Below are 54,919 nucleotides of genomic sequence, written 5' to 3' on the forward strand. Positions count from 1 at the left end.
AAAAGACCGGCGCTGGCGAAGCTGGCTGACGGAGACGGCGCTGACGGCATCGCGACGCGCTGCGCCCCTGTCCGGCCCTGTCCGCCCCTGTCCGCCCCTCTTCGGCCATCTCCGGCCCGATCCGGCACGACGGGGCCAGTTGCGACCGTACGGGCAAGAGCGGCAGGATGCCCGGCATGCCCACGCGCATTCCCCGTCCCATGGCCCGCGCCGCCCGCCCTCGCGCCCGCCAGTTTCACGGGCGCTAACGCTGCTTGCGGCACGCCGCTCCATCCTGTAAGTTCCCGCCACCTTCGGCCATGATCTGACCATGCGCTCGCCGGGCACCCCTGGCCGGGCCGGGCGCGAGGACCGCCATGCGGGTCTTCCCCTTACGGCAACGCCTGTTGCTGCTTCTCGCCATCCTTTCGTCCCTGACGCTGGTCGCGCTGGGGACGTTCTCCTACGTGCGCGCCAAAAACGTCATCCTGCGCGGGGCCGAATCCGCCCTGGCCCTGCAGGCCGACACCCTGGCCAACGCCATCGTCAGCCAGTACGCGGGCGAGTATTCACGCGCCGTGGCCAGCCTGCGCCAGGACCCGCGCATGCTGGCCTGCCTGACGGGCCAGCCCTACGACCGCGAAGGGCTCATGGCCAGTTGGGCCAGCTTCCTGCGACTGCGGCCGGAGGCCTACTTCGTCTATTTCGCCGACCTTTCCGGACGCGTCCACGCCATCCAGCCCCCCCGCGAACTGCCGCCCGACTTCGACGCGCGCACCCGGCCGTGGTTTCGCCGGGCCATGGAACACCCCGGCGTGGTCGGCTGGTCCGACCCGTACACCGAATTCATCACCGGCAGGACCGTGGTCAGCACCGTGGCCACCGTGGACGACCCGGTCGGCGGCAAGCCACGGGGGGTGCTGGGCCTGGACATCACCACCGACGGGTTGCGGACCATCCTTTCCGGCGTGGCCCTGCCGAAAGGCAGCGGCATGCTGGTGCTCACCGCCGACGGGCGCACCGTGACCGCCACGGGGCTGGGGGCCGCACTGGCGGAGCGCGAGGACGTCACCCCCCTGCGCCGCTTGGCCAAGGGCACCTATGCCGCGCACGGCACCAACGGCACCATCGGCGAAAATGCCGCCAACGGCGACACCTACCTCGACGTGGACGGCGAACCGGTGCTGGTTTCCGTGCGGGCCGTGCCCGGCCCCGGCTGGCGGCTGGTGCTGCTGGTGCCGCAGGAAGAACTGCTGCACGCCGTGGCCCCCATCCGCTATGGCACCATTCTCGCCATCGGCGGTATGCTCACGCTGTTCGCCGTGCTGTTCGTCACGGCCACCGTGGGGGCCTCGGGCCGGGTGGGGCTGCTGGCCGACTACATGCGCAGCGTGGCCCAGGGCGACTTCACGGTGCGCAACCTGTTCCCCGGCCACGACGAATTCGGCGCGCTGAACCGCCACCTGAACGAGCTTGTCCTGGCCCGACGCGATGCGGAGGCCGCCCTGCGCGACGCGGAACGCCAGCACCGCGAACTGGTGGAAAACGCGCCCATCGGCATCTTTCGCACCGCGTGGGACGGCTCCATTTTGGTGATGAACCAGCACGGCGCGGCCCTGCTGGGCTTTCGCGACGTGCCCCACGCCCGCGCCGTGCTCGACGACTCCGTGATCCCCCTGTACGTCGAACCCGTGGACCGCCAGGCCATGCTGGACGACCTTGCCGCCGGAGAGGTGGTGCCCGGCCAGCGGCTGCGCTGGTACCGGCGCGGGGGTGAGGCCATCTGGGTCTCGCTGTACGCCCGGCGCACCGGCACGCCCGAAGCGCCCGAGGTGGAAGGCTTCTTCCTGGACGTGACCGGGCAGGTGGAGGACACCCGCCGCCTGGAGCAACTGGCCACCACCGACGAACTGACCGGGGTGTCCAACCGCCGCCACTTCATGGCCCGGCTGGAGGACGAGGCAACCCGCGCCCTGCGCTACGGCCGCCCGCTGTCGGTGCTGCTGCTGGACGCCGACCACTTCAAGGCCGTCAACGACACCTGGGGGCACGAGGCGGGCGACATGGTGCTGCGCCACATCACCGACGTCATGGGCCTGTCCCTGCGCGAAAACGACCTCATCGGCCGGTTGGGCGGCGAGGAATTCGGCGTGCTGCTGCCGGAAACGGCGCTGGACCGCGCCCTGCGCACGGCCGAACGCATCCGCGCCGCCGTGGAGGACGCCCCGGTGGCCGTGCGCGACGTGTGGGTGGGCTGCACCGTCAGCATCGGCGCGTCGGAATACAAGGGCGCGCACGATTCGCTGGACGACCTGATGCGCCGCGCCGACCAGATGCTGATGCGCGCCAAGGAAAGCGGCCGCAACCGGGTGTGCGCCCCGCAGGCCACGCCCACCTGCGCGGACGATTCCCCGGCGCAGCCGCACCGCGCAGCGGCATCGCCTGAAGACGCCTAGCCCCTCTCCCGGCAATCTTTCCATCCCCGTACAGGTTGCAAAAGGGCCGCCACGCGCATGCGTGACGGCCCCTTGTTTTCGTCGCGGCAAACGGGCGTGCCCGTGGCAGGCGCGCCGCCGCTGCATCCGTTGCTACGCCACCACTTCCTCGGGGTAGATGGCCTCGAACCCGGCCTTGTACGCGGCAAAGCGTCCCTCGGCGATGGCCGCGCGCGCGCCGCGCACCACGTCCAGGAAGTACGTCAGGTTGTGGACCGAGTTCAGGCGGAAGGCCAGCAACTCCTTGGCCACGTACAGGTGGCGCAGGTAGGCGCGCGAAAAGGTGCGGCAGGCGTAGCAGGTGCACGCCGGGTCCAGCGGTCCGTCGTCCTCGGCGAATTCCTTGCGCTTGATGTTGATCTTGCCGAGCGAGGTGTACAGCGTGCCGTTGCGCGCGTTGCGGGTGGGCAGCACGCAGTCGAACATGTCCACCCCGGCGGCGATGCCGTTGATGATGTCCAGCGGGGTGCCCACGCCCATCAGGTAGCGCGGCTTGTCGGCGGGCAGCAGGGGCGCGCTGTGGTACAGGATGTCCATCATCTCCGGCTTGGATTCGCCCACGGACAGCCCGCCCAGCGCGAAGCCGTCAAAGTCGATCTGCGTCAGCTCACCGATGGAGCGTTCGCGCAGGTCCTTGAAGAACCCGCCCTGGGTAATGCCGAACAGCAGGTTGCCCGCCGTGCCCTTGGGGTAGGCGTCGCGGCAGCGCTGCGCCCAGCGGGTGGTGAGGGCCAGCGACTTTTCGGTGTAGGGCTTGTCCGCGCCGTAGGGCACGCACTCGTCCAGCACCATCATGATGTCGGAATTCAGGTTGCGCTGGATGGACACCACCTTCTCGGGCGTGAACAGGTGCTTGGACCCGTCGAGGTGCGAACGGAACTCCACCCCCTGCTCGGTGATCTTGCGCAGGGCCGACAGGCTGAACACCTGAAAGCCGCCGCTGTCGGTCAGGATGGGCTTTTTCCAGGCATTGAACCCGTGCAGGCCGCCGCGCCGGGCCACCAGTTCGTCGCCGGGGCGCAGGTACAGGTGGTAGGTGTTGCCGAGGATGATCTCGGCCCCGATGGCGTCCAGGTCGTCGGGGGCCACGGCCTTCACGCTGCCCACGGTACCCACGGGCATGAAGATGGGCGTGCGCACCGGGCCGTGCGCGGTGTGCAGCACGCCGGTGCGGGCCGCGCCGTCGGTGGCGTGGATGCGGAAGGTGCCGGGGGCTTCGGCGGGAATGGGGGCCGGGGCTTCGGCCGGGGCCATGGCGGTGGAAATTTCGGTCTGGTTCGGCATGGCGCGCACCATAGCGGCGCGATGCACGTTTGAAAAGGGGGCGGCGCGCACAAGTTCCGGGGCAGCGCGCGGCAGGCCCGCTCCACCAGAAGCGGCCCTCACCCCCGCCAGCTTCGCCTGTCCCGCCTTGCGCTCTCTCCGCCCTCCCCCGGCCCGCAGTTGCGTCTCGCCCCGCCCCACGCCAACGCACAACGCCCGCACCGGTCCCCCGGCGCGGGCGCATGCGATGCGTCAGGATGCGGCTTGCGCCAGCGGCTACAGTTCCACCTGCACGGCGGCGGCGGCGCGGCGTGCCTTTGCGCGGGCGTCCTCTATGTTTGCGCCAAGGGCCAGGGCCACGCCCATGCGGCGCTTGCCGTGCACCTCGGGCTTGCCGAACAGGCACAGTCCGGTGTCCGGCTCGGCCAGGGCGGCCTCGATGCCGTGGTAGCTGGGCAACGTGCTGTCGCCCTCGGCCAGCACCACGCACGAGGCGGCGGGGCCGTTCTGGCGCAGCGCGGGCACGGGCAGCCCCAGAATAGCCCGGGCGTGCAGGGCGAATTCGCTGAGGTTCTGGGAAATCAGCGTCACCAGCCCGGTGTCGTGCGGGCGGGGCGAAACTTCGCTGAAGTAGACCTTGTCGCCCTTGATGAACAATTCCACGCCAAAGATGCCCCACCCGCCAAGGGCCTCGGTGACGGCCCCGGCCATGCGCCGGGACTCGTCCAGGGCACCCTGGCTCATGGGCTGCGGCTGCCACGATTCGCGGTAGTCGCCCTCCTTCTGCAGATGTCCGATGGGGTCGCAGAAGGTGGTGCCGCCCGCGTGGCGCACGGTGAGCTGGGTGATTTCGTAGTCGAAGTCCACGAAGCCTTCCACGATGACCTTGCCGCCGCCCGCGCGGCCGCCGGTCTGGGCGTAGTCCCAGGCCTTCATGACGTCGGCCTCGGTGCGCACGGTGCTCTGCCCCTTGCCGGACGAACTCATCACCGGCTTGACCACGCAGGGCAGGCCCACGGCGGCCACGGCCTCGCGGTATTCCGCCTCGGTTTCGGCGAAGCGGTAGGGCGAGGTGGGCAGGCCCAGTTCCTCCGCCGCCAGGCGGCGGATGCCTTCGCGGTCCATGGTCAGGCGGGCGGCGCGGGCCGTGGGCACCACGCGGAAGCCCTCCTGCTCCAGTTCCAGCAGGGTTTCCGTGGCGATGGCCTCGATCTCGGGCACGATGCAGTGGGGGCGCTCCGCCTCGATGATGCGGCGCAGGGCCGCGCCGTCCAGCATGGACACCACGTGGCTGCGATGGGCCACCTGCATGGCGGGGGCGTTGGGGTAGCGGTCCACGGCAATCACCTCGACGCCGAGGCGCATGGCCTCGATGGCCACTTCGCGGCCCAGTTCGCCGGAGCCGAGCAGCAGGATGCGGGTTGCGGAAGGGGTGTTGGGGGTGCCGATGGTGACCATGTGCTGCTCCTGCGCCGCGTGGGCATGCTGTGAAAGGAAGGGGGGTTCGTCCGACCGCACGGATGTGCCATGCCGCCCCCTTCCGTGCAATAGGGGCAATAGGGGCAAAAGGGGCAACAGAAGCAATAGAGGCAGGAAGGCCGTGGTGGCGTGTCAGACATGCAAAGGGACGGCACGCGCCGGGCACGCGAAAGGGGGCGGCACGCGCCGGAAAAAGCCACCCCCCGCACCATTCCCGCAACTGCGGCGTCACGGCACCCCACCTTGCGAGTGCGGGCGTTCATGCGCTATGCGAAACACATATCGGGCGGACCAACGCCACTGCAACCGCCGCCCGCAGCGCACGTCCGGCATCCCTTTAGCCGGGCCGGGCCACGGCCCGCTTTCCGGAGTTCTGGATGACCACCCCCACCGCCGCTCCCCTTCCGTCCGCAACGGTGCTCATCGTCGATGACGCCGCCCCCAACCGCGCCCTGCTGCTGCTTCTGCTGCGCGACACGCCGCTGCGCTGCATGGAGGCCGATTCCGGCCACGCGGCGCTGCGCATCTTTCGCGAACACCCCGTGGACCTCGTGCTGATGGACGTGGTGATGCCGGACATGGACGGCACGGACACGGTGCGCGCCATGCGCGAGGAAGAACGCCTGCTGGGCCGCCCCCCGGTGCCCATCGTGGCCCTGACCGCCCACGACCGCCACGAGGACCTGCGCCGCTGTACCGAAGCGGGCTGCAACGGGCTGCTCACCAAGCCCATCTCCCGTCAGGACCTCATGAGCACCATTGCCGCCCATCTGGCGGGGTGAACAGTTCCTGTCCACCCCGCCCAAAGTAAAGGCGCCCCGTTCCCGGAGCGCCTTTTGTCTTTCCAACCTTGCATGGCACCAAGCGGCACGCTGCGAGGATTTCGTTCTCTGGCAAGGAAGATGAGCTTTTTTACGAAGGGAGCGTACTCTTGCCGTACGTGACCGGAGTAAAAAGCGAAATCTGACGCAGCCAGAGGGCGAAAGACCGCAGCGTGGCAATGCCCCTAATGGCCGGAGCCGCCAAGATACGCATCCTGCACCTCCGGATTCGCCAGCAGGTTCGCCGCCGAATCCTCCATGACCACCCGGCCCACCTCCAGCACGTAGCCGCGCGTGGCCAGCTTCAGCGCGGCGCGGGCGTTCTGCTCCACCAGCACCACGGTCATGCCGGTCTTGTTGATGGCCCGCACGGTCTCGAAGATGGACTTCACCAGGATGGGCGCGAGGCCCAGCGAGGGCTCGTCCAGCAGCAGCACCTTGGGGTTGCCCATGAGCGCGCGGCCAATGGCCAGCATCTGCTGCTCGCCGCCGGACAGGGTGCCCGCAAGCTGGTCCTTGCGCTCGTGCAGGCGGGGGAACAGCTCGAAGATCCATTCCCGCGTCCTGGCGATGCGGGCCTTGTCGTTGCTGGTGAACGCGCCAAGGTTCAGGTTCTCCAGCACGGTCAGGGTGCCGAACACCCGCCGCCCCTCGGGCGACTGGGTGATGCCCTCGCGCACCACGGCGTGGCTGGGCATCTCGTGCAGGGCCTTGCCCTTGAAATAGATGCCGCCCTGGCTGGGCTGCACCAGCCCGCTGATGGACATCAGCGTGGTGGTCTTGCCCGCGCCGTTGGCGCCAAGAATGGTCACGATCTCGCCTTCGTCCACATGCACGTTGATGCCGTGCAGGGCCTCGACGTTGCCGTACTTCACATGCAGGTCGCGCAATTCCAGAAACATCGTCTCTCCCGGTACCCGTTAAAGCCAAGGCCCGCAGGGGGGGCATGTTCCGGCAATACAGTTGTCGATCATCCGCCGGAAGCGGCTGTAACCGCCGTTTCCGGACTGGTGGCCGTGCCGCCCACGCAACATGGAGTCCGGACTAATCATCTGTATCAACACCAAGATACGCCTCGATGACGCGCGGATCGTCCTTGATGGCCGCCGGCGCGCCCTCGGCCAGCAGCGCCCCGTATTCCAGCACCACCAGTTTTTCGCACACCTTCATGACCAGGCTCATGTCATGCTCGATGAGCAGCACGGTGATGCCCCGGTCGCGGATGGCGCGGATGGTGTCGATGAGCGCCGCGGTCTCCTGGTCGTTCATGCCTCCGGCAGGTTCGTCCAGAATGATGAAGCGCGGGTCGGTGGCCAGGGCGCGGGCGATCTCCAGCAGCCGCTGGTTGCCGTACGACAGGTTCTTGGCCAGGTTGGCGTGCTCGTCGGCCAGGCCCACGAAATCCAGTTCGCGCGCCGCCCGGGTAAGCGCGTGCCGTTCCTCGGCCTTCTGGGCCGGGGTGCGCAGCATGGCGGCCAGCATGCCCGACTGCATGCGACAGTGGCAGCCCGCCAGCACGTTCTCGATGACCGACATGTTCTGGAACAGCCGGATGGTCTGGAACGTGCGCGCGATGCCCATCTGCACGATGGAATGCGTGGGCAGCCCCTTGATGGTGCGGCCGTCGAAGAAGATGTCGCCGGAATCGGGCTTGTAGTTGCCGGTGATCAGGTTGAACACCGTGGTCTTGCCCGCCCCGTTGGGACCGATGAGCCCGACGATGGACCCTTCGGCCACGTCGAACGACACGCTGTTCACGGCCACCAGGCCGCCAAAGGTCTTGGTCAGGTTGCGCAGCGCAAGCAGGCTCATGCCTCACCCCCCGCCTGGGCGGCGGCCGCGCCGCCGTCCCTGCCGGTCACGCAGCGGATGCGCTCCGGCAACTTGTAGAAGCGCGGCATGGGCGGCAGCATGCCCTGTGGCCGGAAGATCATCATCACCACCATGGCCAGGCCAAAGGCCAGCATGCGGGCGCTGGCGAATTCGCGGAAAAACTCCGGCAGCCCGATGAGCAGAAACGCCCCCAGCAGCACGCCACGGTTGGAACCGCCCCCCAGAATGACGATGGCGAAAAGCACCACCGATTCCCAGAACGAGAACGATTCCGGCGAGATGATGGTCATCTTCGCGGCGTAGATGGTGCCGGTCATGCCCGCCCAGAACGCACCCAGCACGAAGGCCCACAGCTTGTACGAGGCGGTGTTCACCCCGCTGCCCTCGGCGGCGGTGTCGTCTTCCTTGATGTAGTTGAGGGCGCGGCCGAAGCGCGAATTCTCCAGCCTGCGGAACAGCAGGATGGAGCACGCCACGTAGGCCCACACCAGATAGTAGAAATGGATGGGTTTGGCGATCTTGAACCCGAACACCGTCGGCCGCGAGATGCCGAAGATGCCGTTGGCCCCGCCGGTGAGCCCGAACACGTTGTTGATCAGCGCGATGCGCACGATCTCGACGATGCCGATGGTCACGATGAGCAGATAGTCGCCGCGCAAGTGGATGATGGGCCGCGCCACCAACATGGCGAACAGCGCGGCGGCCAACCCGGCGAAGGGCATGGCCCACAGCACGGGCACGCCCCACATGGTGTTGGCGATGGCCGTCACGTAGGCCCCCACGGCGTAGAACGCCGCGTGGCCCATGTGGAACAGGCCCGCCTGGCCCAGGATGATGTTCAGCGAAAGCGCCAGCACGGAATACAGCCCGATGCTGACGAACACGTCGGTCCAGTAGGGGTCCAGCAGCAGGGGCAGCACCGCCACCACCACCGCGAGGCCCGCATAGCTCGTGGTGCGCGACACCGTCATATCTTGTCGGCCACCCTTTCGCCGAGCAGGCCCGTGGGCCGGATGATCAGGATGAGGATGAGCACCAGGAACGCGATGGCGTCCTTCCACGCGATGGAGATGTAGGCCGCGCCCAGCGCCTCGATGACGCCCAGCAAAAGGCCGCCCACCATGGCCCCCGGAATGTTGCCGATGCCGCCAAGGATGGCGGCGGTAAAGGCCTTCAGCCCGTAGACCCAGCCCATGGTGAAGTCCACCTGGCCGTAGTACAGCCCCACCATCACCCCGGCCACGCCGCCAAGGGCCGGGCCGATCATGAACACCAGCGAGATCACCCGGTTCACGTCGATGCCCATGAGCTTGGCCGCGCCCTGGTCAATGGCCGTGGCCCGGATGGCCGCGCCGATGCGGGTACGCTGGGTGAACCAGTACAGCGCCAGCATCAGCGCCAGCGAGGCGGCGATCATCATGATGCGCACCAGCGGCACGTCTATGCCCATGATGGACAGCACGTAGCTGGGCCGGATGTCGTTGGGGTAGACCTGGAACTTGGCCCCGAAAATGAGCATGACCGCATTCTGGAAGAAAATGGAGGCCCCCAGCGCGGAAACCACGGCGGACAGGCGGCTGGAAGAGCGCAGGGGGCGGTAGGCCACGCGTTCGAGCAAAAACCCGATCAGCGCCACCAGCCCCATGACCATGACCAGCACCAGCACCACGCCGCCCGGCCCGGATACCCAGCCCGCGAGGCCGAAGGCGGTGAACAGCGTGAAGCCGAGATAGGCCCCGATGGTGAACAGGTCGCCATGCGCGAAATTTATGAGTTTGAGCACACCATAGACCATGGTGTAGCCCAAGGCGATGAGCGCGTAGATGCCCCCCACCGCAAGACCGTTGGTCAACTGCTGAAAGAATTCTTCCATAGACGTTCCTGTGCTGCTTCCCCCGCTGGCTCGCGGCCCGGGCGGATGGCCCGGCGGCGCGCGGCGCGAAACGCGGACCCCGGTAAGGGTCCGCCTGCGGATGGGGCGGCTGCGCCCCGGTACGGCCTTGCGGCCCGTGGTTTCATCGTCCGCCCGCCGGCCCATGCCCACCATGCTGCGGAGGGACGGCGGTCGGTGAAACGGGGCGGGCGGCAGCGCCCGCCCCGTCGTGCATGCGGTGCCTACGGCTGCAGAATGAATTCGCCGTTGGCGTTCACTTCGTACACCCGGTACAGGTCGCCCACGCGGTCGCCCTTCTCGTTGAAGGAAATCTGACCGGTGAAGCCGGGGTAGTTCTTCAGCTTGGTCTTCAGGTAGTCGGCGATGGCGGCCGAATCGGCCTTGCCGGTGGACTTCACGGCCTCGACGATGACGTTGAACGCGTCACCGGCCAGCACCGACCACACGGAGCCGGGCACGCCGTTGTACTTGGCCTTGTAGGCGGTCAGCATCGACTTGGCCGCCGGGGCGTCCAGGTCCTGCGGTCCGGGAGGGCTGAGGAAGAAGTAGCCCTTGGCCGCTTCCTTGCCGGAAATCTTCACCAGGTCGGCATGGTTGGCGGCGTCGCCGCCCATCATGGGCACGTTCCACTTCATTTCCATCTTCTGGCGCAGCAGCATGCCCACTTCGGGGTAGTAGCCGGTGCAGAAGATGATGTCGGGGTTCGCGGCCTTCAGCTTGGTGAGGATGGCGGTGTAGTCGCGCTCGCCCGGGGTGAGGGCGTCGTAGAACACGATCTTGGTCCCGGCCTTGTCCAGCAGCGCCTTGGTCTCGTCGGCCAGGCCCTTGGCGTAGGACGAGTTGTCGTGCAGCAGCGCCACGGCCTTGTAGCCTTTGGCCTTGATCAGCTTGGCGGCGACCATGCCCTGCTCGTCGTCGCGCGGGGCGGTGCGCAGGAAGCGCTTCAGGCCCTTTTCGGTCAGGCGCACGGCGGTGGAGCCGGTGGCGATCTGCACCACGCCCGCTTCGTCATAGATGCTCTGGGAGGCTTCGGTGACCGCCGAACCGTAGGTGCCGATGGCGGCGATGACGCCCGAGGTGGTCAGCTTCTGCGCGGCCAGGGCGGCGGTGCGCGGGTCGCCGCCGTCGTCCTCGACGACCAACTCGACCTTGTTGCCGTTGATGCCGCCGGCCTTGTTCAGTTCATCTGCGAGCAGGGTGACGATGTTGCGCATGTCCTGCCCTTCGCTGGCCCACTTGCCGGTCAGGGGGCACATGAGGCCGATCTTCACCGGCGCCGCAAAGGCCGTGGCGGCCATGAGCAGCGAAGCGGCAAGTGCGAGCGTCAGCGCCTTGATCACGTGTTTCATGTCGAAACCTCCCGGGAACCCGCGGATTCCTCGCTAGACTGTTTCCCCGATACCTTTTCCTCGCCTCTTCGCATGGTGCGACACGGCGGACGACTGTCCCGCCGTGGTACCGTCCCTGTGGATGGACATGTTTTGTCGACGATATTGTCAACCCGAGCGGACGGCCCGCGTCGGATGCGGGCCGCTAAACGACATTTTGCGGAAAAAGCCGAAGAAAAGCAATCCCTCTGACACGATAACTGTGCGTCATGCCAATCATCGGGGCGGAAGAACGGGGCGCGGTGGCCCGGCCGGGGCACGCCCGGCGCATGGAAGACGGGGGCGGGAGACATGCCGGATGCAGGCACAGAGGCATGACGCGCGGTGCGAGACAAACGGTCGGCGGAAGGTGGGCGGACAGTCCGGGGCTTGTCAGTGGTCGGCCATAGGTGCGGATGGCCAAGCGAGGGCGCTGGCCGCGTGCGGTCGGCGCATGACGACGCCGCAGGCGATTACCCGAAAACAACGCCGCAGGCGTCCAGCGCATGACGACGCCGCAGGCGTCCAGCGCATGACGACGCCGCAGGCGTCTAGCGCATGACGACGCCGCAGGCGTCTAGCGCATGGCGACGGAACAGGCGTCCGGGGTCTCCCGTCCGGGGGTGTAGACCAGTTCGGGGCGCTTCAGCAGCACGCCCCCGCAGCCGGGGCGCTTCCAGGTGGCCAGCCAGCGGGCCACGCGGGTGTCCGTCTTCATGGCCGGGGTATGTTCGTGCGGTACCGGGCGCACGTGGGGTACCCTGCGTTCCAACTGGCAGAACAGGTCGGCCAGCAGGTTCACCTGCCGCCACACCGGCAGGTCCGGGTGGATCAGGTCGCAGATACGGTAATGGGCGGAACCGTCCTGGCCGCGCAGCAGCGTGCCGTCCATGGACACGGGGATGGCGGCGGATGGGCTCCCCGTCAGGGCCACTCCCACGGCGTCGCGCAGCTGGGCCAGTTCCCCGGCCAGCGCGTCCAGATCCGCCACGGCCGAGCCCGCCTCGTCCACGAATTCGCCCGTGCCGCCGTCCCACAACAGGCGCGGGCCAAGGTAGCGCATGCAGTGGAACAGCCCGCCAAGACTGCCGCCGCAATGCTCGCGAAAGGCCTGCACGTCCGTGCCGACGATCATGGGGCGAAGGGCGCTGCGCGCCATGCGGCCAAGCTGCATGCAAAACTCCTGTGCGGCTGTGGTTGGGTCCGGCGGACGGCCGGTTGACCAGGGTTCAGCGGACGTTTGGCGCACGTCCGGCCGGCAGTGGCCCGGTGACGGACGGCGTGTCGGCAGATCCGCCAGCGGGCCGGGCTGCGGCCGTCCGGGCCGGCCCGGGCCGGGCCTCTCACCTACCCCACCGTCCCGAGGCGCGGCAACCCCTTGCGCCGCGCCCGAACGGAAATCCCCGCGCGCGGGTTGCCGGACGCCGCATGGACCGCGCAAGCCGCCATCCGACCGCCGCAAGGCGGATGCCCTGACAGGCGTGCAAATCTAACCGTTTGCCCTCCCCGGCGGTCCGTTGTACGCTTGCTCGGTCCGCGCGACGTCCGGCCTCGCCGCCGTGCCGCCGCGCAGGGACGCGCACCTGCCCACCCACGGGGCGCGCGCCCCGCCCCATCCACCGGCATCCGGGCGAACGGCAACGCATGAGCGGCCACATCCTGCTGATAGAAGACGACACCGCCTTCCAGTCCATGCTGCGCGAGGCGCTGGAGGAACGCGGCCACCGCGTCACCGTGGTCGGGCGCGCCGAGGACGGCATTGCCCTGCTGCGCGGCGGCGGGTTCGACCTGGTGCTGTCCGACGTCATGCTGCCCGGCATGTCCGGCGTGGAGGCCATTCCCCACCTGCTGGCCGCCGCACCCGGCACCGACATCATCGTCATGACCGCCTTCTCCACGCGCGAACTGGCGCTGGAGGCCGTGAAGCTGGGCGCCTACGACGTGTTCGCCAAGCCCTTCAGCCTGAAGGAAATGGACATCGTCATCCGCCGGGCCATGGAAAAGCGCCGCCTGCAGGCCGAAATCGCCGCCCTGCGCGATTCGCTGCGCCGCGACGGCCCGGCCAGCCGCATCATCGGCGAAAGCCGGGCCATCATGGAGGTGAAGGCGCTCATCGAAAAGGTGGCCCCGCTGGACACCACCGTGCTGATCATGGGCGAATCGGGCACCGGCAAGGAACTGGCGTCGGACACCATCCGGGCGCTCTCGCCCCGCGCGGCCGCCCCGTTCATCAAGGTGAACTGCGCCGCCATTCCCGAACACCTTTTTGAAAACGAACTGTTCGGCCACGAGAAGGGCGCGTTCACCGGCGCGGCATCCGCCCAGCCCGGCAAGTTCGAACTGGCCCAGGGCGGCACCCTGCTGCTGGACGAAATAGGCGACATGCCCCTGGCCATCCAGCCCAAGCTGCTGCGGGTGGTGGAGCAGAAGCAGGTTGAGCGCCTGGGCGGCCGCAGGCCCGTTTCGCTGGACGTGCGGCTCATCGCCGCCACCAACCAGAACCTGGCCGACAGGGTGCGCGAAAAGGCCTTCCGCGAAGACCTGTACTACCGCCTGGGCGTGGCCGTGGTGCATCTGCCCCCCCTGCGCAACCGCAAGGAGGACATCCCCCTGCTGGCCCAGCACGTGGTGCGGCGGCTGCAGGGCACCCTGGGCCTGCCGGTGCACGGGCTGACCCCGGCGGCCGTGGCCGCCCTGTGCGCCTACGACTGGCCGGGCAACGTGCGCCAGTTGGCCAACGTCATCGAGCGCGCCGCCATCGCCGCCGAAGGCCCCATCGACGCCCCCGACGTGGACCGCGCCCTGGGCCGCGCGCCCGGCGTGTATCTGGAGGCGGCCACGGGCGCTGCCCCCCCACCCAGCGCCGACGCGGACGTCCCGCCCCTGCCTCCCGCAGCGGCTTCCACGCACACTGAAGACACAACGCCCGTCTGTGCGCCGCCGCCCCATACTTTCGCGGGGGCGGCCCTTTCCGGCCCCATCGACCTGCGCGAAACCATGCGCATGGTCGAGCGCAACCTGCTGCTGGATGCCCTGCGCCGCGCCGAAGGCCGCCAGACAGAGGCCGCCGTGCTGCTGGGCCTGACCCCCAAGAACCTGTGGGCCAAGTTGCAGAAGCACGGCATCAAGCCGCGCAACGAGCTGCCCCTGATCCACGAATCCTAGATTCCACCCGCCGCGCCTTCCGCAGGCCGTCCAGACCCGGCCACCGCCATTCGCACGCCATCCCCCCGCCACCATTCCCCGCATGCCGACGCCCCCCCCGTTCCGCCCCGTGTTGCGCGCCCTTCGTCACGCCCGCGCACCCTCATGTCCTGCCCACTCCACAATTCCTAGATTCGCATCCATCCCGGCCCCGCCGTTACGATTCCCGCCCCTGCCCGTCCTTCCGCGCGGCTTCGCCGCATCCCCCACTCTATGATTCGTGGATTCCTGCCCCCGTCCCTGGTCCCGCCGCATCCCCGCCCAGCCCGGCTACACCCGTTCTAACAGCCCGTTCAGGGGCATGTTAAAAAATATTCCGCACTGTTTCAGAATGTTAACGCGTATTACGTTTTGCATGACGCAGCTTGGCACGCGGGTTGCTGAATGGGAAGCAACAACGGCCCCCCGGCCAACCAACAGCCCCCACGCAGGAGAGACACCATGTTTGAACGCATCGCCACCCTGATCCATGACGAAGAAGGCGCCACTGCCCTGGAATACGGCCTCATCGCCGCCCTCATCGCCGCCGTCATCGTCGCCGCCGTCACCGCCCTCGGCACCAAGGTCAGCGCAACTTTCTCGTACATCGACTCCAAGATGCCCACCCCCGGCTCGTAGCCCACGGCGCGACCGCAGCAAACATCAACGAACGAATCACAGGAGAACAGCCATGTCGAAGATCATCGCCCGCCTGATCAATGATGAAGAAGGCGCCACCGCCCTGGAATACGGCCTCATCGCCGCCCTCATCGCCGCCGTCATCGTCGCCGCCGTCACCGCCCTCGGCACCAAGGTGAGCTCCACCTTCTCGTACATCGATTCCAAGATGCCCACCCCCGGCTCGTAGCCCCCGTTTATAATCGCGCAAATTCCCGAAAGGAGTAAGATCATGCTGAAGTCCATCACCGCCCTCGTCCGTGAAGAAGAAGGCGCCACCGCCCTGGAATACGGCCTCATCGCAGCCCTCATCGCCGCCGTCATCGTTGCCGCCGTCACCGCCCTCGGCACCAAGGTGAGCTCCACCTTCTCGTACATCGACTCCAAGATGCCCACCCCCGGCTCGTAGCACCCCGCGACGGCGAATCGGCTCCCCGCCACCGCTGCACTCGGAGGGGCCGGGGCGAACCCCCGGCCCCTTCGCCATCGAAAGCGCGGACCTTGCGATGGAGAACCCGCCCGAAACGGCAACGCCGCCAGGGCCGTCCGCCCGGAAACGACGACACCCCGTTTCCCCGGCCACCCCAGGTTACAAGAGGAGAGCATCCATGAACCCCATCCTTGCAGCCCCCCTCGCCGCCGTACTGCTGGTGGCCGTGGCCACCGACCTGCGCGCCATGCGCATTCCCAACTGGCTCACCTTTCCCGCCATGCTGGCGGGCGTGGTGTGCAACGCGGCGCTGGGCGCGCACGCGGGCGGCCTTTCCGGCGCCTGGGACGGCCTGCTCTTCTCCCTGTCCGGCTTCGGCCTGGGCCTTGGCCTGATGCTCATCCCCTTCCTGCTGCGCGTCATGGGCGCGGGCGACGTGAAGCTGCTGGCGGCCGCCGGAGCCTTCCTGGGCGCCGAGACCGTGTTCCGCGCCTTCATCTGGACCAGCCTCGCGGGCGGCGTGTACGCCCTCGGCGTGCTGGCCTTCCACCTGCCGCAGCTGCGCGCCGTGCTGCGCTCGCTGCGCGTCTCGGTGGAACTGCTGGCCGTCACCGGCCGCTTCGACTACGTGCCCGCCACCGCCAATGCCCGTCTGCCCCGGCTGTGCTACGGCGTGGCCATCGCGCTGGGCACCGGCCTCGCCACCGCGCAGGCCGCCTTCCCCACGGCCATGGCTTCGCTGCTGCCCGCCTGGGCCGCCATCCTGTAGGGGGGTGCCGCCATGCGCGCTTCCTCACTCATCCAGATTTCCCTTGCGCTGGTGCTGGCCCTGGTGGCCGGCGTGCTGGTGTTCCGCTTCATGCAGGTGAACCGCGCCGCCGCCCCCCAGGTGGCCGCCCCCGAGCAGGTTGAACTGGTGGTGGCCGCCGCCGATGTGCCGCGCGGCGCCAAGCTGAAGACCGAGCAACTGAAGCTCGCCCCCTTCCTGAAGGCCAGCGCGCCCTCCGGCGGCTTCGGCAAGGACGCCATGCCCGTGGGCCGCGTGCTCTCCGCCCCGGTGGCCGCAGGGGAGCCCATCACCGAAGCCCGCCTGCTGCAGGACGGCGAGGCGCACGGCGGCGTCAGCACGCTGATCGCCCCGGGCATGCGCGCCGTGGCCGTGAAGGGCAACAAGGTCCTGGGCCTTTCCGGGTTCATCCGCCCCGGCAACCACGTGGACGTGCTGGTGACCATCGACGACGAAACCCGCGAGAAGTCCAAGTCGCGCACCAAGCTGGTGCTCGAGAACGTGCGGGTGCTGGCCACCGGCAACGAACTGAAGCAGGAGGGCGACGACACCTCCACCTCGTCGGTGGACGTGTACACGCTCGAAATTACCCCCCAGCAGGCCGAGCCGCTGGCCCTTGCCGCCTCGCGCGGCGAACTGCATTTCGCCCTGCGCAACCCCGCGGACGACACCAAGGTGCTCACCCCCGGCACCGACGTGCCCGGCACCCTGGCCCTGCTCACCAGCACCCCCGAGGGCAAGCCGGTGCGCAAGACCCGCGAGACCACGGTGGAAATGATCTCCGGCACCGAACGTTCAACGCTGAGGTTCGAACAATGAGCCGCCCCGCATCCCCCACCCGCGCGGCGGCCCCCGCCGGTCCCGCCCTTCTGGCCGTCCTGCTGCTGGCGCTTCTGCTGGCCACGGCGCAGGCAGCCCTGGCCGATGCCCCGCCCCAGGCCGTGCCGCTGGCCGTGGGCAAGTCCATGGTGGTGCGCACCGCGCAGCCCGCGGCCCGGGTTTCCGTGGCCGACGAAGGCATAGCGGGCGTGGTCGTGCTGTCCCCGCAGCAGGTCTACATCACCGGCAAGAAGCCGGGCGGCACCACCCTCACCCTGTGGAACGCGGCCGGGGCCATCACCCAGGTCTACGACATCCAGGTCACCCCGGACCTGGCCCAGCTGAAGGAAATGCTGCACCGGGTGCTGCCCGACGAAAAGGACATCATGGTCATGGCCGTGGGTGAATCCATCACCCTGGCCGGCACCGTGCGCAGCAGCGCCGGCATGACCACCGCCCTGGACATGGCCAGGCTGTACGCCCCGGACAAGGTGACCAACCTCATGCAGGTGGGCGGCGTGCACCAGGTGATGCTGGAAGTGAAGGTGGCCGAGATGCGCAAGACGGTGCTGGAGCGCCTGGGCATCGACCTCACCTACGCCTGGAACAACGATTTCGCCTTCACCATGCTCAGCCAGCTGTTCACCCTGGACAGCCAGAAAGGCGTGGTGGACGTGGGTCCCAGCGCGGCCATACCCAGTTCCAACGTCAACGGCATGTTCCGCATCACCTCGGGCCAGGTGAACCTGATGGGCTTCCTGGACGTGCTGAAGCAGAACGGCCTGGTCAAGGTGCTGGCAGAACCGACCCTGATCTGCCGCAGCGGCGAGAACGCCGACTTCCTGGCCGGGGGCGAGATACCCATCCCCGTGCCGCAGGGCCTGGGCACCGTGGCCATCGAGTACAAGAAGTACGGCGTGACCCTGGGCTTCACCCCCACGGTGGTCTCGGACAAGCTGATCAGCATGCGCGTAAGCCCCGAAGTGTCGGAGCTGGACTACGCCAACGTCATCGAAATCAACGGGTTCACCATTCCCGCCATCTCCACCCGGCGCGCCGCCACCACCGTGGAGTTGGCCGACGGCCAGAGCTTTGCCGTGGCGGGCCTGCTGCGCGACGAAGTGCGCGAGAACATCAAGAAGTACCCGGTGCTGGGCGACGTGCCCCTGCTGGGCACGCTGTTCCGTTCCAGCAACTGGCAGAAGAACGAGACGGAACTGGTCATCATCGTCACCCCGCGCCTGGCCAAGCCGCTGGACGGCGCCACGGCCAAGCTGCCCACCGACGGCTTTCGCGAGCCCTCGGAATTCGAATTCTTCCTGCAGGGCAAGATGGAGGGCGAGGCCCCGGCCATCACCGCCCCCGCCGCCTACACCCCGGCTCGCAGCCCGGCCGATGCCCCCTCGGGCATGGAAGGCGAGTTCGGACACGTGCTTCCCGGTTACGGATCCGGCCACGCGCAAGGGAGCAAGCCATGATCGCCGCACGCATCCGCACCTCACGTACCGCCATCCTGCTTCCGGCCCTGCTGCTGGCCGCGTGCATGGCCCTTGCGGGCTGCGCCGGGCCCTCCAGGGAATCTCCCATTTCCGAATGGAAGGTCGAGCAGGGCGAGGCATTTCGCGCCCAGCGCGATGCCCAGACCCTGAACCCCGGCCCGGCGGATGACGACCCCGTGGTGGGCCTGGACGGCCGCGTGGCCGAGCGCGCCATGAAAACCATGCGCGAAGGCGAAAAGAAGCCCGACGACAGCAACGCCGTCCGCCTCAAGATCGGCACGAAATAGCAAGAGGCCGCCATGAGCATCACCCATCCCGTCTGCCTCGTCACCAAGCGCCTCGCCACGCGCGAGGAACTCACCCGCGTCCTCGCCCGGCAGGATGGCTTTCGCCTCGTGACCCCCGGTGAAGCCGACGACCTCGGTCTGGTCATTCTGGAACTGGGCGACGACCTGGAGGACGACTTCGAGTCCATCGCCTCGCTGGTGTCCGACCCGCGCGTGGGCGAAGTGTTCGTGACCTCGCGCCAGAAGGACCCGGACCTGATCATCCGCGCCATGCGCGCGGGGGTCAGCGAGTTTCTGTCCCAGCCGTTCCGCTCGGACGAAGTGCTTGCCGCGCTGGAAGGCTACGCCCGCCGCCGCCGCACCGCCCGCGCGGCAAGCCCGGCGGCAAGCATCGCCCCCGCCGTCGGCGGCCGGATCATCCATGTCATGGGCGCCAAGGGCGGCGTGGGGGCCACCACCGTGGCCGTCAACCTGGCCGTGCTGGCCGCGCGCGCCCTGTCCGGCAAGGCCCCCGAGACCGACGGCAAGAAGGCGGGCAAGGGATTGGCCAAACTGAACGGGCGCAACGCCAATGCCGCGCGCGACGTGCAGGCCATGGGCGGCCTGGCCCTGGCCACCGGCGCTCCGGCTCCGGCCCCCGCCACACAGCCCCTGGCAGCCCTGATGGACATGCGCCTGCCCCAGGGCGACGTGCCGCTGTTTCTGGACATGGAATATTCCCGCACCTGGGCCGACGGCGCGCGCAACCTGGGCCGCCTGGACGCCACCTTCCTGCGCAGCCTGGCCGAACGGCACGCCAGCGGCCTTGAGGTGTACGCCTCGCCCGACGCGGGCGACGACCTGAACGCCATCAGCCCCCGCGCGGTGAAGGCCGTGCTCGACCTCGCCCGCGCGCAGTACGCCGTCACCGTGGTGGACGGCGGCCCCTACGCCGACGAACTGGCCCTGGTATCCATGCAGGAGGCGGAAACCATCCTGCTGGTCACCGACCTGGCCCTGCCCGCGCTGGCCGGGGCCCGCCGCCTGCTGGACGACGTGGCCGCCGTCGCGCCTTCCGTGGCAGCGCGCATCCAACTGGTGGTCAACCGCATGTCGGCCCAGGCCGGGGTGGACCTGACCGAGGCCGAGCGCCTGCTGGAACGCAAGGTCTTCGCCACCGTGGGCGACGACTACGGCGCGGCCGTTGCCGCCATCAACCAGGGCGTGCCCCTGTGCGAGGCCGCGCCCCGCTCGGTGGCCGCCCGCTCGCTGGCCAAGCTGGCCGAACGCCTGGCCCCTGCCGCCCCAGCCTCCGGCAACGGCGGCGCGGCCCCCGGCATGAAGGCGGGCGGCCTGTTCGCCCGGCTGCTGCACCGCAAGGGCGACGACACGCACGAACCCAATCGGCGCGGCATGGAACGCGGCCCGGAACGTGACCGGGACGGTCTGCTGCCGCACGGCGCACTGCTGCAGGGCGCAAGGGGATAGCCATGAGACTGGCCGAACGACTGATGCGCACCACGCGGCGGCAGCCCGCCCCCGCGCTGGCCCCCGAATCCATGGGGCCGGATGCCGCCGCGCCGACGCACGACGACGCCTACGGCCACGTCCAGCGTGAACTGCACGACCTTGGCCGCAACACCCCTGAGCCGCAGGGGGCGCACGCCCCGCGCCTGGGGGCCTCGGGCCTGAATTCCCTCAGCCATCTGACCGATGTTTCCGCCGCCTCCGCCACATCCGGCATGGCCGCCCCGCTGACCGATGACGCCGACCTCGCCGGACAGGCCATTCCGCGTGTGCCGCTGAACGACGCCACCCTGTTTCACGCACCGCGTCCCCAGGCCGCCTCCGTACCGGCTGCCGAGCCCTCGCCCGTGTCCGCCCCGGAATCTCGCGTGGAATTCCGCGCCGAGCCCCCGGCGGAAGCCCAGGCCGCAGAAGCCCAGCCCTCCCAGTCCTCCCAGCCTGGCAAGTCCCGCCCCATGGCCCGGCCCGCCGCCCGGCCCGCCAGCGCGGAGCAGGTGTGCGACGTGACCACCCTGACCCTGCACGGCGACCACTACTACGAAATCCGCGCCCGCCTGCAGGACCGCCTGCTGGAGATGATGGACCTCGCCGCCGCCGAATCGCTGCCGCCCGACAGGCTGGCCGCCGAAATTTCGCGCCTGGTGGAAAAGCTGCTGCGCGAGGAATTCCGGCAGGCCCCGCTCAACGCGCAGGAACAGCGCCAGCTGGTAGAGGACATCCGCGACGAGGTCATGGGCCTTGGCCCGCTGGAACCCCTGCTGCGCGACCCCACGGTCAACGACATCCTCGTGAACAACTACCGCATGGTCTACGTGGAACGGCGCGGCAAGCTGATCCGGGTCAACACCCGCTTCCTGGACGACGACCACCTGCGCAAGATCATCGACCGCATCGTGGCCCGCATCGGCCGCCGCGTGGACGAAGCCTCGCCCATGGTGGACGCCCGCCTGGCCGACGGTTCGCGCGTCAACGCCATCATCCCTCCGCTGGCCCTGGACGGCCCCAGCCTGTCCATCCGCCGCTTTTCCAAGGACCCGCTGGAACTGGAAGACCTGATCCGCTTCGGCGCGCTCACCCCCGAAATGGGCGAGGTGCTGCGCGGCATCGTCAAGGCCCGGCTGAACATCATCGTCTCGGGCGGCACCGGCTCTGGCAAGACCACCATGCTCAACTGCCTGTCGCGCTTCGTGCCGCACGACGAACGCATCGTGACCATCGAGGACGCGGCGGAACTGCAACTCAAGCAGGACCACGTGGTGCGGCTGGAAACCCGGCCCGCCAACATCGAAGGCCACGGGCAGGTCACCGCACGCGACCTGGTCAAGAACTGCCTGCGCATGCGGCCCGACCGCATCATCGTGGGCGAAGTGCGCAGCGGCGAAGTGCTGGACATGCTGCAGGCCATGAACACCGGCCACGACGGCTCGCTGACCACCATCCACGCCAACACCCCCCGCGACTGCCTGATGCGCCTCGAAACCATGGTGGCCATGGCCGGGCTGAACATCGGCACCCTGTCGCTGAAGCGGTACATCGCGTCGGCGGTGGACGTGATCATCCAGGTCTCGCGCCTGTCCGACGGCTCGCGCAAGATGACCAGCCTTTCGGAAATCACCGGCATGGAAGGCGACGCCATCACCATGCAGGACATCTTCACCTTCGAGCAGACCGGCGTGGACGAGAACGGCAAGGTGCAGGGGCGGTTCCGCTCCGGCGGCATCCGGCCGCGCTTCGCCCCGCGCCTGGCCGCCATGGGCATAGAGCTTGGCGGCGCGCTGTTCGACCCGGACCTGGCCCAGTAGGGCAGGAAGGATTTCGCCATGATGCTCGTCATCGCCGTGCTCTCGGTCATCGCCATGTTCGTGTTCGTCATGGGCGTGCTGGACCTGGCCTACGGCCGCCGCCGCGCCACGGCGCAGCGGGTGGGACGGCGCATGGAGCATCTGCTGCGCGCCAAGGACGGGCAGGAACGGGTGGACCTGGAACGCCGCCGCACCCTGTCCGACGTGGACTGGCTGCACCGCCTGCTGGCCGCCCAATCGTGGACCAAGAAGATGGACCTCGCGCTGGAGCAGGCGCAGGTGCGGGCCACCCTGGGCGTGCTGCTGCTGGCGTCCGTGCTGGGCGCGGCCGCGAGCTTTCTGGTCATGTACCTGCTGGTCGGCAACCTGTTCCTGCTGGTGATGCCCCCGCTGGCCCTGGGCTACGCGCCCTTCCTGTGGGTGCAGCGCAAGCGCAACGCCCGCATGGGCCGCTTCCAGCGCCAGTTGCCCGACGCGCTGGACCTCATCGCCCGCGCGCTGAAGGCGGGCCACGCCTTCAACCAGGGCATGCGCATGGTGGCCGACGAATTCGCCGACCCCATCGGCCCGGAATTCCAGAAGACCCTGGACGAAATCAACTTCGGCATCCCGGCCGACGCCGCCCTGTACAACCTCACCCACCGGGTGGATTGCCCGGACCTGAAGTTCTTCGTGGTGTCGGTGAACATCCAGCGCGAGACGGGCGGCAACCTGGCCGAAATCGTCACCAGCATCGCCCGGCTGATCCGCGAGCGCTTCAAACTGGCGGGCCGGGTGCGCGTGCTTTCGGCCGAAGGCCGCCTGACCGCGTGGATCCTGTTCGTGCTGCCCTTCGGCATCGGGTTCATCATCAACCTGCTGAACCCAGACTTCATGAGCGCGCTGTACGCCACGCCCGAAGGCAACATGCTGCTCACCGGATCGCTGTTCCAGATGGCCATCGGCGGCATAGCGCTGAAGCGCATGACCACCATCCGGGTATAGGGGAATCGCCATGCAGTTCGACGAATCCATGATCCCCCTGCTGGCCGCCGTGCTGGCTTCCGGCGCGGTGCTGCTGGTCGCGCAGGCCCTGCGCGACGTGTTCGGCAGTCGCCAGCGGGTGCAGCGCATGCACACCCGCCTTGCCCGGCATGCCGTTGGCGCCCGCGCCGTGGCCGCGGCCGCCCCGGCCCTGCCCGATTCCCCGCTGGCAGCCCTGAAGGGCGCGCTGAACACGGTGGCCGAACGGCTGGGCCAGAAGGTGGTGCAGGGCGGCGACGAGGAACTGAACGAAGCGGGCATGTCGCTGGTGCGAGCGGGCTTTCGCAACCGCCGCGCCCCGCTGGTGTTCTGGGGCGTGAAGGCCGGGCTGACCGTCGGCGGGCTGCTGCTGGGCCTCATCGTCCGCCTGCTGGCGGGCGACAACATCCCCCTCGGCATGGTGGCGCTGCTGTTCATCTGCCCGGCGGTGGTGGGCCTGTACGCGCCCAACGTGTGGCTTTCGCAGCGCATCAAGGCCCGCAGGCTGGACATCACCAACTCGCTGCCCGACGCGCTGGACCTGCTTGTGGTCTGTGTGGAGGCGGGCATGGGCCTGGACCAGGCCTTCTCCCGCGTGGCGCGAGAAATGATGGCCACCAACCCGGTGCTGGCCGAGGAACTGAACCTGGTCATCCTGGAACTGCGCGCGGGCAAGTCGCGCGCCGAAGCCCTGAAGAACCTGGCCGCGCGCGTGGCGCTGGAAGACGTGAACAGCCTGGTCACGCTCATCGTGCAGGCGGATGCCTTCGGCACCAGCATTTCCAGCACGCTGCGGGTCTATTCCGACACCATGCGCACCACGCGCTTCCAACGGGCCGAGGAAATCGCCGCCAAGATGCCGGTGAAACTGCTGTTCCCTCTGGTGTTCTGCATTCTTCCGGCCCTGTTCGTGACCATCATGGGGCCCGCGTTCATCAAGCTGATGCAGGTCTTCGCGCAGATGGGGCAATGATTGCAGCGAACGAAATCCCCAGCCGGGGCAGGAAGTAAACATCTCCCGGTTTGCAAACATGAAGGAAAACGCCATGACCGCCCGCACCGCCACCCGTCCCGCCCTCGCCCTGCTGGCGCTCTGCGCCCTGCTGCTTGCCGGTTGCGGCGCGCAGCAGCCCACCAGGGGCTCGAACCTTTCGCTGATGGAACGCTACCACAGCGGCAAGGACCTGCTGCACGACGGCGAAGGGGTAAAGCCCACCCCGCAGGGCGATGCCATGAACGCTCAAGAGCACCTGCAACGCGGCATGGCCTTCCTTTCCCAGAACCGGTCGGAACTGGCCTTCGAGCAGTTCAGCCGCGCCTGCCAGCTTGATCCCAAGCTGGCCGAGGCCCGCTACCAGCGCGGGGCGCTGCTGCTGGCGCGGGGCGTCACCGCCGAGGCAAGGCCCGACATCGACGCCGCTCTGGCCCTGGCCCCGGCCAACGCCCGCGCATGGGAAACGGCGGGCATGCTCAGCTTTGCCGAGGGCAACTTCACCGAGGCCGGGGAACGCTTCGAACGGGCGCTGGTGCTGGAACCGCGCCTGGCGGGGGCGGCCAGCCACCTGGGGGCCATCCACAACTATCAGGGGCAGCCGGACAAGGCCCTGACCCTGTTCCTGCGCGCGCTGGAGCAGATGCCCCGCTCGGGCGAACTGCACAACAACACCGGCATCGCGCAGGCCATGCTGGGCAACGACGCCGCCGCCGTGGACCACTTCCGCGCGGCCATCACCTACGGCGCGCCCGGCAGCCGGGTATGGAACAACATGGGCCTCTCGCTGTGCCGTCTGGGCCGCTACGACGAGGCCTACGAAGCCTTCCGCAACGCCGGGGGCGAGGCCGCCGCGCACAACAACCTGGGCGTGTACCTTTCGCAGCAGGGCGAACACACCCTGGCGCTGTACCACCTGCAGCGCGCGCTGGAAGTGGAGCCGCGCTACTACGCCCGCGCCGCGGAAAACCTGAAGCGCGCCCGCCTGGCCGCGCGCATCGCGCAGGGGCAGGGCCCGGCGTCCACCAGCGCCGCCCCGCTGCCCATGGCCGGTCCCGCGCCCGGACCCAGCGGCGCGCCGGGCGCGAAGGGCGCCAAGGGCGTCGGTCCCGTGCAGGGCGCGCCCGGGGTGGCCACGCCGGTGACGCTGCCCCCGGCATCCACGCCGCTGAAGGCCCGCGCCACCCCGGCCGCCGTGCGCGAAGGCGAACTGCGCGACGGCAACTAGCCGCCGCACGAAATTTGGGGCGCACCGCGCCCGCCATTGTCCGTTGGGGGCACCGCTGATGGATTCGCCGGGGGGCGACCCATCGCAAGGAGTGAAACCATGTTCGAAACACGCACCATCCCGCCACCGGCCCCGCCCGGCGAGGCGCGCAGGGGGCTGCGCCGCCTTCCGCCCGCGCGGGCGCTGGCCCAGCGCGGCCTTGCCGCCCTGGAAGTGGCCCTGATGCTGCCGGTCATCGCCGCGCTGCTCTACGTGCTGGTGGAGGGAGGCAACACCATCCGCGCCTACTCCGCCCTGACCGAGGCCAGCCGCGCGGGCGCGCGCCACGTGGTCATGAACGACGACGTGGCGGGCGTGCAGAACTTCGTCCGCTCGCTGGCCACCACGCTTGATCCCAACGCCCTGACGGCCACCGCCGTCAAGGACACCGGCAAGCAGATGGTCACGGTGACCGTGCAGTACGCCTACAAGTCGGTATTCACGAGCAATCCCTACAACGGAGACCCCCATGACGCGCTCATCACGTTTTCCGCAAGCACCAGCATGCCCACGCCGTAACGCGGCCCGGCCTGCCGGTTTTCGCGCCCGCGCGCGCGGCCTGTGGCGTGGCACGCGGGGTTCCATGGCCATGCTGATGGCCGTGCTGCTGCCCGTGGTGCTGGGCCTTGCCGGCCTTGGCATCGATTCGGGCATGCTCTACCTCGCGCACAACCGCCTGCAATCCGCCGTGGACGCGGCGGCCCTGGCGGGCAGTCTGCAACTTCCCTACGACCCGCAACTGGACAAGGGGCTGGTACAGGCCGCCGTGAATGAATACATGGCCGCCAACTATCCCACCGCCCAGTTGAAGGGCGTCACCCCCGGCACCGAAGAACGCAGTGTCACCGTGAAGGCCGAGGCCACCGTGCCCACCATCTTCATGGGGGCGCTGGGCATCGGCTCCACCACGGTGCGCGCCCAGGCCACGGCCGGGTACAACAACCTGGAAGTGGTCTTCGTCATCGACAACACCGGCTCCATGAAGGGTACGGCCATCCAGCAGGCCAACGCGGCCGCCACCCAGCTTGCCGAACTGATCATGCCCGAGGGCATGGAAACGTCGGTCAAGGTGGGGCTGGTGCCGTTCCGGGGCAAGGTGCACATTCCCGCCAACGTGGACGGCCTGGCCGACGGCTGCCGCAACGCCGACGGCACCCTCGCTCCCTCGTGGATTCTCGAGGAATACAAGCTGTCCAAGTACCGCTACCCCACGGGCTCGTCGCTCAACGTGCCCAAGAACACCTGCGACAGCATCCCCCGCGTGCAGGCCCTGACCGGCAACCGCGCCACCATCGTCAACGCCATAGCCGAGCAGGACGCCCTGGGCGACGCCTCTGGCACCGTCATCTCGGAAGGCATCAAGTGGGGACGCCACGTGCTCACCCCCGAGGCCCCGTTCACCGAAGGATCGTCCAACAAGGACATGCGCAAGGTGATGATCGTGCTCACCGATGGCGATACGGAAGACGGCAAGTGCGGCGGCAACTACGCCGTCAGCTACACGCCCAACGCCTACTGGACCAACGCCTACTACGGCATGTTCGACATGACCACCCACTGCGAGAACGGCGGCAAGCTGAACGCCGCCATGCTGAACGAAGCGCAGATCGCCAAGGACAAGGGCATCGAGATCTTCGCCATCCGCTACGGCGATTCCGACACCACGGACATCAGCCTGATGAAGGCCATCGCCTCCAGCAAGTCGGGCACGGACGACCACTACTACAACGCCCCCTCGGCCTACGACCTCGAGGAGATCTTCAAGAAGATCGGTCGGCAGCTTGGCTGGCGGCTGCTGCGCTAGCGCGGCAAGGAGGACTACCATGCGCGCACGCCGCATATCGCAATACCGCCCGTGGCGCGATGAAGCCGGGGCCAGCGCCCTAGAGGTGGCGTTCATCCTGCCCGTGCTGCTGGCCATGCTCTTCGGCCTGGTGGAATTCGGCTACAACCTCTTCGCCCGCTCCACGGTGGAAAAGGCGGCGCAGGTGGGGGTGCGCTTCGCCGTCACCGGCGAAGGCTTCGACACCGGCAACCGCGTGGCGCTCATCAAGGACGCGGCCCGTCCGCTGACCCAGGTGCTTTCCGGCTCCACGGGCACGGGCGTGACCATCCAGGTGCGCAGCTACCCCAACGGCACCAGCGGCGCCGCCACCGAGGACAGCGGCGGCGACCCCTGCCAGACCGTGGAGGTGCAGGTGGACTACCGCTACGCCCCGCTGACGCCGCTGGTGGGCTCCCTGCTGCCGCCGGAGATCACCGTTACCGGGCGCGAACGCATGGTCAACGAACCCTGGGCCGTCTGCAAATGATGCCGCGCCTGGGGCTTTCGCTGCACTGCGCGCCCGAGGCGCACGACGCCGTGGCCGGTACCGGATGTCCCGGATGTCCCGGGGCTTCCGGCTGGCCCGGCGAACCCGGCTGGCCCGTGCCAACGGGCCAGCCGGGATATCCGGGACATCATGAACCGGCGGAACCGGTGGCGCGACCTGCCGCACCTTCCGCGCCGGGGCCACGCGGACCGGCGCACGACGGGCCACCCCGGTTTGCGGGCGTGGCCCGTTCTGCTATCATGGGCCGCACGGCGGACGCCTTGGGCGACGCCCTGTGCGCCCTGCCGCCGGAGTGGCCAGCCGCCATCGTGCGCCCGATGCAGTCGGGGCAGTCCACGCGATCGGCGCCCGCCACTCTCCGCCACCATCCCGCCAGCCCCAGGGAAGCCATGTCCGCATCTCCTCCCCCCGCTTCCTCCACCTCGGCCGAACCGCTCCTGGCGGGGCCGCGCCCCGCGCGCCTCAGCCTGCTCATCGTCTCCGAGTGGGAGGAATTCGCCCGCGCGCTGGTGGCTCGTCTCACGGCCTGCGGCCTCGAGCCCTCGTACATGCTGGCCGAGACGCCGCCTGAACTTTCGCGCCTGATTACCGAAGAGCCGTGGGACATGGTGGTGGCCGAATCCGAGGCCCCCGGCATGACCTGGCAGGAAGTGCTGATGCTGGTGCGTTCCGTGCGCGAGGACGTGCCCTTCGTGCTCGTCACCCCCGCGCCCGATGAGGCCATGGCCGTGGACGCCGTGCGCGAAGGCGCGGACGAGGTGCTCTGCGCCGACGACTGGCATCTGGGACCGGCCTTCATGCGCCTGGTGCGCGAGGCGGAGCGGCGGCGCACCCTGTCCGTGCACTGGCGCGAGATAAACCGCGACGCCCGCCAGTGGCGCGGCATGGTGGAAAGCACCGTGCTCGGCATCTTCCGCTGCCGCCCCTGGGGCGAACTGATGAGCGCCAACCCCGCCTTTGCCGCAATCTTCGGCTACCCCTCCACGGACGCGCTGTTCGCGGCCATCCGGGCGGGCCTGGCCCGCGACCGGAGCGCCGGCACGGCGGACGCCGGGGCCGGGCCTGACGACGCGGCCGGGCCTGACGGCACGGACGGCCCTAACGGTGCGGACGGCTACCTGCCGGGCGGCTTTCTGGACCGCGCCACCCTGGACCGCATGCTGAACATGCTGCGGGACGAGGGCGAAGTGCGCGACTTCGAGACCAGGGCGCGCAGGGCCGACGGCTCCATGTTCTGGATTGCGGTGAACGCCCGCGTGCAGCGCGGCGGCACCGGCGAAATTTCCGGCATCGAAGGCACGGTGGAGGACATCGACCGCCGCAAGGCCGTGGAGAACATGATCATCCGCGCCAAGCAGGAGTGGGAGAAAACCTTCGACAGCGTGCCCGACGTGATCATGATCATGGACGCCGGGCAACGCGTGCGGCGCAGCAACATGGCCCTGGGCAGGCTGCTGGGCCTGCACCCAAAGGACATGGTGGGCCGCCACTGCAACGAGGTGCTGGGGGCGGGCGTGCTGTCCGACGACGTGTGCGCGGCCATCCGCGCCATGCCCTGGGGCGAAAGCCGCACCGAGGAACTGTACCTGCCGAACCTTGGCGGGCACTTTCTGGTCACCCTGTCGCCCTTCCTCACCGACGGGCAGTACGACGGCGAATCGGACCGCACCGGGGCCGCGCCCGGCTCGGTGCTGGTGGCCCATGACATCAGCAGCCGCAAGCAGCTGGAAGCCCGCCTGCGCCAGGCCCAGAAGATGGAGGCCATCGGCACGCTGGCCGGGGGCATCGCCCACGATTTCAACAACATCCTTGGCGTGATGATGGGCTACACCGAGATGAGCCTGGACCAGACGGAAGAGGGCGACGCCCAGCATCGCCGCCTGTCCGAGGTGCTGGCCGCCGGACGCCGCGCGCGCGACCTGATCCGCCAGATCCTCACCTTCAGCAGGCAGGAGGAACCCTCGCGCCTGCCGCTGCCGCCGCTGTCGCCCATCAAGGAAACGGTGCGGCTGTTGCGCGCCACCTTGCCCGCCAACGTGGACATCCGGCTGGACCTGGCCGATACCGGCCCCCTGCTGGCCAACCTGAGCCAGTTGCAGCAGGTGATCATGAACCTGTGCGGCAACGCGGCCCACGCCATGAAGGAACACGGCGGCGTGCTGCACCTTTCGCTGGACGCGGTGGAACTGGACGAGGACGAGGCCGCCGCCCGTTCGCTGCCCGCGCCCGGCGGCTATGCCCGGCTGCGCGTGCGCGACACGGGCCACGGCATTCCCGCCGACATTCTGGAAAGCATCTTCGACCCGTTCTTCACCACCAAGAAGCCGGACGAAGGCACCGGCATGGGGCTTGCGCTGGTGCACGGCATCGTCACCGCCCACGGCGGGGCCGTGGCGGTGCAGTCCACCGTGGGGGTGGGCACGGAATTCGAGGTGCTGTTGCCGCTGGCCCCGCAGCCGGGCGAAGAGGCCGCGCCAGGGCCGGATTCCGCCCACAGCGGCAGCGGCGCGGCGCTGGTGGTGGACGACGAGGCCCCGCTGGCGGCCATCATGGGGGCCATGCTGGAAAAACTGGGCTACCGGGCCGTGGTGACGGCGAACCCTCTGGACGCCCTGGAACGCTTTCGCGCCGACCCGGCAAGCTGGCGGCTGCTGGTGACCGACCAGACCATGCCCGGCATGACCGGCACCGAACTGACCCGGCAGGTGCGCGCCCTGCGGCCCGACCTGCCGGTGGTGCTGTGTTCCGGCTTCAGCGAGGGGCTGGGGCGCGACGCGGCCCAGGAGGCCGGGGTGTCGGTGATGCTGGCGAAACCGCTGCTACGCGCCGACCTTGCCGCCGCCCTGTCCGAACTGGGGCTGGAGAACGGGAAGAAGTAGCCCGGCCTGTCGGCAATTCCTCCGTGCGCCGTGCGCGGCAAACATCAAACGGGCCTTTCCGGAACACCGGCAAGGCCCGTCGCTCTTCACTCCCGTACGCCACGGCGCATGTTCAGCGAGTACCGCCGGGCCGCACCGCCCCCTCGTCCCGCAGCAATTCCAGCAGCCCCCGCACCACAAGTTCCGCGCCACCGGGCGAGCCGTCGGCCGGGCCTGCGGCCGGGTTCGCAGCCGTGTCCGGGGCCGCGCGGCGTTCGCCGCCGACTCCCAGCGCCCGGGCCATGTTCGCGCAGGTGAGCCCGCCGGGGTTGCAGGCCATGACGGCAAGCAACGCCTCGCGCAGCAGGTCCAGCCCTGCCCGAGCCTTGCGCTGCGCGCCTTCCGGCACGGCGATGCCCCTGGCCCCGCCGTTTGGCGAAACGATGCAGGCCACGCCCCCGTTCCCCGCACCATCCGGGGCCGCCGCCCCGGACCGTGAAACATCGGCGTCCACCAGGCCGGACAGCAGCGCGGCCAACCGCTCCGCCTGCGGGGCGGTCAGCCCTTCGGCCAGCACCACCGGCCGCGCGCCGGGCAACGGCAGGATGTGCGCGTCGCCATGCGGGGGGGCCTCACCCGCGAACACGGAAAGCCCGTTGCCTTCGCCCGCCCTGCCGTCCGGCATCGCACCCGGCAGGGTGCCGGATGTGCCGGATGCGACTGATGCGACTGATGCGACTGATGTGCCGGGTGCGCCGGTCACGCCGGACATGGTTCCGAGGGTCTCGTCCGCCCCGTCCGCTCCATCCGCTCCGGCCTCATGCGCGCATTCGCAAAGTTCGGGGCGCACCCGCACCAGCCGCAGCCGTTCGCCGCGACTGCCCAGCGCGGCATGCACGCAATACCGTTTCTTGTCCATGTATCCCCCCAGGATACGGACCGGCTCCGCGTTGATTGTGTCTCGCCATGCCGCGCGGGGCGCGGCGTCTTGCGCCTACAGCCGTTCGCGGTCCAGCGCGCGGCAGTTGATGGCCTCCGCCAGATGGCTCACCCGGATGGGACCGGCGACGCCCATGAATGGGACTTCGGGGACGTCGCCGCCCCCGGAGGGCTCCGGCCGCGCTTCCGCCACGTCCGCAGCCGCGCCAGTCGCCCCTCCGTATTCCGCGTCCTGCCCGTCGGCCAACACCCGCTCCGCCCATTCAAGGTCCGCGATGGTCCGCGCGATGCGCAGGATGCGCGTGTACGCCCGCGCCGACAGGGCCAGGGCGTGCACCGCTCCTTCCAGAAAGGCGTGCTCGTCCGGGCCGAGGGCGCAGTGCTCTTCCAGCAGTTTTCCGGTCAGGTCCGCGTTGGTGCGGCAGTTGGTCCCCGCGTAACGGGCCGACTGCACGGCGCGGGCCGCCCCGATGCGGGCGCGCATTTCGGCCGACGTGCTCCCGGTCAGGCCGCCGCGCAAGTCCTCGTAGGGCACGGCGGGCACCTCCACGTGCAGGTCGATGCGGTCCAGCAGCGGGCCGGAAAGCCGCGCCCGATAGCGCTGCACCGCCGGGCCAAGGCAGGTGCAGGTGTGCCTGTCGTCGGTGCGATACCCGCAGGGATACGGCTTCCGTTCTTGCAGACAACCCGCACGGTAGCGCACGGGTTGGATTCGAGGTCTCGCCGCCGTTCCCCTTGGTGCCACTGCCCACTCTTGAGGAACTGGGCCTGCCGCAGAAGCGCTACTACTCGATCACCGAACTGGCTGCGGCCATCCGCGAGCACCCGGCGACACTAAGACGCAAAACACTTATCGGGCAATACCCTGACGCAGGGTGCCGGGATGAACGGGGGCGTCGGCAGTTCACGACCGAAGAGGTGTTGGAGATTGCCCTCCTCCGCAGACTCTCCGCCTGCGGCATCCTATAGCCCTTCCTCTAGCCCGAAGAGCGTGCTAATCGCGAGGAACACTTCCACCCCGGAGGCGCGCCATGTCCCCTCGCCACTCCCGCAATGCCTGGCTTTGGGCCACGCTCTTGCTGCTCCTCATCCCTTCGCAGGCACCCGCCAACGACTTCGCCTCCCAGATGACCGCTACCGAGCGGCGCCACACCATCTTCGGTGTCCCCAGCGGCACGGGACCGCACACCCGCATCCTCATTCGGGACATCTACATGATGGCCTCGAATGGCGACACGAAGATGGCGGACTGGGTTGCCTATCAGCTTGATGCGGCCACGGTCACAGGCGAAGCCAAGACCTCGCGCAAGTGGAAGGCGGACCCGTGGCTGCCTGCCGAAGAGACCCTGGAGCCCCCTGACTATGACGGAGCCAACGAGGCCCTCCAAGTAGACCGAGGGCATCAAGCTCCACTCGCCAACTTCCGGGGCACGCCCAACTGGGCGGACACCAACTACCTCAGCAACATCACCCCGCAGAAGGCGCTTCTGAACCAGCAGGCATGGCGGCTGCTCGAAGAAGACGAACGCGAGTATGTCGCGAAGCATGGCGGCCCGATCTTTGTCATGACCGGCCCCCTGTACGAGCGGGAGATGCCGAAGCTGCCGAAGGCTGATGAAGAGCACACCGTGCCCAGCGGCTATTGGCGCATCATCGCTGTGCCCACTCCGGAGGGCAGCCCCACCCCTATCAGGGTTGCCACGTTCATCTTTGACCAAGACACGCCCGGCAGGAAACCCGCTGAGAGCGATGCGGCGAGCGTGGACGAGGTGGAACGCCGGTCCAAACTCGACTTCTTCTGGGCGCTCCCCGATGACATCGAGGCCCAGATCGAGGGAGGGATGGACCGCCAACTCATAGGCGAATTGTTGGGAAAATAACGTCCCCCCGCCTGGAAGTAGGATATCCCCCACTGCCGATTGTAAAGATTCACTGATACGGGATTTGCAAAAGGAGGTGGGGAATGCGTAAGTTTCTAGCCTTATTTCTAATTCTCTCGCTCACCGCTCTCGCCGGAGCAGCGTTTGCGCGCGATGTCCACGTCAACGGCTACACCCGCCGAGACGGCACATACGTGCAGCCGCACCAACGTTCCGCCCCCGATGGCAACTTCAACAACAACTGGTCCACCAAGGGCAACGTCAATCCCTACACCGGCCAGCCGGGCACAAAGACACAGCCCTCCTACAACTCCAACCCCTATGGCGGTTCGGGCGGGTACAGTCCCTACGGCACGCAACAGCAAAAGAAGAACGGCTGGTAATCCCCCCTCGACGCCCACGACGCATCGACACGAACTGAAAAGGCTCCAGTGGGAGCCTTTTTCTGTTGTCAGCGCCTGCTGACTAGCTTAACAATTCCTCCCACCTTTACTCATTTTGACATACGGGAGGGTAGAATGTTTCAAAAAATTCTCTGTGCTGCGGCTCTTGCAACGATCCTGCTGACCACCGGTTGCGCCAAGGTCCAGGTCAACCCGGACCTCAATTCCAGCCTCGGGTATGATGCCTTCGCGAGCATGAAGGTAATCAAGAATCGAGACATTTCTCTCGGGCTGAACATCTCTTCAAAGCTCCTGGAAGCCAAGGCGTCCCAGAAGATCAAGATGGGCGAGTTTGACTTCGCCATCGGCAAGGCCCTTGCCGTAAAGCTGGTGAAGGCCATGGCCTACCAGTTCCGCGAAGTGCACATCCTGAATGATGGAGCAGGCAAAGAAGGCGTTCAGACCATCATGCGGGTCGAGCTCCAGGACATGGACTCCAAGATGGACGTGAAGGCCGGGTTCACCACGGTCAGTGCCGAAAGTTACACGCGCCTCGTCTTGCGCGCGGAACTGGTCGATGCCACCGACGGGAAAGTCATGTGGGTGGGCACCAGCCAGGTCAACCAGACAGGCGGCGTGACGGAAGCACAGATTCTCACCTACCAGGAGGCCGGGCGCGGCTTTGCCGCTGGCTTTGACGCTGCCATCGACAAGGCTATCGGCGATCTCTTGAGCCAAATGAACCGCTCGCAAAATCTCCGCGACTACTTCAAGGCGCTTGAAGCGACCTCGAAGGAGTAGCAGATGCGCGTTCTCATTTCGCTGCTGATAACCGGCCTTCTCCTGTCAGGTTGTGCGGCCCCCCTCAAGGTCGAAAGCGTATCCTTCCGATCCCCTGAAACCATAGCCAACCATCAAGAGATTGATGGTTTGGTCGTAGCGGTTGTTCCAATCGATACCGTTGAAAAGTCGAAGGAAATCTTCCGCACCGACATGAAGACCGCGAACATCCTGCCCGTTCACGTCATCGTACGCCACACCGGTACCAAGGAGTTCGAGATCAACCACCAGCAAATGTTCGGCATGCAGCCGGACGGCTCGTACGATGTGGCGCTCACTATCGGGACCGCCGCCGAAAAGGTCCGCTCGTCCTCAATCGGCACTACGGCAGTCCAAGGGGCAGCAGCCGGGGCTATCGCGGGAGCAGTCATCGGGGCCGGGATCGGTGCTGGTATCGGGGCCGCTGGGGGTGACGCCGGGGCGGGAGCGCAAGCCGGGGCCATCATAGGCGGCACCACGGGTACCGCCGCAGGCACCGCGCACGGCCTGTCCGACTCCTTTACCCTCGAATTCAAGAAGCAGTTGGCCATGCATGCCTTCGAGGACAAGGTGATTTACCCGACCGACATGGCCCAGGGATTCGTCTACCTGCCTTGGAAGCCCTACCAGAAGTTCAGGATGGTGGTCTTCGACATCAAGGACGGAACGCGGAAGGAGCTAGTTTTTCCGATCAGCATTTCGCGTTGACCCTCAAACCCCCACGGACTGGACGACTAGGCCAACCGCACAAAAACACGAGACTCCCGGCTCACACTGGGAGTTTCTCATTCACCACGCAACGAACGGAGCGACTATGTCCACTCCCAACACCACCGCCTCTCACCCCGAACACGTTACAAATGCCAGTGAAGTCTCTGCACTATTTGCGACCATAACCCTGTATTTAACATTCGCTTTTTTTCTAATAAAACACATTATCATAGTTACAACAAATTCAGGAATATCAAACTACGAGACAATAATAACAAAAATATCACTACAGCAGATACTAGGCGTAAACATAACATATGTAATAATAATATGGTCTTTTGTAATATCAATAACAGCATCACTTTCATCAAAAATAAATACAAGAATAAATACAAACAACGCAAATCATGATGCCGACAAACAAAAAACTAACTCAAAAATCAAACGCATCATTAATAATTCACCAGAATTGCTAGCTATACTATTTATCGCATCATTCATATGCTTCATAACAATGAGCATCGCCGCATCGCTTCCAGACGACTACAAAGTACTATTTGGGTCAATAATACTATCTGCATCACCACTAGTCATATCATACTACATAAAACTAACAACACTTGCGAAAACTATTTTTCTATCACTTTCTGTCACAATTGTAATCACGTTCTCAACAATATACGTCATAAAAAAATCAGACACAAAAGACATAGCGATATTAATACATACAAACATAAACGGATGTGAACTAATATCAAACACGCATGATAAAATATTTTACAGCCAAAATGGAATACACGTGACATCAAAAAACGGTTCTACACGAACATTTTTTATCCCAACAAGCAGAATTGTATACATTGAAGAGATACTCGACACCGATGCACCTCAAGCTATATGCGATCCTAATGTTAAGAATAGCTAAAGGTGCCTTCTGATCCATTTCCAAATCAACAAGGCCCTCGGACGCCGAGGGCCTTGTTAGTTTCACACGTCACCTTACACCGGGAATCCAATCTCTACTCCCCCCACCGCTTCGACATGCCCCGCCGCTGCCACAGTCGCCGCAAGGTCGCGCTGCTGTTCGGCCAACCGCTGCCGGGCATAATCAAGCCCTTCCGGATCGCTGGCGGCCAACAACGCAGCCTCCACCGCCACCACGGCGGACGCAGGGTTCGACAACGCCACAAGGCCCGCCAAGGCCGCATCATGGGCCCTGGCGATCTCCGCCAGCTTCGCAGCTTTGGTCTCTTCAAGTGCCGGTTCCGGCGAGGGGGCATCCTCGGCTTGCCTCGCTGTCTCCCACGCATCGATCACAGACTGCCAAGCCGAGATGCCCTCCAGCTTCTCATTGGGAGTGCCGTCGTTGAACTCCAGATGGCCCGCCTGCCCGTCCCACTGCACGGCATGCAGGTTGTCAGGCAACCCGGACAGGTCCACGGCCAGGGCGCGCCCGTCCACGATCACCACGTTGTCGTCCCGAATGATGGTCAGTCGCATGAATTAGCCCTCCACCTGCTGCTGATGTCCTGCAATCCCCCGCTCCCGGGTGCTCATGCTGGCAAGGCGCACGATCTCGCCGATCCCGGCCATGGTCGCCCCGCTGGCTTTCACCATCTCGTTGCGGAACGACTCCACGGCCGCCGCACCCTGGCGCACTTCCTGAGCGTTCTCGATGAGCAGAATGGGCAGCCAAGAGACCGCGCAGCCCCACTCGTCGATTTCCTGTTCAGTCTGTGGATGCTTGCCCCGCAACTGGATGTACCAGCGGCATGTTTCCCGGCAGGCCTTGAACCCGTTCAGCGGGCACTTGTCCTGTTTCTTCATGGCTAGTCCTTTTGGGCGATGATGAAGTCCACGAACTTCACACGCATGTCCAGGCCATGCGAGTGCGCCCCTCCGCCGCCTGAATTTGCGGTGCTTTTACTGCTTGTCCCCCGGCCAAATCGCCAAAATAGATTGTTTGTATCTGACCCACTTTCTCCACCCTCCACAGTATATGTCACGCCATGCGCATGAGATGGAATCTGACTTAGGGTCAGAGTATGTGCGTCAGTAGACGTTCTGCCGAACGCAACGGAGAAATCAACATTCCCCCCGCTGCCGACAGCCCCGCTGACCACTCGCAACGCCTTATCGTTGTGGCTCGTGTCCTTGGTCCACCCCGTTGGCGCACTGGTCTGTTGAAACAGCATGCGCGTACCGGATGGAAACGACGAACCTCCCCCGGCGGCTTTCCATGTAATGGGGTCCGTGCCCACCAGCATCCACAGGCTATTGTCGTCCAACTGTCGAGCCAACTTTCCGATACCGCTGGCATCGACGCCCACGCCCGTCTCGCGCGCCGCCTGGCTGGCGAACTCCCACGCATAGGGCACGTGCATGTTGTCAGGGCCTTTCAACCCTCCGTGCATCGTCGTCATCAGAACACCCCCATGACCTGCTGCGGCTCACCATTCACCAACGCGTAGAGCGGCACCTCCACGCCGTTTTCGATCACCGTCACTGGCCGGATAGCCCCGGAGGGCGTGTTGAGTTGGTAGTCCACGTCAACGGCCAGACCATCCGCCACACTGCCGGTGTGGGTGACCGCGAAGCGGTACATGTGCCCGACCTCGATATTGCGAGCGAGGAACGAAGGGTATGGAGTCTTGCCGAGGTATGCCCACTCGTCGGCATCGGCCCCCAGCCTGCGCACGAACACCCGCCACTCTAGAGCAGTACCTCGCCATGCCAGAGAGATGAGCTTCTTGCTCACCAAGTCCTCGTTGGCGTCGATGATCGTGGCCACGAGGCCCACCACGGCGGGCAGGTTGGCCGCGCTGTCGGTCTGCGGCTCCACGCCCTCGCCGACATAAACCGCCTCGTCATACTCCAACGCCTTGAGCGTCACGCGCATATCGCTGGAGCGGCCCAGCGAGCGCACCCGATACCAACGGGTCACGCGCTGCACCTCACCAACGGCGGCGGAACAGCCGGGAGACGGCACGTGCTCCCACGGAGCCGCGAGTATCAGTGTATAGGCCAGCGTCGGTTCGGCCACGGGGGCGAGGGGCCGCACCTCGACCTTCTCCACGCCCTCCTCCGGCCCTGCGGCGTCCACGTGCGCCAAGCGCACCTCATAGGCGGTGCCGGGCTCAAGCTGCACCGGACGGCTCAACCTCACCGTGGTCTCGGTAGCCGACAGAACCACGCCTGATTGCGTGGCCATGAGCCGGTCGGCCGCAACCTGGATCACCGAACCGCGCCGGATGTGTGGCCCCAGAGCACGCCAAAGCAACGTGAGGTCCACGCGGCGACTCAGGTAACGGTTGCACCGATTGATGTACTCTCCCGCCCGCTGCGCCGCCTCATCGCTGTTGCAAGGGTACAGGGTGATCTGCGCCACCGTCGGCGGTCGGTCCACCACCGCGTTGAAGAAGTCGCCGGGGGCGAAAGCCACCTGCTTGCCCCGTTCCGGATCGAACCAGGTGATCTCGCACCCGTCGGCCAAGTCATCCGAGTTCGGGTATTCGAGGCCCAGCGTCCCTTGCAGAATGTCGGCGGAGGTGATCAGAAACGCGGCATCCGGCAAGGCCACGGGGCGGTCGCTGATGCACACGATCTTCGCGCCCACCCGATCCACGAGGAACCGCCCGAACTGCCCCTGATACCCGAGCGCGGTTTCCAGAGTGCACTGGGTGTCCCAGTACATCGAGCCTTTCAGTCCCTTGAGCTCGCACCACTCGGCGGCCTCCGCGAACGACGGAACGTCGATGCTTTCCACGGGCTCGCCCGCGCCCCAGCGGGTGTTGGTGATCAACTCCAGAGCTGCCCACGCCATGTTGCTGATGTCGCGGCTGACGGCCCCGCCCTGTCCGTCCGGCAGCATGGCTGTCATGCGCTTCGCGCTGCACGTGACCTTCGGCGCGCTGCCATTGAGCTTGTCCGTGGGAAGCGCCCTGATCGCCAGCAAGGCGCAGTGCGGCAACCGGAAGTCGTCCGGCACTATCTCGTGTGTGTATTCAAGCCAGGTGTCCGAGATGTACCGGTCACCGGTCGGCGGCGCGGTGGGGTGCCGGTAGCGCACCTCATGCCTCCCCTCAGACACCTCGAACTCGTAGTAGCGCATGATGGCGGCACGCTTGGCCCCGGAAATCGACACCGTGCCCAGGTCCACCCATTCCGTCTCCCCGTAGAGACGGTGCTGAAACTGGACCTTCACCGTCACCGGGTCCAGCCCGCCCTTGTCATTGGCGTACCCGAGGCCGGACGCGCACTGCACGCCGAAGCCCAACTTGCGCACGCCGGTGCCGTCCAGCACCACCTCGTGCCAGTCCGTAGAGAGCTTGACCGTCACCCCTTCGGTCCGCTCGGTGATCGCGTCGTTGAACCACGGGAGAACGTCCTGCCCTTCCATTCCGAGCCGGATGTCGATTTCGAGCCCCTCATAGTTGTCAGCCTTGTTCCCGTCGATCCGGACATCGAAAATCTCATCCACCGGCCCCTCGGAGATGAGGAAAAGACCGTTCCACAACCGCCGGTCACCCGAGGTCGAAAGGTGCTGCGTCAGCTTGGTTGGGGTGAGGTTACGCTTCTCGCCTTGGAGCACGGGCACCGGCCGCCCCGGTTCCATGGGGTTGGCCTGCGCGCTGAACCCGTACGTGGGCGAGTTATCCATCGGATTCTGGCCCAACCCTTGCCCCAGCGACGGCTTGGCCGAGGGGATGAAGGCGTTGACGGCTACGGCCCCCGCTACGGCGATGCCTGCGGCGGCCACCGTCGTCAGGGTGGACACGGAACCAGCAAGCCCGATGGCCGTCTCGGCGCTGAGCATGCCCAAAGCTCCGGAAACCATCATGCCCCCGAGATACGGGGCCGCGATCATCACCGCCATCATCGAAACCACGGCAATGGCGTTCGAGCCCCCACCGCCGCCGTCGCCCGGCACCAAGGCCACGGATAACCCGTCACCCGGCCGCACGATGTAGCGCTCCGCCTCCTCGAAGGACAGGATACGCCCGCTCACGGAAAAGAGTAGGTCCAGCCCCTCCTCGATGAGCATGCCCTCGGGCCACCGCTCATCAAGGATGTCGGCAATGGTCAGCCCCGGTCGCCACTCCACCCACTCGCTCACCACCTGCGTGAGATCGAGGCAATTCAGGTGTAGCACGAGCAGCACGTCGTCCTCCCGCACCTTCATTGCGGGCGGAAAGAACGGCGCGGCGTTGTTGGCAGGGGTCACCCGTTCCATACGTAAAACCCGGCGATGAGCCTGGCATAGGGCGAGGTATCCAGCCGATCCGCATGCACCTGCATGTTGCGCTGGATGTGCGCGAACCGACAGGAATCGAACACCACGCCCACATGGTCCACGAAATCCCGATGGCGGAGGCTGGTGCGCAGGGCCACGACGGCCCCCGGCTCCGGTCCCGCTAACACCTTCCATTCGCCGCTTTGCAACGCCCTCTCGTAGAGGCCATGCCGATCAACGGCAGAGGCAGGCGGAACGATGTTGGGCACCCGACGCCCGAACACAGCGGACAGGGCCATCACGAAGCCCCAGCAGTCGTACAGGGGCACCCGGCGCACCGGGCACATCTCACCCCGGCCGCGCCGCCGGAACTGCCCGGACAGCACATGCCGCAACTGCTCGACCTGCCCCTGGGGCAACACGAGGCTAGCCAAAGAGAGCCCCCTTCCCGATGAACGGGAACCCACCGAACCGCTCGAACCGGCCAGGGTCGAGCGTCTGGTCGATGAACTTGCAGTTGGTGGCGGTATGGCGGCAGGTGGCCACATGGGGGCACTCATCCGACCGCAGCCAACTGCAATAGTCCCGCATGATGCGCCGCCTCGGCACCATGCGGCCCATGGTGTTGAGCGTGCCGAGGGTGAAGTGCACCTTGTCGCCGGGGGCCGGTATCGAAATGCCCAGGTCAACAAGGGCAAGCTCGTGCGTGGGTTCCGGGTCATCAAGCAGGGCCGTGTTGACCACCAGCACCCGGACCTTGCACGACACCCGGCCATGCTGCTTCCGCCAGTCCTCCAACTCCTCGACGTACTTCTGGGGCACCCCACCGGCGTTGAACACCGTGAGGGCCAGCGTGCCCCGACGCGCGCCCTCGCCTTCCGCCCAATCCTCATGCTCGAAATTCATGGCCTGCCAGAGCCGCGTTTCTTCCGGCCCCAGAATGGCGCGAACCTTGCCGCCGAAGTCCGGTCGGGCCACCAGTCGATAGGAGCCTGCGGGCTGCCCTTGGAGGGTGTCCTCGCTGCGTCGATGGAACACCGCCACCTCAAACCACGCCTCGCCGTCGGCGCGCTCCAGAGCCACCGAGCCGCTCCATTCACCATCCCCCACGGAGAAGGTCAGCCCCCCCGCCTCCGGCAGGACAAAGGCCACTTCGTCGCCAGGCTGGGCCAAGTCGCCAACCTGCGCATCGGTCAGGGGCCATACCCACGACTGAGGATCACGCGCGAAACGCATGGTGCGTCCGGTGGGCAGCCCTACTTCCAGAAACAGCAAGTAAGGACTCCCCCCGTGGCGGCGGTTGCGTTCGATGATCTGGGCGAGCGTGGCCATGATCACTCCACGCGCCGAATAGGCTGGATGGTGCATTGCACGGCGAGCCTTCCGGGGGTGTCCCGCGACTCGTTATGCGTGATGGCGTTGGACACGAAACGGGCCTCCCACTGCGCACCAGTGCGCGGACGCATCCACAGGAACGGCGTGGACCGCTGGTTGGCATGGAATGCCACAAGGGTGTCGAAGTCGGCGTAGCTCATGGCCGCCCACTCCAGCCGCATGGGCTGCTGCCGGGGCACCGAGAAACGCGGCCGGGCAGCATCGTCGCCGGTCTCCATGTTCGCCTCGTCCAGCGGGTCGAAAATCCCCCCGGACATGGACGAAGGCGCGACGATGTCAGGCCAGACGTTCATGCTCAAGCTCCGCTGGCCACGGCGTCACGGACGCCCATGGTGTTGTTGGCCCAGCCCTTGAGCCAGATGGTCATCACGGCGGCGGTCTGGTCGAAGCGCATCTCCGTGCGCCGGGCCTGCACGGGCTGCCCGACCTCGTTGATCACCCGGACCTCGAACTTCGTGGGCATGCCGCCCGTCCCTCCGGCCACCTTCACTCCGAGATCACCCCGGCTGGTACGGCCAAGAGGCATGATGGCCTCCTCGCCCGCCTCGCCCATGAGGCCGATGCCATGGGCGAAGGGGAACAGGGTGGGCTTGTTCACGACGGAGTTGCGATAGGCCGAGATGCCGGGGCCGCTGAACACATTCCCCTGCGCCGACGGGGTGAACAGTCCGCCCCAATTGATGCTGCCGAAAGCCTTGGCGAGCGGCCCGGTGATGTTCTGCTCGACCTGGGCCTTGATGATCATGCGCGCGAAAGCCTCGCCCACGGCCTCGATGTTGGCCTGTGCGCCCATGGCCCAATCGGTGATGGCATCTGCCATGCCGTCCAGCGCCTTCTTGGTGGCCTCCTTCCACTGCGACGCGGCGTTGCTGGCAGCCTCGGCGTACTCGATGAACGCCAACTTGGCCCCGTCGCTCCCGGCCTGCGAGATTTCGAGCATCTTCCGGGCTTCCACTTCCGCGAGCAGGGTCTTGTCCTGAACCACCTTCCGGTAGTTCGACATTTCGCGGTCGAGAATGCGGGCCTGCAAATCCTCCCGGTTCTTCAGCAACCCGGCTGCCATCTGGTAGAACTGCTGTTCCACCTGCATGTTGCGCTGGGCGGTGGTTAGGTGGATGCGCTCGACCTCAAGCGCCACCTGTTTTTCCACCTCCTCGCGGGAGCCTACCTTCTCCCAGTCGCGGCGCTTGTTTTCGAGTTCGGCCAGGGCACGTGCGCGGTCGATCTCGGACTTGTCGAGGTTGCCCCCGGCCTGAGCCGCCACCTCGTTGCGCAAGAACGAAAGCTCGGTCTCCCGGTCACGCCCTTGGTCAAGGAACGCCTTTCGGGCGCTGCGATACTCCTGAATCGTGGCAAAGCCCTTGGCGAACGCTTCCTCTGCCGCAGCCTTGAGGCGTTCCATCTCCGGCGTGACCGAGCCGATGTCCTTCTTCCACTTCTCGAAATTCTTGCTGAACCGAAGCTGCGCGGCCTGCGCCTCATCGCCGGTGATGCCTGCCAGCGCCTCGTTGACCTCGCGCAGCGCAGCAGCCGCGCGCCCCGCCGCCGCAGCCTCGTTCTTGCCCACGGAGGCAAGCTGCCGGTCGCGTTCCCTGGCGGCCTCGGTGAGCTTGCCCTCCCAATAGTCCGTGCTTTCCCCCGCATCCCGGAGGCGTTCGATGACACGGGTGATGGCGGTCTCGGTCTCGTTGTAGGAATCGTTGATCTTCTGGATTTTCGCAGCGTCCGTGTCCTTGAGAAAGGCGTTGGCAGCCTGCCGTGCCTTGCCCAGGGCGGCATCGAGCGCTTCGGCGGCGTTCGTCTGGTCGGCAAAGGCCCCGTCGCGCTGCCGGTTCCCGGCGGCGATTCGAGCCAGGTAGGCGTCGATCTGCTCCTGCGCGTAGCCCTCCGTTCGATCCCCGGTCATGGGGTCGTAGCTGACGCGCTTGGTGATGCCCGCTTTCTCCATGGCTGCGATGGTGGCCGCCCGTTGGGCGTGAGCCTCCATCGCGTCGGACGCCCCCTTCAAGGCATCCTTCACGGCGTTGATCCCGGCCACCATGGCGTCGGTCTGGCTGGCGCTGGCCTTGAACCGCTCCCACTCGGTGGAGAGCCCGCTGGTCGCCTTCTGCGCCTCGGAAGCCCCGCCGGTGTATTCGGTCCGCAGCACGCGGGCGAGCTTCGGCAGCAGATCGTCGGCAGTCACCCGGCCCTGCTCCAGCAGCTTGTCGAGCTCGGCGGTGGTCAAGCCCATGGCCTGTGCCGCGAGACGGAACGCGCCGGGCAGCCGTTCACCAAGCTGGCCCCGCAATTCCTCGGCCTGCACCTTGCCCTTCGAGATCATCTGCCCGATGGCGAGGTAGATGCCCTGCATGTCCGCCTGCGACAGGGACAGCGCGGCCCCTGCCTCGGACACGGCCGTGAAGATTGCGTTCATGTCGGCTTCAAGGGCGGTGCCCTTGCCCGACGCGAAGAAGGTCTTGGCCGATTCGGCAGTGGAGCGGAACTCAAGCCCGAGGCGCTGGGTGGTCTCGTAGATGAACTGAAGTTGCTGGCGGGCGGCGGACGTGGAACCGTAGATGGTGCTGTAGGCCCGGTTCAGCCTCTCCACCTCCATGGCCGCCCTGAAGGTGGCCATGGCTGCGGCACCCACCGCCACGCCAGCCGCTGCCACGTGAGGAGTAAACGCCATGGCCGCAGTGCCGGCCATGCGCAACGCCCCACTCGCGTCGCCCAGTTCAAGGCGCAGGCGGGCCATTTGCAGCGAACTCGCACCCGTGCTGCGCTGGATATTGGCGAAAGCACGCTCGGCAGCCTGCGAAGCGGACTGGCGCACCATGGAGGCGGCCAGTTCATCCATGCGCGAGCGGCTAACCCCGGCCTTGCTCGCAAGCTCGTCCAGGTTCTTGCCCAGCCCTGAGAAGGAATTGCCCGAGGCGGTGGCGCTCCGGGAGGCCACGGCAAGGGACGATGTGAGCTTGGTCAGGTTGCCCGACATCGCGCGCGGAGACAGCGCCCCGTTGATGGCGTCCGACATGGCCTGTCCCTGCTCGCGCGCAAGGGCCTTCATACGGTCCAGATCCGTCTTGAGCCCCTCGTACGTCAGGCGAACAGGCACGTAGATGCCGGGTATCTTCCTCGCCACCGTTACTCCCCGAACAGCTTCTCGATCGCTTCGTCGTCGTTGGCGAAGCCGGTTTCCTCCCGACGCCGCCGAATGGCGCAGAACGCCATCCATTCGGTGAACTCGGCACTGCTCATGCGCCGCAGCATCTCACCGACCGTCATCCCCAGTTCAAGCGCGAGGGAGAAGGCGAATGCCCTCTCCCCGCGCGCTAGGAGTTTTTTTCGGCCTCCTCCACGGCCCCGGCGTGCAGACCGTTGAGCCGGATGGCTTCCTGCAACAGCCGGTCGATCACTTCGGGGTTCTTGCGGCCAAGGGTGGTGTCCGCGTCCTCGGGCGCGAACAACGGCGCGCCCTCGTCATCCACCAGGCAGAGCGCGAGGAACTCGGCGTTGCTGATCTCCACGCCGCCGTTCTCGTCGGTCCCGCGCTTGGCGAGGTTGTCGCGGGCGGCAGCGCTGAACCCGCGCAGCGTCACCTGGCCGCCCCACTCCGGCACGTCCACGACTGCCGTGGGCAAGTCCTGCGCTTTCAGGATGTCATCTCTCGTCAGGCCCATGATCTGCTCCTTAGGCGGCGAGGCGCGTCACCTTGCCGGAAACCTTGATGGTCAGGGAGAACCGCTGCACGTTGTTGGTTTCCCAGTTGAGGGGCAGCGACTTCACGTAGCCAGAGAAACCCCACTTGGTTCCGGCCGACGTGACCACCTGCCAGTTCTGCACCTCGCCGCTACCCAGCAGATCGAGCAGAGCCAGATGCTGGGCGTTGGTGTCGTCCCAGATACCCTCGGCGCTGAACGAACCGTAATCGGCCAGACCCGGCGCATACTCCTTGCCGTCCGACTCAAGGTCGGTCACGTCGATGTCGTCTTTGGAAATGCCGTCGATGGAGAGCTTGGTCAGGCCGGGCAGTGTGGTGAACACCTCCGGTTCGGCACCGTCCCCGAGCTTGAGCACGGAGCCCTTCGACAGCGTGTACTTCTTGGCCATGGTGAACCCTCCGGGCTACGCCCACACGATGAAGTCCATGGAAACACGGCAAACACGCGCCTCCTCGTCCGAGAGGTCGCGGTCCTCGTCCAGTTCGGCGGCGAACTCGGCACCGGCCATCACGCCGCGCACCGCCTTCGCCAACCGCTTTGCCTCGGGATAGGTCTTGGCCCAGGCGTCGATCTGGATGCTGATGCGCTCGCACGGGGCCTCCCCATCCAGAACCGCCTCCGGGGCCCCGCTCACCCGCTGATAGGTGATGAACGGCAACGGCGCGCCCTTGGGCGCGGACAGCGGGAAGATGCGCCGGGACACGATTCCGGCCACGCCCGCATCCGCCGCAAGGGCGGCCTGCATCACCTGCTCGAAATCAACCCCGCTCATCGTAGGCACCCCCGAGACGGGCCTGAATCTCATGCAGGGCGGCCCGCACACGCCTGTCCCGCGCCGGACGCAGGAAGGGATGCGCCGGGACATGCCCCACGGTCCGGCCGTTCGCGTCGATCATGGCGTGTCCGAACTCCACGAGGTGCGCATGCGGCGCGCGAGCGACAACGATGTAGCCGCCTCCCTCGAACTTGGACTTCTGGGCCTTGATCGACTTGCGCAGTTTCCCGGTCTTGTCGGCGAATGCCGCCGTGTTTCGGGCGTCGGACGCGATGAGCTCTGCAAGCATCGCAAGCTCGGGATCGAGCATCGCGCGCACCTGCTCGGCCACGGCATCGTCCGGGATGTCCACGGTCACGGAACTCACGGGAATGAGCGGCATCAGTTCATCTCCTTGCACATCAGGTGCATCTCGCCCCCATCAAGGGACAGCACCGCGTCGATGGTCAGCACCCGCGCGCCGAACGACACCCGCATGTCGGCCCGCACGTCGCTCCGGCTCCGGATGCACACCCGGTGCGTCACCTCGGACTGTGCCTGCGCCGCCGCAAAGAACTCACGCCCGGCAATCGGCTCCACAGCGGCCCACACGGTGGCCACGTCCTGCCATTCCGTGGCGTCCGCCCCGCCCCATTCCCCCGGCTGGTGCATGGGGGCCTGGAGCGTGATGCGGTGACGCAGCAGTCCGGCGCGCATGGTCAGGCTCCCACCATCACGTAGGGGTCGAGCAGGCAGTCCACAAAGTCGCGGGTCATGCGGGTCACCAGCGTCCCGGTGATGAAGGTTTCGCGCTGGGCATACAGCCCACCGATGCGCACCAGCATCCACTGCCGGATTGCGTGGGGCGTCGTGGCCCGAGCGTTCTCCTCATCTCCTTCCACCGGCCAGCCCGCTTTCACGCGCACCGTCACCTCGGCCCCATCGGGAAAGCCCGGCAGTGGCGTGAACGTCCCCCGCACGGGATGCTCCTGCGGGGACAGACCGGAGGGGACTAGGGAATAGAGTCCCCGGTCCACCTCCGCCCCGTCCACGGTCACGGCCTCCACCTCACGCACGGGAGCAAGAGACAGGAGCACCGGGCTCACCAGCGGGCCGGGCATGGTGATCCTCCAGGACGAATCCACAAAGACCCGCCCGGTCAGCGTCTCGCCTTGCTCCCGCACCGCGACGATGAGCGCGGTCAACAGCGCGTCATCCTCGGAGACCTCCACCCGGCAATGGGCCTTGGCCTCGCCGAGGGTTACGGGCTCGATGCGGGGAGCGGCGACACGGCGGATGATCATTTCTGCTCCTGCCCCCCGGCGGGCTTGCTGTTCTTGGCGTCTTCGGCCACGACACCGGCGGCCCTGGCCTGCGCGGCAACCTCGTCGTCCACCTTCACGACACCAGCGGGGTAGTCCTCGGGCCAGCATCCGTTGCGCCAGTAGCGGAACGATTCTTTCAGCGTGATCTTCTGCATGGGGTCTCCTGTGCGGCCGGGGCCTCTCGATCCCGGCCTTTACCGTTACGCGGCCAGCTTCAGGAGCTTCACGGCCTGGGAATCCGCCAGCATGCTCCCCACGCGCTTCGTGGTGTAGAAATGCACGTAGGGCTTGTTGGTGAACGGATCGCGCAAGCTGCGGATGCCGATGCGGTCGATGATCCAGAAGCCGCGCCAGTAATTGCCGAAGGCGATGGGGATGGCACCGGCCCCGATGTCGGGCATGTCCTCGTTCTCGGTGACCCCGTAGCCAAGCAGCATGGCGGGCTGGCCAGCCTGGAGGCTCGGCGACCAGATGTAGTTGCCCTCGGCGTCCTTCCACTTCCGCACCGTGGCCTGCGTCTTCCCGTTCATCATGAACGTGGCGCCGGACCGGTGCCCCTTCTTGAGGGTGTAGATGAGGTCGATCAGGTCATCGGCAGGATTCACGTCGGCGGTGCGGGCCTTGAAGCCACCGGCAACGCCCGTGGTCAGGAACTGGAGCGTGCCGAAGTCGCGTTCGCTGTCGGGTTCCGCGCTCTGGGGGTAGGCCAGAAGCCCCTTGGGCTTGTTGGCACCGTCACCGTGGATGAAGGCCGCGCCTTCCTGCTCCGCAAACTCGGTCACGATGTCCGCGCCCAGTTCGGCCTCGACGTTGTAGAACAGGTCGTCGAGGGCCTTCTGGGTAACAGCCGGATTGGCGTAGACTTCGCCCATCACGGGCTTGAGCTCGGCCAGAGTCGGCGTGCCGGTTTCCGGGCGAGCGGACTTCTCACCCACCCAGCCCGAAGCCGTACCGCCGAGGTTCACCAGCTTGCGGTACTCCTCGGTCCCGATGGTCACGACGCGGCACACCTGGCGCATGGGGGACTCGTCGCGCAGGAGGCGCGTGATCTCCTTGTCCTGCTCGATCGGCAGCGCGTAGCCGCCATCGGCGGGGGTGCCGACGCTGATGGCCTTGGCCTCGATCTCGGCCAGGCCGGTCTCGTCACCCTTGCGCGCCCAGCGGTTCCACGCCGCCTTGTGCTCGGCGTGAAGCTGGGCTTCCTCGTCGCCGCCCGCACCGGGGCGGTTGGCCTTCTTGGCCAGGTCGTCCAGTTCCTTCCCCAAGCGGGAAAGTTCGGCGTTGGCCTTCTCGACCTTGGCTTCGAGTTCCGAGACGGCCTTGCCTTCGGCCATGGCCTTCAGCCGCTCATCGTTGGCCTTCTTGAACTCCTCGAAGGCCGTCCCCTGCTGTTCGAGCAGGCGCTTGATTTCCTCGCTCATACTTTGTCTCCGCTACGCCCGGAGGGCGTCGATGTTCCGCCGCACCATGGCGGCAAGTTCGTCAACGTCGCCTTCCTCAGCGTCCCGCAGAGGCAAGCCCTTGAAGCCATCCGCAAGGATGAGCTTCGCCTGTTTCCTCGAAAACCCGGCTTCTCGCAGGGCAAATTCCGCTTCCCGGATGGTGGGGCACTCGCCGTCGCTCTTGACCCCGGTGACCCGAGCCTTTCCGTTGGCCGGGAAGGTCACGAGGGACACCTCGACAAGTTCGATGGCGGTGAGGGTGCGCCGGGGCTCTTCCGGCTTCGACCGCGCAACCCATTCCTTGGCGATGTAGCCGATGCTCATCCCGTTGATGGCCGGGCGCGGCTTCATCTTCATCAGCGTGTAGATTTCCCGACCGCGCGGCGTGTCGGCCAGCGTGCCCTCCACGTAGAGCCCGTGCCCGTCCTCGCGGATTTCGGTCCACACGCCGACCGGCGTGAAGTCGTCGGCCCCGATGCCCCACCCGCCGTGCTGGAGGAGCATGGCGGGCCACACGCCCGAGGTCTTGAACTCCGCGATGGTCTTGGTGAACGCGCCCTTGGCGATCACATCACCGTAAGCGTCCATGTTCCCGAACACCGCGCCATACCCGCTGAACGTCATGGAGGCGGTATCCTGGCCAGCGCCCTCGGCGAGTTTCAGGTCGAGCAGGCCGAAGCTAAGCCTTTCCATCGCTTCCCTCCGTGCGTTCCGGCGCGGAGCCGGGTTCCACCATGTTCAGCGGCACCCGGTATTCGTCGCCGCCCTCATAGGGATTCATGTCTTCAAGCTCCCGGATGTCGTTGGGGGACAGAGCACCCACCCCGTAGAGCCGAGTGTAGAATTCCGCACGGTCCCGCGCGGCCCCGCGCATGAGGCCGTTGGCATTGAACCGCAGGTAGTACCCCTTTGCCCTTTCCTCCGCCGTCAGCAGCTTCTGCGTGCCGCTCTGCTCGATGCAGGTGTACCAGGGGCCAAGGGTATGCACGCCGTGCTGGAGGAACATCTGTTCGGCGCTGGCGTAGGTGCTGGCCTTGTCGTAGTGGCCGACCATGATGGGCAGCACGCCAAAGGCCCGGCAGACCTCCTCGACCTGGTGCCGTCGGGTTTCGAGGAACTGGGCCTGATCGTTGGGCGACACGAGGGGAAACCACTTCATGCCGCCGCCGAGGATCGCGGTCTTGAAGGCGTTCTCGTTCCCACCGTGGGCCGACTGCCAGGCCTCGCGCAGTTCCTTGCGCTGCTCCAGCGTCAGGTTGATTTCCGTCGTGAGCAGGCCCGACATCCGGGCTCCGTTCTTGAAAAGGCGGGCACCGTGTTCTTCCGTGGCCAGGGCAAGCCCGATGGCCTCGCGCGCCTGCCGCACACCATCAAGTCCGCACACCCCATCCCAGGACAACCAGCGGAGATGCCACATGTCCGCCGCAGGCACCCGCACCCGCTTTCCGTCCTTGGTCGAGAGGTCGTAGGTGAGCTCCCACCCATTGCGCGTGACGGTCACGGAGCCCGGCTGGTACGGCAGCATCTCGACGATGCGGTCGCCCACGCGGTTCAACCAGACGAAGGCGTTGCCGGTCAGGCTAAGATGCAGTCCGAGCATGTGCCGGAATTCGAAGCTGGTCTGGTACTCGTTGGGGCCATGGGCCACGAGGGAGAACAGCGGGTGGGCCGACGCCTCCATTCGTGTCCGGCCATCCGCCCGGTAGAGCTTGAACGGCACCTGTGCGAGGCCGTTGGCGATGACGCGGGCGCAAGCGAGCACCGCAGTGCATTGGATGGCCGTAGCCGCCGTCACGTGGACGCCGCTCTTGGCCAAAACCCCACCCAGCACCTCCGCCAACAGGTCGTAGGAGGTCATGCGGACGCCCTTCCCTTCGCGCCGGAACAAGCGGGACAACCAGCCCATCACCAGACCTCCGCGAAGATTTCCGGTTCCTCGGCGGGGGCGGCCAGGGCACGCCCAACCGCCATGATCAGGGCAACGGCGCCGTCGATCTTGGAGCTCTCGCGCTCCTTGGTCGGGTAGAAGTATTTCACCGGCCCGCCGCCGCGCGCCTGCTTGAGCACCACGTTGCCCATCATCCACGTGAGCACCGGATCATCGGCATGCCGGATGGTACGGGCGGCGATGCGCGCTTCGAGCTCCTTCATGGGTTCGCTCAGGTTGCCCGGCCCCTGCGTCACCTCCACGATGTCGAACTTGGCCCAGCGGGCTACCCGATCCATGAGGAACGTCGCTTCGCGCGGGTCGTAGCCGATGGCCTTCACGTCCAGCAGGTCGGCCCATGCGCGCATGTCGTCCTCGATCTGGCCGAAGTCGGTACGTGCCCCGTCGGAAACGGTGAGCGCACCCACATCACGGAACGTCCGGTAATGGGCGTTCTGCGGCTTCTCAACGGTATCGCTAGGCAGGTAGTGCCGGGCGAACACCCGCAGCAGTTCGCCATCCTCGACCACGGCCAGGAGGGAAGCCACGTCGGTACGGCTGGCGAGATCGAGTCCGAGCCAGGCCCGGTGCCCGGCGAAGTCCTCGATGCGCATGCCGGGGGCCGCGCACTCTGCCCACTTCACCATGTCGGTCCACGCCTGCCCCGCGTTCATCCACTTGTTCAGGTGCTTGCACAGGATGATGTTGCGGCGCGCCGGGCTGGTCATGGCTTCCCGGTAGCGGGCGCGCAGGTAGTCCTCGTGCAGGCTCACGCCAAAGTTCGGGTTGGCCTTGCGCCACACCGCGAAGTCCTTCCAGTCGTCGGACTCGTCCACGCCGAACATGATCACCAGCACGGTCGGATCGAGCGCGCCTGCCTCCAACTCCTTGGCCAGTCGGTCCCGGTGTTCGTAGCAGGGAGCGGAGGTATCCACCCCCGCCGTGGTGATGACCACCAGCAGGGGTTGCGTACGCGCGCCCATGCCGGTCTTCATGGTGTCGTAGAGGTCCGGCGTCTTGTGCTCGTGGAACTCGTCCACGAGAGCCCCGTGCGGACTGGCCCCATCACCGGGCTTGCCCACCACTGCCTCAAAGCGGCTGGCGCTCGCCAACTGGTAGATGGTGCCGGGGTTCTTCTCCGTGCCACCAAGGTCGATCCCGAAATGCTCCCGGTAGGCGTGGTTCCGCAGGGTCATCATCCACGCGGGCCGGAAGACCTCCAGCGCCTGGTCGAGCGTGGTGGCCCCCGAGTAGACCTCGGCACCGGGTTCCGAGTCGGCTACCAGCAGGTAGTTGCCGATGATGGCTCCGAGCATCGACTTGCCGTTCTTGCGCGGTATTTCGGCGTAGAGTTCCCTGAACCGGCGCAAACCATCCTCCCGGACCCACCCGAACAGGCAGCCCAACAGGAAGACTTGCCACTCCTCCAGGCGCACCCGCTGCCCAGCCCACTTTCCTTTGACGTGGACCATATTCTCGGCGAAGGCGCAGACCCGGTTGGCCTTCTCGGCAGAGAACGCATAGGGGCTTCCGCCTCCCTCGACCGCTGCGAGGTCGGACAGGTGCCGCTTGCAGGCTAACACAACCCGCCTGCCCGCGACGGCCTTCCCGGCCACCACGGCATGCGCGTATGCATGCACCCGCTCCGCGTAGCTCTTGGCGCGCTGCCTACCCACCGAATGCCCCCCACGGGTTCTCGTCGCTCTGCCCCTTCTGCGGACGGCCCACGCGGCCAATCGACGCGGGGGTAAGCCCGAACTCGGCGGCCAGCGATTGCGCATGCCTGCGCGCCTCGTTCAGCATGGCCACCTCCGGATAAGGCCGACACATCACGTCACCCTGCGCGGTGGTCGTGGTGTACGAGCGACCGTTCTCGCGGATGAACCGCTCAAGCTCCTCGATCTCGGCAAGACGGGCGGCCAGCAGTCCCAGCGTTTCCTCGAAGGTCTCGGAGGCCAGCCCAAGCGGCGAGAGCTTGGCGCAGAGCACTCCGAACCACACCAGCGCCCGCCCCGAAAGGAACGCAGGGGCGTTCGCCACCACCGCCGATGGTTCAGGCGCGGCCTCGTTTGCCCGGTCCTTGCGGAACGTGCCCTGGAGCACCTTCAGGGTACGTGGTTTCTGCTTCCGTCCTGTCGCCACTTTTGGTCCTCAGTTTTGACATCGCGCGGAATCGGGAGACCACTCCGGTCTACCGGTTGCCCACTCAAAGATTTACCCTCCCCCTCCCCTTGGCCGCCCGCCGTCCTCGCGGTTGGTCTTGGCGGTGTGACACCGGTGGCAAAGGGGTTGGAGGTTCGCCATGTCGTCTGTTCCGCCGCGCGCCCTGCTCACGATGTGGTCAACGTCGGTGGCAGGTACGAGGTGGCCTTGGGCTGCACAGGCACGGCAGAGCGGCTCCTCGCGGAGCACTTGGGCGCGGATGGCCCGCCATGCCCGGCCATAGCCACGTGCGGCAGCGCTTCCCCTTGCCTTGTCCTGCTTGGCCTCGCGTTCAGCCGCTCGGACTCGCGCCGCTTCGGCGTGCGGTGGGCAGTAGCCCGAGGCGTCGCGGGTCAGGGCCCGGCAACCGGGATGCCGACAGGGCTTGAGGGGCCGGAGGGTGCTCATGTGCGCCTCCTAGCCTCCCGCTTGCATCGCTCTTCGGCGAGGGTGCTGTAGGTGGTGTCGAGGCCCCATGGATGGGGGCCGATAGGACACTGGTGTCCTATCAGAGCGGACACGGGTGTCCTCTCCACTATTCCACCTCTCTTTCCACCCTCCGGAGGGCTTGCAGCCCTCAGCACAGAGGAGCGCCCTGTGCGCTGGGAGACGAAGAGTCCGGAGACCACAAGTGTGGCCACAGCGCGCCGGACGGTCCTGACGGTGACCCCGCAGAGTTCCGCCAGCCTGGCTTGGGAAATTCGTGCGCGCCCGGAGCGCGCATCGAGCGAGAGCGCCAGCACGAGCCCGACGAGCCGTTCGGTTGGCGTCAGGGCTGCCGCAAGGATGCGGCGCTGGAGTGCGAAGGTGTCTGTGCATGGGCGTTCGCTCGTCATGTTGGCAGGGGCGGGTTGTTGTTGCCTTCGGGCGTGGCCCCGCCCCTGTGCCCCACGGCTCCGCGCACCAACGCAGCCCGTGGCGGCGGCCCGAGAACTATTCCTCGTTTCCCCCGGTCTTGCCGGTGCCCGTCCGGCTTCCGAGGAGTGCGCCAATCACCTCGGCAATCCGTCCCTGCAATGCATCCAGCACGGCACCGCCGGAGTACGCGGAGACAGACGCGCATGCGACGCGGGCCGTCTCCGGTAGCGATGTCAGGTCCACCAGCATCAGGTTGGTCACAACCCCGGCGAAGAGGGCGACGACGATGGAGCAGAACCAGCCCCACAGGCTTTTCTCTCCACACTTGGCTGCGCGGGCCATGCCTCCGGCCACGGAGAGGGCCAGCACGAGCCACATGCTGGTGAGCCAATCCTTGATCTCGTTCATTCGGTGCCCGCCCATTTCCGCATCCCCGCCTTGTCGGCATTGCACCTGCCCAGGGCCGCTCGGCTGTCCTGCGCGTAGTCCAGCAGGTCACCATTGGTTGCCCCGTCCCAAACGGGCGGGTCGGGTGTCGGAGTCTCCTGCATGAGCGTGGCGGGCGGCGTGAGCCTGACGGTTTCGGGCACGGCCACGACCTCCCGCCTATTCGCGGAACAGGCCCCGCACAGCATCAGGCAGAGGCACAGCGTTCCAATCGCGTACGGTCTGGTCATTGCGCAGGGCCTCCTGCCACGTCCGACGGTCAGCGACCCGTCGGGCGTTGATGTCGTTGATGCGCTGATCCCGCTCGGCAAGGAGCGTGTCCCGCTT

59 protein-coding genes and 1 pseudogene (1 of these 60 only partly in view) are annotated in these 54,919 nt (G+C 66.9%); 24 read left to right on the plus strand and 36 right to left on the minus strand.

What is annotated here, in order from left to right:
* Positions 1-356 precede the first annotated feature (356 nt).
* On the plus strand, positions 357-2,435 hold the full coding sequence (locus tag RVX_RS12620) for a diguanylate cyclase (protein ID WP_116306193.1): 2,079 nt from the start codon (positions 357-359) through the stop codon (positions 2,433-2,435).
* A 132-nt stretch (positions 2,436-2,567) separates the two neighbouring features.
* Here RVX_RS12620 and tgt read toward each other — a convergent pair whose 3' ends face one another.
* A complete protein-coding gene (gene tgt, locus RVX_RS12625; RefSeq protein ID WP_116306610.1) occupies positions 2,568-3,728 on the minus strand; it encodes a tRNA guanosine(34) transglycosylase Tgt in 1,161 nt (386 codons plus the stop codon).
* A 285-nt stretch (positions 3,729-4,013) separates the two neighbouring features.
* Positions 4,014-5,195: a formate-dependent phosphoribosylglycinamide formyltransferase gene (gene purT, locus RVX_RS12630; protein WP_116306195.1), complete on the minus strand. Its 1,182-nt coding sequence runs from the start codon at positions 5,193-5,195 to the stop codon at positions 4,014-4,016.
* Between the two features lie 398 nt (positions 5,196-5,593).
* Between purT and RVX_RS12635 the strand changes: the two genes are divergently transcribed.
* A complete protein-coding gene (locus RVX_RS12635) occupies positions 5,594-5,998 on the plus strand; it encodes a response regulator (RefSeq protein ID WP_116306197.1) in 405 nt (134 codons plus the stop codon).
* 224 nt (positions 5,999-6,222) lie between these two features.
* On the opposite strand, the gene RVX_RS12640 is transcribed toward RVX_RS12635, so the two are convergent.
* The 6 genes from RVX_RS12640 to RVX_RS12665 form a co-directional block, all read right to left on the minus strand.
* Positions 6,223-6,939, minus strand: coding sequence for an ABC transporter ATP-binding protein (locus RVX_RS12640; RefSeq protein ID WP_116306199.1), 717 nt, complete (start codon positions 6,937-6,939; stop codon positions 6,223-6,225).
* 142 nt (positions 6,940-7,081) lie between these two features.
* Complete coding sequence (locus tag RVX_RS12645) at positions 7,082-7,849, minus strand: ABC transporter ATP-binding protein (protein ID WP_116306201.1); 768 nt, start codon at positions 7,847-7,849, stop codon at positions 7,082-7,084.
* The gene (locus RVX_RS12650; protein ID WP_116306203.1) at positions 7,846-8,841 is read right to left on the minus strand and encodes a branched-chain amino acid ABC transporter permease; all 996 of its coding nucleotides are present in this window, start codon (positions 8,839-8,841) and stop codon (positions 7,846-7,848) included. Before RVX_RS12650 ends, RVX_RS12645 begins: the two co-directional genes overlap by 4 nt.
* The gene (locus RVX_RS12655) at positions 8,838-9,743 is read right to left on the minus strand and encodes a branched-chain amino acid ABC transporter permease (protein ID WP_116306205.1); all 906 of its coding nucleotides are present in this window, start codon (positions 9,741-9,743) and stop codon (positions 8,838-8,840) included. Before RVX_RS12655 ends, RVX_RS12650 begins: the two co-directional genes overlap by 4 nt.
* A gap of 242 nt (positions 9,744-9,985) precedes the next feature.
* On the minus strand, positions 9,986-11,113 hold the full coding sequence (locus RVX_RS12660) for a branched-chain amino acid ABC transporter substrate-binding protein (RefSeq protein WP_043609823.1): 1,128 nt from the start codon (positions 11,111-11,113) through the stop codon (positions 9,986-9,988).
* Between the two features lie 595 nt (positions 11,114-11,708).
* A complete protein-coding gene (locus tag RVX_RS12665; RefSeq protein ID WP_116306207.1) occupies positions 11,709-12,305 on the minus strand; it encodes a hypothetical protein in 597 nt (198 codons plus the stop codon).
* A 470-nt stretch (positions 12,306-12,775) separates the two neighbouring features.
* Between RVX_RS12665 and RVX_RS12670 the strand changes: the two genes are divergently transcribed.
* From RVX_RS12670 to RVX_RS12750, 17 genes are all read left to right on the plus strand, one after another.
* On the plus strand, positions 12,776-14,296 hold the full coding sequence (locus RVX_RS12670) for a sigma-54-dependent transcriptional regulator (protein WP_116306209.1): 1,521 nt from the start codon (positions 12,776-12,778) through the stop codon (positions 14,294-14,296).
* A 480-nt stretch (positions 14,297-14,776) separates the two neighbouring features.
* A complete protein-coding gene (locus RVX_RS12675) occupies positions 14,777-14,953 on the plus strand; it encodes a Flp family type IVb pilin (protein WP_116306212.1) in 177 nt (58 codons plus the stop codon).
* 52 nt (positions 14,954-15,005) lie between these two features.
* Positions 15,006-15,182, plus strand: coding sequence for a Flp family type IVb pilin (locus RVX_RS12680; RefSeq protein ID WP_007526891.1), 177 nt, complete (start codon positions 15,006-15,008; stop codon positions 15,180-15,182).
* A 42-nt stretch (positions 15,183-15,224) separates the two neighbouring features.
* Positions 15,225-15,401, plus strand: coding sequence for a Flp family type IVb pilin (locus tag RVX_RS12685; protein ID WP_172596574.1), 177 nt, complete (start codon positions 15,225-15,227; stop codon positions 15,399-15,401).
* Positions 15,402-15,600: 199 nt separating this feature from the next.
* Positions 15,601-16,191: a prepilin peptidase gene (locus tag RVX_RS12690; RefSeq protein ID WP_116306214.1), complete on the plus strand. Its 591-nt coding sequence runs from the start codon at positions 15,601-15,603 to the stop codon at positions 16,189-16,191.
* Positions 16,192-16,203: 12 nt separating this feature from the next.
* Positions 16,204-17,028 (plus strand): Flp pilus assembly protein CpaB, encoded by an 825-nt coding sequence (cpaB, locus tag RVX_RS12695; protein WP_116306216.1) that lies wholly within the window; start codon positions 16,204-16,206, stop codon positions 17,026-17,028.
* Positions 17,025-18,506 (plus strand): type II and III secretion system protein family protein, encoded by a 1,482-nt coding sequence (locus RVX_RS12700; RefSeq protein WP_116306218.1) that lies wholly within the window; start codon positions 17,025-17,027, stop codon positions 18,504-18,506. The genes cpaB and RVX_RS12700 overlap by 4 nt, the downstream gene beginning before the upstream one ends.
* A complete protein-coding gene (locus RVX_RS12705) occupies positions 18,503-18,814 on the plus strand; it encodes a hypothetical protein (protein WP_116306220.1) in 312 nt (103 codons plus the stop codon). Before RVX_RS12700 ends, RVX_RS12705 begins: the two co-directional genes overlap by 4 nt.
* 12 nt (positions 18,815-18,826) lie before the next feature.
* Positions 18,827-20,281, plus strand: a complete 1,455-nt coding sequence (locus tag RVX_RS12710; protein WP_116306222.1) for a MinD/ParA family protein — start codon at positions 18,827-18,829, stop codon at positions 20,279-20,281.
* Positions 20,282-20,775: 494 nt separating this feature from the next.
* Positions 20,776-22,122, plus strand: coding sequence for a CpaF family protein (locus tag RVX_RS12715; protein ID WP_230404672.1), 1,347 nt, complete (start codon positions 20,776-20,778; stop codon positions 22,120-22,122).
* An 18-nt stretch (positions 22,123-22,140) separates the two neighbouring features.
* On the plus strand, positions 22,141-23,106 hold the full coding sequence (locus tag RVX_RS12720) for a type II secretion system F family protein (RefSeq protein ID WP_116306226.1): 966 nt from the start codon (positions 22,141-22,143) through the stop codon (positions 23,104-23,106).
* Positions 23,107-23,116: 10 nt separating this feature from the next.
* Positions 23,117-24,097 (plus strand): type II secretion system F family protein, encoded by a 981-nt coding sequence (locus RVX_RS12725; protein ID WP_116306228.1) that lies wholly within the window; start codon positions 23,117-23,119, stop codon positions 24,095-24,097.
* 73 nt (positions 24,098-24,170) lie between these two features.
* On the plus strand, positions 24,171-25,343 hold the full coding sequence (locus RVX_RS12730) for a tetratricopeptide repeat protein (protein WP_116306614.1): 1,173 nt from the start codon (positions 24,171-24,173) through the stop codon (positions 25,341-25,343).
* Between the two features lie 99 nt (positions 25,344-25,442).
* On the plus strand, positions 25,443-25,901 hold the full coding sequence (locus RVX_RS12735; protein ID WP_007526870.1) for a TadE/TadG family type IV pilus assembly protein: 459 nt from the start codon (positions 25,443-25,445) through the stop codon (positions 25,899-25,901).
* 64 nt (positions 25,902-25,965) lie between these two features.
* Positions 25,966-27,186, plus strand: coding sequence for a pilus assembly protein TadG-related protein (locus RVX_RS12740; RefSeq protein ID WP_116306230.1), 1,221 nt, complete (start codon positions 25,966-25,968; stop codon positions 27,184-27,186).
* Positions 27,187-27,205: 19 nt separating this feature from the next.
* Positions 27,206-27,694, plus strand: a complete 489-nt coding sequence (locus RVX_RS12745; protein WP_116306232.1) for a TadE/TadG family type IV pilus assembly protein — start codon at positions 27,206-27,208, stop codon at positions 27,692-27,694.
* A gap of 242 nt (positions 27,695-27,936) precedes the next feature.
* Positions 27,937-30,594, plus strand: a complete 2,658-nt coding sequence (locus RVX_RS12750; RefSeq protein ID WP_230404618.1) for a response regulator — start codon at positions 27,937-27,939, stop codon at positions 30,592-30,594.
* 112 nt (positions 30,595-30,706) lie between these two features.
* On the opposite strand, the gene RVX_RS12755 is transcribed toward RVX_RS12750, so the two are convergent.
* Both RVX_RS12755 and RVX_RS12760 read right to left on the minus strand, forming a co-directional pair.
* Positions 30,707-31,492 carry a hypothetical protein gene (locus tag RVX_RS12755; protein ID WP_230404620.1) on the minus strand — a complete coding sequence of 262 codons (786 nt, stop codon included), beginning with the start codon at positions 31,490-31,492 and terminating at the stop codon, positions 30,707-30,709.
* Positions 31,493-31,765: 273 nt separating this feature from the next.
* Positions 31,766-32,215: pseudogene (locus RVX_RS12760) on the minus strand (ATP-binding protein); the annotation flags it as partial.
* A gap of 328 nt (positions 32,216-32,543) precedes the next feature.
* Here RVX_RS12760 and RVX_RS12765 point away from each other — a divergent pair.
* From RVX_RS12765 to RVX_RS12785, 5 genes are all read left to right on the plus strand, one after another.
* Positions 32,544-33,392, plus strand: a complete 849-nt coding sequence (locus tag RVX_RS12765) for a DNA/RNA non-specific endonuclease (RefSeq protein WP_230404624.1) — start codon at positions 32,544-32,546, stop codon at positions 33,390-33,392.
* Between the two features lie 83 nt (positions 33,393-33,475).
* Entirely contained in the window at positions 33,476-33,775 is a 300-nt protein-coding gene (locus tag RVX_RS12770) for a hypothetical protein (RefSeq protein WP_216362349.1), read from the plus strand.
* A 135-nt stretch (positions 33,776-33,910) separates the two neighbouring features.
* Entirely contained in the window at positions 33,911-34,576 is a 666-nt protein-coding gene (locus RVX_RS12775) for a hypothetical protein (protein WP_116306236.1), read from the plus strand.
* 3 nt (positions 34,577-34,579) lie between these two features.
* Complete coding sequence (locus RVX_RS12780; protein WP_116306238.1) at positions 34,580-35,302, plus strand: hypothetical protein; 723 nt, start codon at positions 34,580-34,582, stop codon at positions 35,300-35,302.
* A 106-nt stretch (positions 35,303-35,408) separates the two neighbouring features.
* Positions 35,409-36,230, plus strand: a complete 822-nt coding sequence (locus tag RVX_RS12785) for a hypothetical protein (RefSeq protein WP_147307524.1) — start codon at positions 35,409-35,411, stop codon at positions 36,228-36,230.
* A gap of 74 nt (positions 36,231-36,304) precedes the next feature.
* Here the strand turns inward: RVX_RS12785 and RVX_RS12790 are convergent, their stop codons facing one another.
* The 26 genes from RVX_RS12790 to RVX_RS12915 form a co-directional block, all read right to left on the minus strand.
* A complete protein-coding gene (locus tag RVX_RS12790) occupies positions 36,305-36,805 on the minus strand; it encodes a phage tail protein (protein WP_116306240.1) in 501 nt (166 codons plus the stop codon).
* 3 nt (positions 36,806-36,808) lie between these two features.
* On the minus strand, positions 36,809-37,132 hold the full coding sequence (locus RVX_RS12795) for a hypothetical protein (RefSeq protein ID WP_007526846.1): 324 nt from the start codon (positions 37,130-37,132) through the stop codon (positions 36,809-36,811).
* A gap of 2 nt (positions 37,133-37,134) precedes the next feature.
* Positions 37,135-37,728: a hypothetical protein gene (locus RVX_RS12800; protein ID WP_083818184.1), complete on the minus strand. Its 594-nt coding sequence runs from the start codon at positions 37,726-37,728 to the stop codon at positions 37,135-37,137.
* On the minus strand, positions 37,728-40,538 hold the full coding sequence (gene gpJ, locus RVX_RS12805; protein WP_230404625.1) for a TipJ family phage tail tip protein: 2,811 nt from the start codon (positions 40,536-40,538) through the stop codon (positions 37,728-37,730). The genes RVX_RS12800 and gpJ overlap by 1 nt, the downstream gene beginning before the upstream one ends.
* Positions 40,526-40,972, minus strand: a complete 447-nt coding sequence (locus tag RVX_RS12810) for a hypothetical protein (RefSeq protein WP_230404626.1) — start codon at positions 40,970-40,972, stop codon at positions 40,526-40,528. The genes gpJ and RVX_RS12810 overlap by 13 nt, the downstream gene beginning before the upstream one ends.
* Positions 40,965-41,870 carry a hypothetical protein gene (locus RVX_RS12815; protein WP_230404627.1) on the minus strand — a complete coding sequence of 302 codons (906 nt, stop codon included), beginning with the start codon at positions 41,868-41,870 and terminating at the stop codon, positions 40,965-40,967. Before RVX_RS12815 ends, RVX_RS12810 begins: the two co-directional genes overlap by 8 nt.
* A gap of 2 nt (positions 41,871-41,872) precedes the next feature.
* Complete coding sequence (locus tag RVX_RS12820; RefSeq protein ID WP_116306244.1) at positions 41,873-42,226, minus strand: hypothetical protein; 354 nt, start codon at positions 42,224-42,226, stop codon at positions 41,873-41,875.
* A gap of 2 nt (positions 42,227-42,228) precedes the next feature.
* Complete coding sequence (locus RVX_RS12825) at positions 42,229-45,057, minus strand: tape measure protein (protein ID WP_116306246.1); 2,829 nt, start codon at positions 45,055-45,057, stop codon at positions 42,229-42,231.
* A 2-nt stretch (positions 45,058-45,059) separates the two neighbouring features.
* Positions 45,060-45,200, minus strand: coding sequence for a hypothetical protein (locus RVX_RS12830; RefSeq protein ID WP_172596575.1), 141 nt, complete (start codon positions 45,198-45,200; stop codon positions 45,060-45,062).
* A gap of 47 nt (positions 45,201-45,247) precedes the next feature.
* Positions 45,248-45,595: a hypothetical protein gene (locus tag RVX_RS12835; RefSeq protein WP_007526826.1), complete on the minus strand. Its 348-nt coding sequence runs from the start codon at positions 45,593-45,595 to the stop codon at positions 45,248-45,250.
* Positions 45,596-45,605: 10 nt separating this feature from the next.
* Positions 45,606-45,992: a phage tail tube protein gene (locus tag RVX_RS12840; protein ID WP_230404629.1), complete on the minus strand. Its 387-nt coding sequence runs from the start codon at positions 45,990-45,992 to the stop codon at positions 45,606-45,608.
* A 48-nt stretch (positions 45,993-46,040) separates the two neighbouring features.
* Positions 46,041-46,409 (minus strand): DUF3168 domain-containing protein, encoded by a 369-nt coding sequence (locus tag RVX_RS12845; RefSeq protein WP_116306250.1) that lies wholly within the window; start codon positions 46,407-46,409, stop codon positions 46,041-46,043.
* The gene (locus RVX_RS12850; protein WP_116306252.1) at positions 46,396-46,794 is read right to left on the minus strand and encodes an HK97 gp10 family phage protein; all 399 of its coding nucleotides are present in this window, start codon (positions 46,792-46,794) and stop codon (positions 46,396-46,398) included. Before RVX_RS12850 ends, RVX_RS12845 begins: the two co-directional genes overlap by 14 nt.
* Complete coding sequence (locus tag RVX_RS12855) at positions 46,794-47,108, minus strand: phage head closure protein (RefSeq protein ID WP_116306253.1); 315 nt, start codon at positions 47,106-47,108, stop codon at positions 46,794-46,796. Before RVX_RS12855 ends, RVX_RS12850 begins: the two co-directional genes overlap by 1 nt.
* A gap of 2 nt (positions 47,109-47,110) precedes the next feature.
* A complete protein-coding gene (locus RVX_RS12860; RefSeq protein ID WP_116306255.1) occupies positions 47,111-47,695 on the minus strand; it encodes a head-tail connector protein in 585 nt (194 codons plus the stop codon).
* On the minus strand, positions 47,692-47,871 hold the full coding sequence (locus RVX_RS12865) for a hypothetical protein (protein ID WP_012612778.1): 180 nt from the start codon (positions 47,869-47,871) through the stop codon (positions 47,692-47,694). Before RVX_RS12865 ends, RVX_RS12860 begins: the two co-directional genes overlap by 4 nt.
* Before the next feature lie 45 nt (positions 47,872-47,916).
* Positions 47,917-49,137, minus strand: coding sequence for a phage major capsid protein (locus RVX_RS12870; protein WP_116306258.1), 1,221 nt, complete (start codon positions 49,135-49,137; stop codon positions 47,917-47,919).
* A 12-nt stretch (positions 49,138-49,149) separates the two neighbouring features.
* Entirely contained in the window at positions 49,150-49,851 is a 702-nt protein-coding gene (locus RVX_RS12875) for an HK97 family phage prohead protease (protein WP_012612780.1), read from the minus strand.
* Positions 49,838-51,016, minus strand: a complete 1,179-nt coding sequence (locus tag RVX_RS12880; RefSeq protein WP_230404632.1) for a phage portal protein — start codon at positions 51,014-51,016, stop codon at positions 49,838-49,840. Before RVX_RS12880 ends, RVX_RS12875 begins: the two co-directional genes overlap by 14 nt.
* A gap of 47 nt (positions 51,017-51,063) precedes the next feature.
* Complete coding sequence (locus tag RVX_RS12885) at positions 51,064-52,761, minus strand: terminase large subunit (RefSeq protein WP_116306262.1); 1,698 nt, start codon at positions 52,759-52,761, stop codon at positions 51,064-51,066.
* Entirely contained in the window at positions 52,754-53,227 is a 474-nt protein-coding gene (locus RVX_RS12890) for a P27 family phage terminase small subunit (RefSeq protein WP_116306264.1), read from the minus strand. Before RVX_RS12890 ends, RVX_RS12885 begins: the two co-directional genes overlap by 8 nt.
* Before the next feature lie 72 nt (positions 53,228-53,299).
* Positions 53,300-53,695, minus strand: coding sequence for an HNH endonuclease (locus RVX_RS12895; protein ID WP_116306266.1), 396 nt, complete (start codon positions 53,693-53,695; stop codon positions 53,300-53,302).
* Entirely contained in the window at positions 53,692-54,123 is a 432-nt protein-coding gene (locus RVX_RS12900) for a helix-turn-helix domain-containing protein (RefSeq protein ID WP_116306268.1), read from the minus strand. Before RVX_RS12900 ends, RVX_RS12895 begins: the two co-directional genes overlap by 4 nt.
* Before the next feature lie 97 nt (positions 54,124-54,220).
* Positions 54,221-54,553 carry a phage holin family protein gene (locus RVX_RS12905; RefSeq protein WP_116306270.1) on the minus strand — a complete coding sequence of 111 codons (333 nt, stop codon included), beginning with the start codon at positions 54,551-54,553 and terminating at the stop codon, positions 54,221-54,223.
* Positions 54,550-54,735 (minus strand): hypothetical protein, encoded by a 186-nt coding sequence (gene lysC, locus RVX_RS12910; protein ID WP_230404636.1) that lies wholly within the window; start codon positions 54,733-54,735, stop codon positions 54,550-54,552. The genes RVX_RS12905 and lysC overlap by 4 nt, the downstream gene beginning before the upstream one ends.
* 16 nt (positions 54,736-54,751) lie before the next feature.
* Positions 54,752-54,919: the 3' portion of a hypothetical protein gene (locus RVX_RS12915; protein WP_012612787.1), read on the minus strand. 216 nt of this gene lie beyond the right edge of the window; 168 of the gene's 384 nt are visible here — the last part of the coding sequence; its start codon lies beyond the right edge, outside the window; its stop codon occupies positions 54,752-54,754.

This window comes from Nitratidesulfovibrio sp. HK-II (genome assembly GCF_003402415.2).
GTDB lineage: Bacteria > Desulfobacterota > Desulfovibrionia > Desulfovibrionales > Desulfovibrionaceae > Cupidesulfovibrio.

Bases quoted from the DNA above. Each gene is read 5' to 3' on its own strand.
- RVX_RS12715 (WP_230404672.1), top strand. From the start codon at position 20,776: ATGGCCCGGCCCGCCGCCCGGCCCGCCAGCGCGGAGCAGGTGTGCGAC.
- RVX_RS12660 (WP_043609823.1), bottom strand. From the start codon at position 11,113: ATGAAACACGTGATCAAGGCGCTGACGCTCGCACTTGCCGCTTCGCTG.
- RVX_RS12685 (WP_172596574.1), top strand. From the start codon at position 15,225: ATGCTGAAGTCCATCACCGCCCTCGTCCGTGAAGAAGAAGGCGCCACC.
- RVX_RS12665 (WP_116306207.1), bottom strand. From the start codon at position 12,305: ATGCAGCTTGGCCGCATGGCGCGCAGCGCCCTTCGCCCCATGATCGTC.
- RVX_RS12725 (WP_116306228.1), top strand. From the start codon at position 23,117: ATGCAGTTCGACGAATCCATGATCCCCCTGCTGGCCGCCGTGCTGGCT.
- RVX_RS12770 (WP_216362349.1), top strand. From the start codon at position 33,476: ATGCGTAAGTTTCTAGCCTTATTTCTAATTCTCTCGCTCACCGCTCTC.
- RVX_RS12710 (WP_116306222.1), top strand. From the start codon at position 18,827: ATGAGCATCACCCATCCCGTCTGCCTCGTCACCAAGCGCCTCGCCACG.
- RVX_RS12860 (WP_116306255.1), bottom strand. From the start codon at position 47,695: ATGATCATCCGCCGTGTCGCCGCTCCCCGCATCGAGCCCGTAACCCTC.
- tgt (WP_116306610.1), bottom strand. From the start codon at position 3,728: ATGGCCCCGGCCGAAGCCCCGGCCCCCATTCCCGCCGAAGCCCCCGGC.
- RVX_RS12850 (WP_116306252.1), bottom strand. From the start codon at position 46,794: ATGCCGCTCATTCCCGTGAGTTCCGTGACCGTGGACATCCCGGACGAT.
- RVX_RS12755 (WP_230404620.1), bottom strand. From the start codon at position 31,492: ATGGACAAGAAACGGTATTGCGTGCATGCCGCGCTGGGCAGTCGCGGC.
- cpaB (WP_116306216.1), top strand. From the start codon at position 16,204: ATGCGCGCTTCCTCACTCATCCAGATTTCCCTTGCGCTGGTGCTGGCC.
- RVX_RS12640 (WP_116306199.1), bottom strand. From the start codon at position 6,939: ATGTTTCTGGAATTGCGCGACCTGCATGTGAAGTACGGCAACGTCGAG.
- RVX_RS12780 (WP_116306238.1), top strand. From the start codon at position 34,580: ATGCGCGTTCTCATTTCGCTGCTGATAACCGGCCTTCTCCTGTCAGGT.
- RVX_RS12700 (WP_116306218.1), top strand. From the start codon at position 17,025: ATGAGCCGCCCCGCATCCCCCACCCGCGCGGCGGCCCCCGCCGGTCCC.
- RVX_RS12800 (WP_083818184.1), bottom strand. From the start codon at position 37,728: ATGACGACGATGCACGGAGGGTTGAAAGGCCCTGACAACATGCACGTG.
- RVX_RS12675 (WP_116306212.1), top strand. From the start codon at position 14,777: ATGTTTGAACGCATCGCCACCCTGATCCATGACGAAGAAGGCGCCACT.
- RVX_RS12900 (WP_116306268.1), bottom strand. From the start codon at position 54,123: ATGACGAGCGAACGCCCATGCACAGACACCTTCGCACTCCAGCGCCGC.
- RVX_RS12820 (WP_116306244.1), bottom strand. From the start codon at position 42,226: ATGAACGTCTGGCCTGACATCGTCGCGCCTTCGTCCATGTCCGGGGGG.
- RVX_RS12655 (WP_116306205.1), bottom strand. From the start codon at position 9,743: ATGGAAGAATTCTTTCAGCAGTTGACCAACGGTCTTGCGGTGGGGGGC.
- RVX_RS12735 (WP_007526870.1), top strand. From the start codon at position 25,443: ATGTTCGAAACACGCACCATCCCGCCACCGGCCCCGCCCGGCGAGGCG.
- RVX_RS12775 (WP_116306236.1), top strand. From the start codon at position 33,911: ATGTTTCAAAAAATTCTCTGTGCTGCGGCTCTTGCAACGATCCTGCTG.
- RVX_RS12855 (WP_116306253.1), bottom strand. From the start codon at position 47,108: ATGCGCGCCGGACTGCTGCGTCACCGCATCACGCTCCAGGCCCCCATG.
- RVX_RS12730 (WP_116306614.1), top strand. From the start codon at position 24,171: ATGACCGCCCGCACCGCCACCCGTCCCGCCCTCGCCCTGCTGGCGCTC.
- purT (WP_116306195.1), bottom strand. From the start codon at position 5,195: ATGGTCACCATCGGCACCCCCAACACCCCTTCCGCAACCCGCATCCTG.
- RVX_RS12765 (WP_230404624.1), top strand. From the start codon at position 32,544: ATGTCCCCTCGCCACTCCCGCAATGCCTGGCTTTGGGCCACGCTCTTG.
- RVX_RS12680 (WP_007526891.1), top strand. From the start codon at position 15,006: ATGTCGAAGATCATCGCCCGCCTGATCAATGATGAAGAAGGCGCCACC.
- RVX_RS12635 (WP_116306197.1), top strand. From the start codon at position 5,594: ATGACCACCCCCACCGCCGCTCCCCTTCCGTCCGCAACGGTGCTCATC.
- RVX_RS12620 (WP_116306193.1), top strand. From the start codon at position 357: ATGCGGGTCTTCCCCTTACGGCAACGCCTGTTGCTGCTTCTCGCCATC.
- RVX_RS12815 (WP_230404627.1), bottom strand. From the start codon at position 41,870: ATGGCCACGCTCGCCCAGATCATCGAACGCAACCGCCGCCACGGGGGG.
- RVX_RS12875 (WP_012612780.1), bottom strand. From the start codon at position 49,851: ATGGAAAGGCTTAGCTTCGGCCTGCTCGACCTGAAACTCGCCGAGGGC.
- RVX_RS12705 (WP_116306220.1), top strand. From the start codon at position 18,503: ATGATCGCCGCACGCATCCGCACCTCACGTACCGCCATCCTGCTTCCG.
- RVX_RS12845 (WP_116306250.1), bottom strand. From the start codon at position 46,409: ATGAGCGGGGTTGATTTCGAGCAGGTGATGCAGGCCGCCCTTGCGGCG.
- RVX_RS12670 (WP_116306209.1), top strand. From the start codon at position 12,776: ATGAGCGGCCACATCCTGCTGATAGAAGACGACACCGCCTTCCAGTCC.
- RVX_RS12645 (WP_116306201.1), bottom strand. From the start codon at position 7,849: ATGAGCCTGCTTGCGCTGCGCAACCTGACCAAGACCTTTGGCGGCCTG.
- RVX_RS12740 (WP_116306230.1), top strand. From the start codon at position 25,966: ATGGCCATGCTGATGGCCGTGCTGCTGCCCGTGGTGCTGGGCCTTGCC.
- RVX_RS12790 (WP_116306240.1), bottom strand. From the start codon at position 36,805: ATGCGACTGACCATCATTCGGGACGACAACGTGGTGATCGTGGACGGG.
- RVX_RS12830 (WP_172596575.1), bottom strand. From the start codon at position 45,200: ATGACGGTCGGTGAGATGCTGCGGCGCATGAGCAGTGCCGAGTTCACC.
- RVX_RS12795 (WP_007526846.1), bottom strand. From the start codon at position 37,132: ATGAAGAAACAGGACAAGTGCCCGCTGAACGGGTTCAAGGCCTGCCGG.
- RVX_RS12865 (WP_012612778.1), bottom strand. From the start codon at position 47,871: ATGCAGAAGATCACGCTGAAAGAATCGTTCCGCTACTGGCGCAACGGA.
- RVX_RS12895 (WP_116306266.1), bottom strand. From the start codon at position 53,695: ATGAGCACCCTCCGGCCCCTCAAGCCCTGTCGGCATCCCGGTTGCCGG.
- RVX_RS12690 (WP_116306214.1), top strand. From the start codon at position 15,601: ATGAACCCCATCCTTGCAGCCCCCCTCGCCGCCGTACTGCTGGTGGCC.
- RVX_RS12835 (WP_007526826.1), bottom strand. From the start codon at position 45,595: ATGGGCCTGACGAGAGATGACATCCTGAAAGCGCAGGACTTGCCCACG.
- RVX_RS12745 (WP_116306232.1), top strand. From the start codon at position 27,206: ATGCGCGCACGCCGCATATCGCAATACCGCCCGTGGCGCGATGAAGCC.
- RVX_RS12650 (WP_116306203.1), bottom strand. From the start codon at position 8,841: ATGACGGTGTCGCGCACCACGAGCTATGCGGGCCTCGCGGTGGTGGTG.
- RVX_RS12785 (WP_147307524.1), top strand. From the start codon at position 35,409: ATGTCCACTCCCAACACCACCGCCTCTCACCCCGAACACGTTACAAAT.
- RVX_RS12720 (WP_116306226.1), top strand. From the start codon at position 22,141: ATGATGCTCGTCATCGCCGTGCTCTCGGTCATCGCCATGTTCGTGTTC.
- RVX_RS12870 (WP_116306258.1), bottom strand. From the start codon at position 49,137: ATGAGCGAGGAAATCAAGCGCCTGCTCGAACAGCAGGGGACGGCCTTC.
- RVX_RS12905 (WP_116306270.1), bottom strand. From the start codon at position 54,553: ATGAACGAGATCAAGGATTGGCTCACCAGCATGTGGCTCGTGCTGGCC.
- RVX_RS12880 (WP_230404632.1), bottom strand. From the start codon at position 51,016: ATGACCTCCTACGACCTGTTGGCGGAGGTGCTGGGTGGGGTTTTGGCC.
- gpJ (WP_230404625.1), bottom strand. From the start codon at position 40,538: ATGGAACGGGTGACCCCTGCCAACAACGCCGCGCCGTTCTTTCCGCCC.